This is a genomic window from Streptomyces californicus (assembly GCF_000717645.1).
GTDB classification, from domain to species: domain Bacteria; phylum Actinomycetota; class Actinomycetes; order Streptomycetales; family Streptomycetaceae; genus Streptomyces; species Streptomyces californicus.
Genome location: NZ_JNZZ01000025.1, coordinates 1 through 57,671, shown reverse-complemented (window position 1 = coordinate 57,671; position 57,671 = coordinate 1). Strand labels below are relative to the sequence as shown.

The window sequence follows — 57,671 nt, the reverse complement described above, 5'->3', positions numbered from 1 at the left end:
CTCCGTCAGCACGAAGTTGTGGTCGTACCCCGCGCCCACCGCCCGCGTCCGGCGGAAGTCGAACCGGGTCCCCGCCACGGGCGCCACCTCGCCGGTCGGCACCGAGGCCGCGTCCACCGGCGTGATGTGCTCCGCCGCGATCCGCAGTTGCTGCCCCAGCGCGCTTCCGCTGTCCGCGCCCGCCAGGTTCCAGTACAGGTGGCTCGTCGGGTTCAGCACGGTCGGCGCGTCCGTCACCGCCCGGTACTCCAGCCGCAGCGCCCCGCCCGGCCCCAGGGTGTACGTCACCGAGAAGTCGAGCCGCCCCGGGTACCCCTCGTCGCCGTCGGCCGAGACCAGCGAGAGCCGTACCCCGCCCGCCACCTCCACCGCGTCCCACACCCGCTTGTCGAAGCCCCGCGCCCCACCGTGCAGATGGGTGCCGCCCTCATTGGCGGTCAGCCGGTGCGCCGTCCCGTCCAGGACGAACGACGCGCCCCCGATCCGGTTCGCGTACCGCCCGACCACCGCGCCGAAGTAGGGGCCGGGGAACTCCTCGTACCCGCCGGCGTCCGGCAGCCCCAGCGCCACCGGGGCCCGGGAGCCGTCCCGGCCCGGCGCCTCCACCGTCTGCACGATCGCGCCGTACGTGAGCACCCGTACGCGGACCCCGTCCCGCTCCAGCGTCCACCGGGCGACCGGCGAACCGTCCGCGAGAGCGCCGAAGTCTTCCGTCCGTATCGCGGTGTCCGCACTGGTGGTCATGGGCACCGACCCTACGCGGGCGGTTCGGCGGCGGTGATGTTGCGGTAGGCGATCTCCGCCAGCCGGGCCTGCCCGTCGCGGCTCGGGTGGAACCAGTCCCACGGGCTGAGCTGCGTGCCCGTGAAGCGGAAGTCGAACACCGCCCCGCCGTCGTACCGGCAGTACCGGTCCTTCGCGCACACGTCCCGCAGCACCTCGTTGTACGCCACCACCCGGTCCTGCACCGCCTCGCGCCGGGCCACGGCCGCCGGGCCCAGGTCGTCGGCGTCGGCCAGCATCGACCGGCAGATCCCCAGCTCCCAGATCTTCTTGCCCAGCTCGCTGGTCCGCCCCGTCGACCAGAGCCGCTTCAGGTCCGGCACGCTGGAGACGTACACGCGGGCCTTCGGCGCACCGGCCCGCAACTGACGCATCGACGCCTCGAAGTACGTACGGAAATCAGCCACCGGCGTCATCAGGCGGGCCGAGTCCCGGCACGCGTCGTTCGCGCCCGTCATCACCGTCACCAGCTCCGGCCGCTCCTTCGCCGCCAGCGCCATCTGCTCGGGCAACTGCACCATGCGGGAACCGGAGACCGCGTGGTTCCAGCTCTTCTCCGCTGCCCGCGACGGACCGAGCAGCCGCAGCGCGAGCGAGCGCACCGAGGCGTCCGTGCCGGTCGCCCACGACGCCTCGGGGCAGTCCGTCAGCACCGAGCAGGCGTCGAAGCCCCGGGTGATCGAGTCGCCGACCGCCGCGATCGACCGGGGCCGCTGGTTCCAGTCCGAGGTGGGGGAGGGGGACGGCGAGGCGCCGCGCGAGGCGGACGCCTCGTTCCGCGACACGCCGCCCTCCGCACCCCCGCCACCACATCCGGCCAACGTGCCCGCACCGAGGCAGGCGAGCGCCGTCAACGCGGCGGCAGCGGTACGCATCCGTGGGCGTGTCGCACGCTCCGGCATCACTCGGACCCCCTCCGGTCACCCTGTGGCCTATGCCTCTGGTCATGCCTCCGGCACGCGCACGATCCCCAGGTCGGGGCGGTGCGCGCCCTGCCGGGTGAAACCCGGTGAATCAGAGGCCCGAGACCGACCGTACGTCACACGAACGGCCCCGGCGCACGGTAGCTTTTCCCCGTCGAACCAGTGGCGTCCCGCCCGCCCGCGCGCACCGGGGTGGCTCCGGTACATTACGTCCCGTCACACACTGTCCCTTTTCAGGAGATTAACTCCCGATGCTGTTTACTGATGACAACCTCGGGAGACGGCCGAAAAGAGGCGGTCCGGACGCGAGGCCGTTGGGAAAGGCGTACCTCGTCCCACACGGGAGGTTCCGGTGACGACACGTGGAGTCCTGTACGTTCACTCCGCACCGCGCGCGCTGTGCCCACATGTCGAGTGGGCAGTGGCGGGCGTCCTCGGTGTGCGGGTGCAGCTCGACTGGATCAGGCAGCCGGCCGCGCCCGGCACCTGGCGGTCGGAATTCTCCTGGCAGGGCCGCGTCGGCACCGCCTCGCAGCTCGCCTCCGCCCTGCGCGGCTGGGACCTGCTGCGCTTCGAGGTGACCTCCGAGCCGTGCGCCACCGCCGAGGGCGAGCGCTACAGCTCCACCCCCGGCCTCGGCATCTTCCACGCCGTCACCGGCCTGCACGGCGACATCCTGGTCCCCGAGGACCGGCTGCGGGCGGCCCTGGCGCGCTCGGTGCGCGGCGAGAGCGACCTGGAGGCCGAGATCTCCTCCCTGCTCGGCAAGCCGTGGGACGACGAGCTGGAGACCTTCCGCCACGCCGGCGAGGGCGCGCCCGTCCGCTGGCTGCACCAGGTCGTCTGAGGGCTGTCCCGCCAGGGGAAGTGCGGGACAGCCCTCGGGCCGGTTCCCTCAAGGTGCCGAGCAGCCCTCCGCTGCCCAGCACCACCGTCTCCTCTTCGGACGCGGCCTTGACGCGTCCGACCTCCGCCGTGAGGTCCGCGCCGAGCACGGTGGTGTTCGCCCAGCCGGGGTCCCTGAGTGTGCGGGAGGCCACGTACTTGGGCATCGCGCTCATCGCAGCCACCGCAGGGTCCTTCATGTCGGCGTACGGCCGGACGATCGTCCTGGGCGAGGGGGAGATCCCGGTCGGAGCGGCCCGGGCACACGGAAGCCCGCCTCCCGGACCCGGGAGGCGGGCTTCTCGCGTACAGCGGGTGACTACACCGAGCGGAACGCCAGCACCACGTTGTGGCCGCCGAACCCGAACGAGTTGTTGATCGCCGCGATCGGGCCCTCGGGCAGCGCCCGGGGCTCGCCGCGCACGATGTCCGCGTCGATCTCCCCGTCGAGGTCGTCGATGTTGATGGTCGGCGGGGCCGTGCGGTGGTGCAGCGCCAGGACGGTGGCCACCGTCTCGATGCCGCCCGCGCCACCCAGCAGGTGACCGGTCATCGACTTCGTCGCGGAGATCGCCACGTGGTCCAGGTCCTCGCCCAGCACCTTGCGCAGCGCCTTGATCTCGGCGAGGTCGCCCTGCGGCGTCGACGTGGCGTGCGCGTTGAGGTGGACCACCTCGGACGGCTTGAGGTCGCTGGAGTCCAGCAGGTTCTGCATCGCGGCGGCGATGCCCCGGCCGGTCGGCTCGGGCTGCGCGATGTGGTGGGCGTCGGCCGACAGGCCCTGGCCCAGCACCTCGCAGTAGACCTTCGCACCGCGCTTGGCGGCGTGCTCGGCGGACTCCAGGACGACGACGCCCGCACCCTCGCCGAGGACGAACCCGTCCCGGCCGGTGTCGTACGGACGCGATGCCTTCTCGGGCTCGTCGTTGCTCTTGGACATCGCCATCATGTTGGCGAACGCCGCGATCGGCAGCGGGTGGATCGCCGCTTCCGTGCCGCCGGCGACGACCACGTCGGCCCGGCCGGTACGGATCATCTCGACGGCGTACCCGATCGCCTCCGCGCCCGAGGCGCAGGCGGAGACGGGCGTGTGGACACCGGCCTGGGCGTTGACCTCCAGGCCGACGTTGGCAGCCGGGCCGTTGGGCATGAGCATCGGGACGGTGTGCGGGGAGACGCGGCGTACGCCCTTCTCCTTGAGCACGTCGTACTGGTCGAGCAGGGTGATCACGCCGCCGATGCCGGAGGCGATGACCGAGCCGAGGCGCTCGGGGGCGATGGACTCGTCCTCCCCGGCCTTGGCGGTGAAGCCCGCGTCCGCCCACGCCTCCCGGGCCGCGATCAGCGCGAACTGCGCGGAGCGGTCCAGCTTGCGGGCCAGCGGGCGGGGCAGGACCTCGCCCGGGTCGACGGCCGCGAGCGCGGCGATCCGGACGGGCAGTTCGGCGAAGCGCTCGCCTTCGAGAGGCTTGACGCCGGACCGGCCGGCCATCAGACCTTCCCAGGTCGATGCGGAGTCGCCACCCAGCGGAGTGGTTGCGCCGATACCGGTGACGACCACGGTGCGATTGGTCGAGTTCACTGGAAAATCTTCTCCACGTGTAGAGGGTCGTGAATCAGCGGCGCCACCGCCGGGTGGCGACACAGCCGGGCTGGGATCAGCCCTGGTGCTTCAGGATGTAGTCGGCGGCGTCGCCGACCGTCTTGAGGTTCTTGACGTCCTCGTCGGGGATCTTCACGTCGAAGCGCTCCTCGGCGGCGACGACGACCTCGACCATGGACAGCGAGTCGACGTCCAGGTCGTCGGTGAAGGACTTGTCCAGCTGGACGTCCTCCTCCGGGATACCGGCGATCTCGTTGACGATCTCGGCGAGACCCTTGACGATCTCTTCCTGCGTGGCGGCCATCTTGGCGCTCCTTCGGTGGGTTTGTTCGGTGTACGTGCGCACGGGCCAAAAGGTCCGGTGTGCCTAGGGGAGGGTAACGACCGTCGCGGCGTAGACGAGACCCGCCCCGAAGCCGATGACGAGCGCGGTGTCGCCGCTCTTCGCCTGACCGGTCGCCAGGAGCCGCTCCATCGCGAGCGGGATCGAGGCGGCGGACGTGTTGCCGGTGGACTCGATGTCACGGGCGACCGTGACGTGCTCCGGCAGTTTCAGGGTCTTCACCATCGAGTCGATGATCCGCATGTTGGCCTGGTGCGGAATGAAGACGTCCAGGTCCTCCGGGGAGATCCCGGCCGCGTCCAGCGCCTGCTGGGCGACCTTCGCCATCTCGAAGACGGCCCAGCGGAAGACCGCCTGGCCCTCCTGCGTGATGGCGGGGAACTTGACCTCGCCCTTCGCGTCGAGCGGCAGCTGGGAGACGTCGCCGAGCCGGAACTCGTTCCAGCCGACGGTCTGCTTGATGGTCTCGGACTTGTCGCCCTCGGAGCCCCAGACGGTGGGGCCGATGGCCGGCTCCTGGGAGGGGCCCACGACGACCGCGCCCGCGCCGTCGCCGAACAGGAAGGCCGTCGCGCGGTCCTCCAGGTCGGTGAGGTCGCTGAGCCGCTCCACGCCGATGACCAGGACGTACTCGGCCGAACCCTCGACGATCATGCCCTTGGCGAGGGTCAGGCCGTAGCCGAAGCCCGCGCAGCCGGCCGAGATGTCGAAGGCGGCGGGCTTGCCCGCGCCGATCCGGTGGGCGATCTCGGTGGCGACGGCCGGGGTCTGCTTGAAGTGCGAGACGGTCGAGACGACGACCGCGCCGATCTGCTCCGGGTCGATGCCCGCGTCGGCGATGGCCTTGCCGGACGCCTCCACCGACATCGCGGCCACGGTCTCCTCGTCGGAGGCCCAGTGGCGGGTGACGATGCCGGAGCGGGAGCGGATCCACTCGTCGGAGGAGTCGATCGTCTCGAGGATCACCTCGTTCGGCACGACCCGGGTCGGGCGGTAGCCGCCGACGCCGATGATCCGTGCGTACGGGGCGCCCTTGCTGGGCTTGATCTTCGACATGCTCGCTCCTTAGACGCCCGCGTGCTCGGAGATGAGCGCGCGGGCCGCGTCGAGGTCGTCGGGGGTCTTGAGCGCGAGCGTCCGCACGCCGGGCAGGGCGCGCTTGGCGAGCCCGGTCAGCGTGCCTCCCGGGCTCAGCTCGACGAGTGCGGTGACGCCCAGGGACTGGAAGGTCTCCATGCACAGGTCCCAGCGGACCGGGTTGGCGACCTGCCCGACCAGCCGGGCGACGACCTCGGTGCCGGTGGCCACGGTGTGGCCGTCGGCGTTGGAAACGTAACGCACGGTCGGGTCGGAGACCGTCAGATCGCCGACCGCCGCGCGCAGCTTCTCCACGGCCGGGGCCATGTGGTGCGTGTGGAACGCGCCGGCCACCTTGAGCGGAACGATCCGCCTGACGCCCTCGGGCTTGTCGGCCTCCAGGGCCGCGATCTGGGCGGCGGTGCCCGCGGCGACGATCTGGCCGCCGCCGTTGACGTTGGCCGGGGTCAGCCCGAGCTTCTCCAGGTGCGGGACCGTGACGGCCGGGTCGCCGCCGAGGAGGGCGGCCATCCCGGTCTCGGTGACCGCGGCGGCCTCGGCCATGCCGAGCCCGCGGGTGCGGACGAAGCGCAGCGCGGCCTCGTCGTCGATGACGCCGGCGAGCGCGGCGGCGGTGATCTCACCGACGCTGTGGCCCGCGACGACGTCGGGGGAGGCGGCGTCCAGCGCGGCCGCCGAGAGCAGTCCGGCGGCCACCAGGAGCGGCTGCGCCACGGCCGTGTCGCGGATCTCGTCCGCGTCGGCCTTCGTGCCGTAGTGGGCAAGGTCGAGCCCGATGGCGTCGGACCAGGCCGCGATGCGGTCGGCGGCACCGGGGAGGTCGAGCCAGGGAGTCAGGAAGCCGGGCGTCTGAGCGCCTTGGCCGGGAGCGACGAGTACGAGCACCCTCACACTCTCTCTTGGGGACGGCCCGGTACGCCCGTGGGGACAGGGACGAAGAACCGTCGGGGTAATTGTTGAAGTTCAACAAAAGTCTAGGACTGCGGATCGGCTGCGGCCAAGCGACCCAGGATGAGGGCGATCCGCAGCGTGAAGGCGGAGCGCACATCGGAGGGTGACCATCCGGTGACGTCCGTCACACGTCGCAGCCGGTAGCGCACGGTGTTGGGGTGCACGAACAGCATCCGGGCGGCGCCCTCCAGACTGCTCGCCTGCTCCAGGTAAACGCTCAGCGTTTCCAGCAGAGCCGAACCGGCCTCCTCCAGCGGTCTGTAGATCTCCTCCACCAACTGGTCGCGCGCGGCCGGGTCTCCGGCCATCGCGCGCTCCGGGAGGAGATCGTCCGCCAGTACGGGGCGGGGGGCGTCCTGCCACGCCGAGCACGCCTTGAGCCCGGCCGCCGCCGCCTGTGCGGAGCGGGTGGCGGCGAGCAGGTCGGGCACGACGGGGCCGGCGACCACCGGTCCGGCCGCGTACGGGCCGATCAGGCCCTTCGCGACCTGGAGCGGGTTGTCGCTGCCGCCGGCGATGACGACGAGCCGGTTGCCGAGCACTCCGGTGAGCACCTGGAGCTTGGCGTGCCGGGCGGCGCGGCGGATCGCCTCGACGGTCAGCTCGCTGTCGCCGTCGGGCGCGGTGCCGAGGATGACGCAGACGTGCTCGGGCGAGTTCCAGCCGAGCGCGGCGGCCCGGGACACGGCCCCTTCGTCGGCCTCGCCGGAGAGGACCGCGTTCACCACCAGCGACTCCAGCCGGGCGTCCCAGGCGCCCCGGGCCTCGGCGGCCTGGGCGTAGACCTGGGCGGTGGCGAAGGCGATCTCGCGCGCGTAGACGAGCAGCGCCTCGCGCAGCACCGACTCGTCGCCGGGGGCGGCCACCTCGTCGATCGCGGCCTCCATGACCTCGATCGTGGTGCGCACCATCTCCACGGTCTGCCGCAGGGTGATGGCCCGGGTCAGTTCGCGCGGCGCGGTGCCGAAGACGTCGGTCGAGATGGCCTGCGGGGTCTCGGGATGCCGGAACCACTCGGTGAACGCGGCGATGCCGGCCTGGGCGACCAGGCCGATCCAGGACCGGTTCTCCGGGGGCATCGCCCGGTACCACGGCAGCGATTCGTCCATGCGGGCAATCGCGTTCGCGGCCAGTCGGCCGGAGGACTGCTCCAGCCGTTTCAGGGTCGCGGCGTGCAGGTGGGCGTCGTGGGCGGCGGGATGCTCAGGATCGGGTCGGGGCACGAGGACAAGACTGCCTTATCGGGCCGGTCGACCGGCGGGCCGGGGCGCGGGAGCCCCGTACCGGCGGGTAGCGGAACGTCTGGCCGGGGGCGCCGGGACCGGTCGGGGGCGCCGGGGCGGGGTCGGCTGCGCGGATGTCGTGGCCGCCGGGACCGGTGCGCGGATGCGGTGGCCGCCGGAGGCTCGGGCCGCCGAGCGCTGCGGCGGGGCTTCGGCGCACGTACGTTCGCGCGCCCGCGTGGGTCGCAGTCGTCCGTTCGCGCGCCCGCATGGGTCGCGGCCGGCGCCGTGCGTACGTGTCGCCGCGCCCGCGTCGGCCAGGGGCGGCGCTTGTACGTCTCCCGGCGCGCGGTGCCCGAACGGTCCGCCCACCGGCCGGTCGGGCCCGTCCCGCGTGGCCGCCGGAGCCGTGCCGTACGTACGGTTACCGCGTCCGCTGGGGGCGGGGGCCGGTCAGGCGTCGGTCATGCCTCGGTCCGCTTCTCGCGTTCGGCGGCCAGCCGGTCCAGTTCGCGCATCGCCTGGGCGTGGCCGCTCATGCGACGGCTCACGCTGCCGGCGGTGACGAGCGCGGTCCCCACGAGCGCCACGGGGACGGAGAGGCCGAGGATGAACAGCGCCTCGGGCCAGTCGCGTTCGTCGGCGCAGTAATCGCCGCTGTAGACGCCCTCGTTGGCGGTTCCCCGGTCCGTGAACAGGCGGGCCGCGCACTCCCGCTCGTTACCGCTGCTCGTCTCGATCGAGTACTCCGTCGTCAGCAGGATGACGCACCAGCCCCACAGCAGACCCGCGACCACGAGGACGCAGACCCCCCAGTCGCGCATGCGGGCGGCCTTCTCCCGGAATTCGAGGTCGTAGTCTCGTGATCGCATGGCGGATGAATCTAGCAGTGGCCAACTGGGCCCCGAGGAGGGGGCGTGCGGCTCATCGGCGGTCCCGGCTCCCTGCGTCGCCGACCCGACCCGTACGGGCTTTCACGCGTCATTCGGGCAACTGGTTCAGTCAATCCTCAACCGGGCGATTCCGCGTCTTGTCATGATGAGGCGGAGATCGGTGACCACCGATCCGTGAGCCCGGGAGGAAGTGCAGGCACTTCCTCGGGAAGGAGTACCCATGAGCAGTGGCAAAGGCGGGGAGCCGGACCCGCATCACGTCGATGTTCCCGAACCATGCTTTTCTCGCGAGCTGTTGACACTTCCCCGAGGCAAGCAGCTCGATCTCGGGGCGGCTCGTGCAGCCGATGCGGGGCTTACCTACCTCGCGGGGGAACTCCTGGACGGGGCCCATGGGTTCTGGCGAGAGGAGGGAGCGGCGGACGGCTCGGCGATCCAACCCCGCCATGTGGACGCCGCGTTCCGGTCCGACGCCGAGCTGCGTCGCCTGTGGGCCGCCTGGCTGGTCGAGAACCCTCCAGCCTCGCGCTCCGGTGACCCGTCCGCGCAGCCCTCTGCGGCGAAGCCCTCCAGCGGCCCTTTCGACGGCGTCATCGATCGGTTGATGGAATCGACCGACCCCACGGGAACTCTCGCTGTCAGTGGGCCGGCCAGAGGCGTCGTCGCCGAATTGCTGGCCCATCTCGTCCGGCAGCTGATGAACGCTGCCGCCGAGGTCTCCACCCGGGTGAACAGCGATGTCATCCACAGGGAGGACGTGCGCGGCGCGTGCAGGGTGCTGACAACGGGCGAACTGCGGCTCTTGGCAGACCGGGAGATCCGAGAGACGATGCCCAAGGCGCCTCCCGGATAGGCGCGAACTCGGCCCACCGGGCCTGTTCCCTCCGCCGCGCGGTCTCGTAGAAGTGCTGCCACGGGCGGAAAGGCGGCGACAGAGCCCAAGGGCCTGGTTGCCGCCTTTGCGCACGGGTCGGCCGCGTCAGCGCAGGTCGTTGACGAACGTCTGCCAGGCGTGGGCGCCCAGGATGATGGCGGGGCCGGTCGGGTTCTTGCTGTCGCGGACGGGGACGGAGCCGCAGGTGGAGGCGTCGGCCACCTCGACGCACTCGCCGCCGGTGTTGCCGCTGTAGGAGGACTTCCGCCAGGCCGCGCCGCCGGTCACCGTGCATTCGACGCAGTCGCCGCCGGTGTTGCCGCTGTAGCTGGACTTGCGCCAGTCCGCGTTCGTCAGGTCAGGGCCGTACTCCATAGCGCTCCCTCATCACGTGGCTGATCCGCTCCACCGATTTCTCGACGGAGAGTGCGGTGGCCTGGAGGTGAGCGTATCGGAGCGAGCCCTCCCTGACCGTCTCCGGGTTGGCCGTCATGTGGCCGGAGATGATGTCCTCGGTGTAGACGATGTCCGGGTCGTTGGCGAAGCGCAGGGCGTTGAACGAACCGGCCAGGCTCGCGTGTTCGCCTGCCTCGAACGGCAGGACCTGGATGCGCACCCAGCGGTGGTGCGCGAAGTCCAACAGCTTCTGGAGTTGGGCCCGCATCACCGCCTCGCCGCCGATCGGCCGGTACAGCACCGCCTCGTCCAGGATCACCAACGCCAACGGGGGATTCTTCTTCCGCAGGACGCGCTGGCGTTCCATCCGGGCCGCGAGCATGCCGTCCAGGTCCTCGGGCATGCCGGTGGCCAGCACCGCCCGTGCGTACTCCTCCGTCTGGAGCAGCCCGTACACCAACTGCGCCTGGTACGTGGAGATGTAGGTGGCCTTCCTCTCCATGTCCGCGTACTCCAGAAACCACGGGGGCAGTTGGCTTCGCAGGACCAGGCCCACCAGGCGCGAGAACATGCCGTCCGTGCGCAGGGCCGCGTCCACGCGCTCCGAGAAGTCGCGGGTGGGGATCTTCTTCGTCGTCTCCACCTGGCCGATCAGCGAGCCGGTGCAGTAGATCATGTCGCCCAACTGCGGCTGCGTGAGCCTGGCGGCTTCCCGTAGGCGGCGCAGTTCCCCGCCGTAGAAGTCGAGCGGGGAGGCGTCGGGGTCGAGCTTCTGGATGTTGGCCACGGTCGGACCTCCGGGTGCAACGCCTCTCGGCGTTCGTTTCGGTGCGTAGCCGAGCGTAGCCAGTTCGTCGCAGCCTGGTGACATGAATCACGTACTCGTCCCCCGGAGGAATCCCGGGGAGCCCGTCTACCGTGCCGACCTCGCTCTCGGCGAGCATTCCGCCCGGCACCTGCGCCGCGTCCTGCGGCTCTACCTCAAGACGTGGGACCTGCTGTTCCTCGCCGACGCCGCCGAGTTGGCGCTCACCGAGCTGATCGCCAACGTCGTGCGGCACGTGCCCGGGCGGCGCGGCCGGACCTACATCTTCCAGCTCCCGAACCGCGAGGGCGTCCGTGTCGAGGTCGCGGACGACAGCCCCGTCGTGCCGCTCGCCATCAAGGGCGACGCCATGGACGAAGGGAGCCGGGGGCTCCTGCTCGTCAACGCGGTCACCGACGACTGGGGCATCGTGAAGCAGTGGGACCAGGTCGGCAAGACCATCTGGTTCGAGTGCCTGACCCCGCCGGAGCTGGGCGGCAGCCCGTTGCGGACGGCGAAGCCGGAGCCGAGGCCCGAACCGAAGCCGGAGACGCGGCCCGAGGCGAAGCCCGAACCGAAGCCGGAACCGGGGGCGCGGCGTCGGTCGTGAACGGCGCGGTCGCGCGGCCCGGCCCGCGTGGGGCCGCGCGACCATCCGGCGCAGGACCTCGGAGGCGGTCTCGCACAGGGCGTTGGCGCGCTCGGGGCCGCCGTGGACGGCACGGATCACCCCCGATTCCCGGCCGGTCCCGACGAGCAGTTCGTCCGCGAGGCCTCAGCTCACGGGTCAGGTCGGCTTCCGGATGTACCGGACGTCCTTGAGGGGCGCTGTGGGCTGTGCGCCGAACTGCTCCACGACGGTGTCGCCGGCGCCGCCGTGCACGACCTGGAGGGCGACGCGGGTGTCCTGTTCGCGCAGGTCGATCCGGACGCGGGGGGACCCGCCTTCCGGCTTCATGCCCACGATCAACTCGTCGGGGTATCCGGCGCGCTTGAGCGCGGTTCGCACCTCGGTGGAGTTCTTTCCCGTGCCCTTGAGTGCGGTGGTGACGTGCGCGGCGAACTTGTCCGCGTAACAGGTCTCGGGCTGGGTGAGCGTGACCGGCTCCAGGAGGTCCCTGTCGGGCGGGGGCGGCACGGGGTCGTCGGCGACGGGCGCGTTGTCGGGGTCGACCGGCAGGGGGACGCGGTCGCCGGGCTCGCCGGGGGGCCCGCTGGAAGGGCTTCGGGGGACGCCGGGGAGGTCGCCGGCGCCGAGGGGCTCGCCGGTTTTGGTGTCGTCCAGCGGCGGACAGTCGGCGGTGAGATCGAGGGACAGCTTCATGAAGTCGAGCAACGGCTTGTCGGCGTTCCGGCCCTCGGGTGCGGAGGCGACACCGTCTATCTCGCTGGTGGTGGCCGGGCCGGGGGCGCTGGAGCAGGCGGTGAGGGCGGCCACGCCCAGAGCGAGGGCGGCCGCGGTGTGTGCTGGTCGAGGCATGACGTCAACGTAAAGTCGCCCGTCGGCATGGCCATGAGTACACGTACTCATGTCGAAGCGGGGACGTCGACCGGTGCCGCAGGGCGGCCAACTCAGCGCAGGGCGGGAGGTGTTCGACAAGGCCGGCCTCGTCCTGCGCCGGCTGAAGCGCGGCCCCGCCGCCCGGCCGAAGACCACGAGTAGTCACGGGGGGGGCGTGGGTCGTCATGGGGCGTGACGGGGCGTCGCCGAGAAGGTCTCCGTACGCGCGGGCGTTCGGGCTACCGTGGACCGGTGATTTCCGTGCACCGGTCCGAGGACCGCTACCGGGGCGGGGACGAGGCCGCCGGGATCGACACCCGGCACGCCCTGTCCTTCGGCCCCTTCTACGACCCGGACAACCTCCGCTTCGGCCCGATCCTGGCCTGCAACGAGGAGCGTCTGGCCCCGGGCGCCGGGTTCGAGGAGCACCCGCACAGCCATACGGAGATCGTCACCTGGGTCGTCGAGGGCGAGCTGACCCACCGCGATTCGGCCGGTCACTCCACCGTCGTCCGCGCCGGGGACGTCGCCCACCTGAGCGCCGCCTCCGGCGTCCGGCACGTCGAACGCAACGACGGCGAAGGCCCGTTGGCCTTCCTCCAGATGTGGCTGGCTCCGCTGGAACCGGGCGGAGAACCCTCGTACACCGTCGTCCCCGGCATCGCCGACTCCACTCCGTACGCCCTGCCCGGCGCGGGCGCGATGCTCCACGTCCGGCGGCCGGCCGGGGGCGAGCGCACGGCGGTGCCGGACGCGGCGCGCGTGTACGTGCACGTGGTGCGGGGGAGGGTCGCGCTGGGCGGTGAGGAGCTGGGGCCCGGCGACGCCGCCCGGATCACCGGTGCGCGGGGCCTGGCGGCGGTCGCGGTGGACGGGCCCGCCGAGCTGCTGGTGTGGGAGCTGGCGGGCTGAGCCCCGCCCCTACCCGGCCCGGCGGGCCCGCCACAGGTCGCGGAGCAGGGCGATCTCGGCCATGTGGTGGATCAGCTCCAGGTTGGCGTTGGCCAGCGTGCCGACGTACGCGTCGTCGGGATCGGAGCCGTACGGGTACTGCGACAGGCCCACCGTGTCGAGCTGCTCCTCGGTGAGGGCCGCCACGCTCGCGCGGTGGCGGTCGAGGGTCTCCCACAGCCGCTCCAGCGCGAGCGAGGCGGACGGGGTGAAGTCGACCAGGAGGTGGGGGTCCCGCCGCCGCTCGCCGAAGGTCCACTCCCACCGGCCGGCGAAGTCCGAGTGCAGATGGCCCAGCCGCCACGCGATGGTGGTGACCGGTACGACATCGGGTTCCGGCTCGCCGGTGAACGCCAGCACCTCCTCGACCCGTTCGACGCTCACGCTCCAGTCCTCGGCGATCTTCGCGACGGACATGCCGTCCGCGGCCTGCCGGGCGACCTCCGCGTACTCGTTCGCCGGGATCTGCGGGGCGCCCTTGTCGAGGACCCAGACCCCCGGCCCGTACGCCCGGGGCGTCACCGCCTCCTCCCGGCGGCGGATGGACCAACTGCCGGGCGCGGGCTCCCAGAGGTACTCCTCGTCCCCGAGCCCCCGCAGCCGGACCTCGGCCATCTCCCGCGCCTGGTCGAACTGCTCGATCAGGATGCTCAGCCGGTCGGTCTTCTGGTCCTGGCCGCTCATGTCTCTCTCCTTCGTCATGGTTTCCGTCCTGCGCGCCGCTGTCCCGCCGGGTCAGACGGAGATCGGCTTGCGGTAGCGGACGTGCTCGTTCCGGCGCCGGAACCCGACGCTCTCGTAGAGGTCGTAGGACCGGTGCGGATTCGCGGTGCCCGTGTACAAGCGGGCGGTCTCCGCGCCGTGCTCGCGCAGGCAGCGCAGCCCGTCCAGCAGCAGGGCTCGCCCGAGTCCCAGACGCCTCGACTCCTTCCGGACGCTCAACTCCTCGACCTCGCCCACGGTGGCGTCCCGCCGATGGACGGAGCACAGGGCGACACCGACCATGTCCTCCCGATCCCAAGCAGCCCGCCAGCAGGTCGGGTCGGCCGTGGCGAGGAACCTCTCGAACGGCCACCTCTCGGTGAAGGCGGCCCCCGCGTAGGAATCGACGACCGTTCCCCAGGCCGCGCGGTAGCTGCCCGGATCGACGGCTCCGACTCGGACGCCGGCCGGCAACGGCCTCCCGTCGGGGAGCTGCCGGAGATCGGCCAGCTCCAGCTCCACCAGGCTGAAGACGCGCCGGTACCCCGCATCGAGCAGGAGTGCCGTCGCCTCCTGCTCCGAGGCCATGGCGTTCGCGCCGATCACGGCCGTCCGCGCGGTTCCGTGCTGTCGTACGAGCCGGCGGATGCGGCTCTCCGCCCAGTCGAGCAGGGCGGAGCCGATGCCCCGGCCGCGGTGCCGGGGCAGCAGGTAGCCGCGGTGCAGGTACAACCACGTCCCGTCCCGCTCCTGCCACCGCCTGATCGTGGAGTAGCCGACGACACCACCGCCGTGCTCCACCAACGCCTGGTTCCCGGACGGGTCGTCGAGCTCGGCGGAGGCTTCGGCGATCTCGGCCGCCGTCGGGAGCCCTTCCACGACCGAGCGGGCGTCGATCCGGTCCCGCTCCGCACAGCCGAGCCGCACAGCGGCCATGGCGCCGTGGTCCTCGTGGCCGCGACAGGGCCGGAGGACGTAGCCGGGCGGCAGTTCCAGCCGTGCGGGCCCGTCGCCGCTGCTCACGCTCACACCAGGACCCCCGTCACGTCGGACATGCCGCGTCATCGATCACGGAAGCGTAGGTCGCGCCGATCGGACGGGGGAACTCGTTTTCCGCGGCAGGGCCGTTCGCGGGGATGCGACGGACGGGGCGCGGTCAGTCGACCGGCTTGCCGGGCTGGTCGTGGGTGGCGCAGTGGATTCCGCCGCCGCCGGTCGCGATGGTGTCGATGTCCACCCGCACCACGTCCCGGTCGGGGAAGTGCTCGCGCAGGATGCCCTGGGCCCGGTCGTCGGCCTTGCGGTCGCCGAACTCGGGCATGTACACCGCGTCGTTGCCGATGAAGAAGTTGGCGTACGTGGACAGGAAGTCGTCGCTGTAGCCCCTGATCCGTCCGGGATCCGGCTGGGGGAGGTCGATGACCTCGAAGCCGCGGCCCCGTGCGTCCGTCGCTTCGGCCAGCACGGACATGGCCTGATCGGAGGAGCGCGACCAGGAGTCGGCGGGCGTGCTCGGATGCGCCCGGTCCAGCAGGACCACCCCGGGGGCCGTGAACCGTACGAGGCTGTCGACGTGGGCGTCGGTGATGTCCTCGCCCCGGACGCCCTTGAACCAGATCACCTTCTCCACGCCCAGCAGCTTCTTCAGGTCGGCCTCGATCCGGTCCCGGCTCATGCCCGGGTTGCGGTTGTCGTTGACGATCGAGCTCTCGGTGATCAGCAGGGTCCCCTCGCCGTCGGTCTCGAACGAACCGCCCTCGGCGACGAGGGGGGCCTTGACGCGCGGGATCCCGTACTCGGCCGACAGCGCCCGGCCGATCCGGGCGTCGTCCGTGTGCACCTGTTTGTCGCCCCAGCCGTTGAAGTTGAAGTCGACCCCTACGGTCCTCCCCGTCCCCTTCCCCTCCTCCTCGACGAAGACGGGGACGGTGTCGCGCGCCCACAGGTCGTCCACCGGCAGCTCGATCACCTCCACCTCCCCTCCGCACTGCTTCTGGGCCGCCGCCCGCTGGTCCGGCCGCGCCATCATCACGACGTACTCGTACTCCGCGACGGCCCGTGCGATGCGCGCGATGTCCTGACGTACGTAGGGGAGGTCGTCGTCCCATACGGACGCCCGCGCGGGCCAGGACATGAAGGTGCGGGCGTGGCTCTCCCACTCGGCGCCCAGGCGGCGCGCCCCTTCCGTCCGGCCGGCGGCCCGGTCCGTCCGGCTCGCTCGGCCCGTGGAGGAGGCGTCGGCCGAGGCACCGGGGTCTCCGGGGCCGCAGGCGGCGGCGCCGAAGGCGAGCGCACCGACGCCGAGGAAAGCGTGCAGGGCCGAGCGGCGGGAGGGGCGGATGTCGGACATGGGGGTCTCCGATCGGGAACATGTGCGGCGGGACGTCCGGGGGAGGGGGAGCGTCGGGGGCGGTGAGGAGTGGCGCGTCCCGGGTGTCTCCGGGGGTGGGTTCACGCGGCGGGCGCCTTCGGGGTGGGTTCACGCGACGGGCGGGTTCATGCGAGGGGTGGGGCCACCTGCTGTGGTGGGGTCACGTGTTGTGGTGGGGACAGGGTGCATCCCGGGCTCCGGGAACCGTCGTCACCGCGAGGTCGGGTGCGGTCATCGTGTCGCCACACTCTGACACTGACTGAAAATTCAGTCAAACGGGGGAAGGGGTGTGTCGAGGGGGTCGGTGCCGGTGCCGGTGCCGGTGTCGGTGCCGTTGCCGGGGCAGGGTGGGGCGGTCCGGGAGGCGGGAGGAGGCGGGCGACTCGTGGGGCCCGGCGGCGTATGCCTCCCCGGGCCCGCCCCTGCGGGGGCTCGGTAGGGTTCGGGCCATGGCGTCTCGCAGCACTCAGATTCTCGAAGCCGCCGCCCGGGTGATCGCCCGGCGCGGGGTGCGTGGCCTGCGCGTGGAGGAGCTGGCGGCCGAAGCGGGCGTCTCCACCGCGCTGATCTACTACCACTTCAAGGACCGCACCGGAATCCTGCTCAGGACGCTGGAGTTCATCAACGACCGCGCCGAGCGCTACACCGCCCACCGCGACCCGGGCGCCGGGGCACTGAGCCCGCGCGAGGAGCTGGATCGGACCCTGCTGCTGGAGCTCCAGGACACCACCGAAGTACGGGAGAACAGCAGCGCCTGGGGCGAGCTGCGCGCCAGCGCCGTCTTCGACGAGGCCCTGCGCGAGGACCTGGCGCGCGCCACCCTGGTCTGGAACCAGGAGGTGGCGGGCCTGCTGGGCGCGGTCCGGCCGACCGCCCCGGCCCCCGCGCTCGCGGCCTCCGCCGAACGGCTCACCGCCCTGATGGAGGGGCTGAGCATGCGGTGGCTCAGCGGCACCCTCCCCATCGCCCACGCCCGGACCCTGATGGGCGAGGCCATCGACACCGAGGTCGTACGGCTGGGGCGGGCGGGCGGGGGAGCGGCAGGGGTCGCGCCGCAGCCCGCCGGGCCTTCCGCGCAGGAGCCCGCCGGGCCTTCCGCGCCATCGAGTGCCGGGCAGTCGGAGAACCCGGCCTGACCGAGCGCCGGCTGCCGGAGGTCCCGGCCTGACCGAGGGCCGCGCGCCGGGGCGGTTGCGCGCGCCAGGCGTCGGCGTCGGGTCCGCTCAGCTCAGATCGGGGAACGAGTGGTGCTCGTGCGCCACCACCCAGCGGCCCGCCTCCTTGCGCAGCCCCAACGTGAGCCGCAACCGGGACCCGGGACGCGCCGCGAGTTCGTCCTCCGTGCCGCAGCGCACCAGCGCGTGGGCGAAGGCGACGTCCTGGCCGGCGGTGACCTCCATCTCCTCGATGTCGAAGACCGCCCCCTGGGCCTGCCATGCGAAGAAGGGCGGCCAGACCTGCCGGTAGGCGTCGATCCCGCGTACGCCTCGGTAGGGCGGCGGGACGTCGAACATCACGATGTCCTCGGCGTGGTCCGCGACGACGGCGTCGATACGGCCCCGGTGCACCGCTTCGGCCCAGTCCTCGATGAGCGCTCGGATCTGCTCGGTGTCGTCCCGCATGGTTCGTCAGCCTCTCGTTCTCCGTCGGCGGCACGTGTATGGGGAGGCCCCGGTGCCGGTATCGCGACCGTCCTCCACAGGAGACGTCGGAGCCGACGGCGTCCGCTCGACACACGCCGGCGAGCGGCTGCCCGTCAGGCCGGGCCTTCCCGCTCCAGCAACTCCTGGATGGCGCGGTACTCCTCCGGGGTTCCTCGCCGTATCCCGGAGTCGCGCGGACGAGGCTTCCTCCCTCCCCGTACGGCCGCTTCCCGTGTCTCCGGGTCGGGGCGCGCTCCGTGCTCCAGCAGCAGGCGCACCGCTTCGAGGTGGCCGCCGTGGGCCGCACTGGCGAGCGGGGAGCCGTCGGGCATCCCTGCAGGTGGCCCCGGTGCGATGATGCCCGCTCGGCGTGACGCGACGGAGCGGGGCGAGGCTCCCCGGTCGAGCAACAGCCGCATCATGTCGAGGTCGCCCTGCGCGGAGGCCAGCATGAGGGGTGTCGCCTGCCCCTCGTCGAGTCGCCCGTCGGGCTGTGCTCCCGCCGCGAGAAGCCTCTGTGCCATCGCCGTCATTCCGCGTGGGGCCGCGTACCGCAGGGCCGTGGTCTCACGGTGTTCGCCCATGGCCGCGTCGGGGTCGGCCCCGGCGTCCAGAAGCTCGGCGACGGCGTCGGGGCGGTTGTTCCGGACGGCCAGGTCCCAGGCGGTGCGGTCGTGCGCCGAAGGCCGTGCACCGGGGGAGGGCGAGGCTCCCTCAGGCGGACGGGTGTGCGGCGGCTCGGGCGGGTCGACGTGCGGCGCAGTTCGTGAATTCTTCACTTCTTCACCACGGTTCCCCCTGTTTTGATCGCCTCTGTTTCATGCTTACTACAACAGAGAGTTGTCTGACGTGTCGGAGCACATACCTTCCGCCTCCGGGTGGGAGGGCTCGTCCTTGGTCCTGCAGCGGCGAAGACGTCTTCTGCCGAAGATCGCCCTCGGTGCGGCCATGGTGCTCGCGGTGGAGTTGGCGCTGGTCACGCAGGGCGGCCATGCTGTGGCCCTCACCCAGCAGGCGGCGAAGGCGCCGGCCGAGGAGAAGCAGGCGCCCGAGGGGCCCCGCGAGGCGGCGGACATCCTGTCGGCGAAGGTCGCGGCCAAGCTGTCGGGCAAGCGGGTCGAGGCGCTGTCCGAGCGTACCGAGACGTCCACGACCTGGGTCAACAAGGACGGTTCGCTCACCACGGAGCTGTCGTCGGGACCGGTCCGTTTCGAGCAGGACGGTTCCTGGACCGATGTCGACGTCGAACTGCGGGAGACCGCCGAAGGCGTCGAGGCCAAGGCCCACCCGAACGGACTGAGCCTCGCGGGCCGGGGCGGCAGGCTGCCGCGCTCGCTGGCCGAGGCGGAGCGGGCCCCCGCCCGCGACCTGGTGACCCTCGGCGAGGGCGACGAGCGCATCACCCTCCAGTGGCAGGGCGGCCTGCCCGCCCCCGAACTGGACGGCACCCGCGCCACCTACCCCGAGGCCCTGCCCGGCGCGGACGTGATCGTCGAGGCGACCCGTACCGGCTTCGAGCAGTACGTCGAGATCAAGAAGCGGCCCGCCGAGGGCTACACCTACACCCTGCCGCTGAAGGCCGAGGGCCTGACGGCGAAGGAACAGCCCGACGGCAGCGTCCTGTTCACCGACGGCAAGAACAAGAAGCGGGCCGTGATGCCCGCACCGGTGATGTGGGACTCCACCGTCGACGAGGTCTCCGGCGAGCACACCCGCCGGGTGCCGGTGGCGATGAAGGTGGTGGAACGCGAGGACGCCGTCGACCTGGTCGTCACCCCGGACGCGAAGTTCCTCGCCGACCCGGAGACGACGTACCCGGTCACGGTCGACCCGTCGACCTCCTCGCTGTCCAATGTCTTCGACACCTACGTCCAGCAGGGTGAGACCCGCGACTGGTCCACCGACGTCGAACTCGACTTCGGCAACCCCGGCACCACGAACGCGAACGGCACCCCCCGCACGGCGCAGTCCTTCATCACCTGGAACACCGCACCGATCGCCGACGCCCTGGTCACCAGCGCCAAGCTGAGCCTGTGGAACTTCCACTCCGCCAACACCACCTGCGCCGCCCAGCCGTGGCAGGTCTGGTCCTCGCCCGCCGCGACGACGGCCAGCCGGTGGACCAACCGGCCGACGATGACCGCCATGAAGGCCGAGTCCACCGAGACCCGCGGCAACGCCGCCTGCACCGCGCAGCCGGACGGCTGGATCAACGCGAATGTGACCACGCTCGCCCAGGAATGGGCCTCCGCCAAGACCACCCGCGGCCACCTGGGCATCCGCGCCAAGAGCGAGACCACCGTCGCCCAGTGGAAGCGCGTCAACTCCGCCAACGCCGCGAAGAACCCGCCGAAGCTGTCGGTCACGTACAACTACCGGCCGCGCACCGGCACCAAGCAGGAGGCCGGCCCGCCGTTCTTCTCCTACGGCGGCGCCTACATGGTCAACACCGTGCGCCCCACCCTGCGCGACACCTTCGTCGACCCCAACGGCGACAAGATCCAGGGCGCCTACCAGATCTTCGACAACGCCACCGACACGCAGGTCGGCGACGTCCTGCGCTCCGGATTCGTCCCCTCCGGGCAGCCCGCTCCGGTGACCGTCCCGGCCGGGGTGCTGGCCAACGGCAAGACGTACAAGTTCCGCAGCAGCCCCTACGACGGCACGCACTACAACCTGGGCTGGTCGCCGTGGAAGACCTTCACCGTCGACACCACCGCCCCCTCCGCGCCCGCGAAGATCGTCTCGACCGACTACCCGGCGGACAAGTGGGTCAAGGGAGCGGGCCAGGCCGGCACGTTCACCGTCACCCCGCCCTCCGGCAGTGACCACAACTGGCTGGAATGGTCGCTGGACGGCCTGACCTGGACCAAGGTCGGCACCGGGGGAACCGCCACCGCGAGAGCGATCAGCGTCGCCCCGCCCAAGGACGGCACCCACACCCTCCAGGTCCGGGCCGTCGACAAGGCCGACAACAAGTCCGAGGCCATCGACTACACCTTCCACGCCGGACCCGGCGGGTTCATCCAGCCCTCCGAGGGCGAACGCACCGCACGCCGGCTGCCGCTGGTGGCCGAGGCGGAGGCCGCCAAGTACAACGCGGTCGCCTTCTCCTGGCGCCGCTCCGAAGCCGACCCCTGGGTCCGCATCCCCGCCGGACAGGTCACCTCCAACGGCACCCCGCTGACCGCGTGGCCCGTCCCGATGACCGGCGGCAGGAACGCCCCGCTGGTCTGGAACGCCACCGACACCGTCGACCCCGACGGCACCGTCCAGCTCAAGGCCGACCTCACCGGCCCCAACAACACCACCGGAGCCACGGAACCGCTCACCGTCATCGTCGACCGCAACGCCTCCGGCGCCGCCACCAGCGAGGCGGGACCCGGTTCGGTCAATCTGCTCACCGGCGACTACTCCCTCTCCGCCACCGACGCCTCCGGCTTCGACCTGTCGGTCTCGCGCACGGCCTCCTCGCGGATCCCCGACAAGGGAGCGCAGCAGGAGGGCCAGGTCGCGATCTTCGGCAAGGAGTGGGTCTCGGGCACCGCCGCCGAGCTGACCGAATCGGACTACGTCCAGCTCCACAGGGTCTCGGACACGGCGGTCACGGTCGTCGACGCCGAGGGCGAGGAACTGTTCTTCACCGCGAACGCGGCGAAGAACGGGTGGATCCCGGAGCCGGGAGCCGAGGACCTGACCCTCACCGGCAGCGTGACCGGTTCCTTCACCCTGTCCGACACCGAGGGAACCGTCACCGAGTTCACCAAGCCCGACCCGGGCGTGCCCACCTGGCAGGTCTCCAGCACCCTGCTGGACGGACTGGCCAACACCGCCACCACCATCGTCTCCGAGACGGTCACCGTGGACGGCAAGAAGCTCGCCCGGCCCAAGCGGATCATCGCCCCCACCTCCGCCGCGACCACGGCCGCGTGCACGGCCACCCCGGCCACCAAGGGCTGCCGCGTGCTGGAGTTCGTCTACGCCACCGGCACCACGGCCACCGCCTCCGCCTTCGGCGACTTCGCCGGCCGGGTGAAGGAGATCCGCCAGTGGTCCACCCAGCCCGGCGCCGCCGCCGCGACCTCCAAGGCCGTGCAGTCGTACGCGTACGACAACTCCGGCCGCCTGCGCCAGACGTGGGACCCGCAGATCACCCCGTCGCTGAAGACGGAGTACGCCTATGACAGCGCGGGCCGGGTCACCGGTCTGACCCCGGCGGGCGAGCTGCCCTGGACCTTCACCTACGGCAAGGCGGGCAACGCCGCCACCGCCGGTGAGGGCATGCTCCTGAAGGCGTCCCGCTCGGGGCTCCAGCAGGGCACGACGGGCACGGAATCCGGTACGGCCGCCACCAGCGTGGTCTACGACGTACCGCTGACCGGCACCACCGCCCCGTACAAGATGGGCGCCGCCGACGTGAAGGCATGGGGGCAGCTCGACGCCCCGACCGACGCGACCGCCGTCTTCCCGGCCGACTCCGTGCCGGCCTCCGCCACGGGCTCCGTGCTGACCAGCGCCTCCTACAAGCGCGCCGACCTCACCTACATGGGTGTCTCGGGCCGCACGGTCAACACCGTGTCTCCCGGCGGCCACACGGCGACCACCGAGTACGACCGCTTCGGCAACACCGTCCGCGAACTGTCGGCGGCCAACCTGGCCGTCGCCCGGGGCATCACCGCCGCCGACCGGGCGGTACAGGCCGATCTCGGGATCGACCGGCTCACCGTCGCGGAGCGGGCCGACCTGCTGGCGACCAAGTCCGTGTACGACGAGAAGGGCACCCGGGAGCTGGAGGAGTTCGGGCCGCTGCGCCGGATCGACCTCACCGCCGACCTCAAGTCCGGCACCACCACCCTCGTCCCGTCCGGAACGCCGGTGACGGCCCGCACCTGGACGGTCAACGAGTTCGACGCCGGGCGCCCCACGGACGGCACCGCCAAGGTCCGCGACCAGATCACGAAGACCACCACCGGCGCCCAGGTCCGCGAGCACCCGACCGTGCTCGGTGAGGCCCGGATCACGGAGACGGTCTACGACTGGGCCAAGGGCCTGCCGACGAAGACGGTCAAGGCCCCGGGTGGTCTCGCGATCACCGAGACCACCGAGTACGACGCCCAGGGGCGGGTCACCAAGCAGCTCCTGCCCGGGGCGACCGGCAGCGACGCCGCGACCCGGGTGACGACGTACTGGTCCGCCACCGGCACCGGCACCTGCCAGGGCCGCCCGGAGTGGGCCGACCTGGTCTGCTCCACCGGGCCCGCCGGCGCCATCACCGGCGGTGGCAGCAACCCGGCCGCCCTGCCGACCACCACCACCGAGTACGACGGGTGGGGCAACCCGGCCAAGGTGACGGAGACGGCGAACGGGGTCACCCGCACCACGACGACCACGTACGACAACTCCGGCCGTCAGACGAAGGTCGCGATCACCGGCGGTACGGGCCAGGCGGTCCCCGAGACCACCACCGAGTACGACCCCGCCACCGGCCGGGCCGTCAAGACGGTCTCGCCGACCGGCGGCACCGTCACCAAGGTGTTCGACAAGCTCGGCCGCCAGGTGTCCTACACCGACGCCGACGGCGGTGTGACCACGACCGAGTACGACCTCCTCGACCGCCCGGTCAAGGTCACCGACAACGCCCCCTCGACCGTCACCCACACCTACGACCACACCGCCGAGCCGCGCGGCCTGGCCACGAAGACCACCGACTCCGTCGCTGGAACCTTCCAGGCCACGTACGACGCGGACGGATCGGTCAGCTCGGAGAAGCTGCCCGGCGGCTACACCCTCACCCAGACCGAGGACACCACGGGGTCCGCCACCGACCGCACCTACACCCGCGACAGTGACGGCACGATCGTCTACTCCGACACCGTGACCGAGTCCATCCACGGACAGGTCGCCTCCCACGCGGGCTGGTCCGACCAGACCTACCGCTACGACGCGATCGGCCGCCTCACCACCGTCGAGGACACCGCCGACACCGTCTGCACCCGCCGCGCCTACACCTTCGACGCGCGCACCAACCGCAAGTCCCTCACCACGGCGACCGGCACCCCCGGCTCCGACTGCCCCACCACCGGAGGGACCACCACCAACCACACCTACGACAGCGCCGACCGCCTCGTCGACAGCGGTCACGTCTACGACGCGTTCGGCCGCACCACGACCGTCCCGGGCAACGGGACGATCGGCTACTACGCCAACGACCTCGCGCACCAGCAGACCGCGAACGGCAAGCGCCAGACCTGGCAGCTCGACGCCAACCTGCGCTTCCGCTCCTGGAAGACCGAGACCGGCAGCGGCTCCACCTGGACCCAGACCGCGTCGAAGACCAACCACTACGACAGCGACGGCGACAACCCCCGCTGGATCACCGAGGACACCGCGTCGGGCGCCCTGACCCGCAACGTCGACTCCGCCTCCGGGGACCTCGCCGCCACCACGTCCAAGACGGGTGACACCGTCCTCCAACTCACCACCATCCACGGCGACGTCGCCCTCCAGCTCCCGCTGACCGCGGGCCAGGCGCCCGTCGTCCTCGACTCCGACGAGTACGGCAACCCCCGCGCCGGACAGGAAGCCACCCGCTACGCCTGGCTCGGCGCCAAGCAGCGCTCCACCGAGACCCTCACCGGCCTCACCCTCATGGGCGTCCGCCTCTACAACCCGGCCACCGGCCGGTTCCTGTCCATGGACCCCGTCCACGGCGGCAACGCCAACGCCTACGAGTACTGCACGGCCGACCCCATCAACTGCTACGACCTCGATGGCCGGTTCGGCTGGAAGAAGTGGCTGGGACGAGCGAGCACGGGGTTGGCGGTCGCCGGCATGTTCGGCTGCGCCGTCTGCGCGGGGGCCTCGGCGGCCATCAGCCTGGGCATCGCCGCACACGACTGGAGAAAGGGCAAGCGGCGCGAGGCGGTCATCGGTGGCCTCACGGCATTCACCTGGGGCGCCGGCCGGCTGGCCTCACTCAGGCACGCCCGCTCGGTGAAGGCCATCCCGAAGAGATACCCGAAGGGCGTCCGGAACTCCGGTACCAAGAACAAGAGGTACAGGAGCAAGGCGAAGAAGAAGGCAAACGGATACGGCAGGACCGCGCGGCGCGTCAACCGGGTGGACTTCTACTATGGAGGTGCCGTGGCCGGTCGCAGCATCTACGGGGAGTACAGCTCCTGGCGTAGTCGCCGACGCTAGACAACGGGCGATAGTCATCGAAAGTCGGACGGCAACGCGCCCTCCCCGCACACCTGCGGGGAGGGCGCTCCTGCCCGCGAGGCAACCGGAAACCGCGAGAGGAAAGCAGATCGATGCCCGGCAAGGACACCAGGAAGACGTTCGACCGATACGTCGGGGCGGCGGAGGCGATGCCCATCACCTTCGGTCAGATTCTGTACCGATCCGTTCTCAAGAATTCTCGTAAGGGAAAGGAATCGGCGAGCTTCCAAGCTGATTTGACCGCCTGGATTCGCCAAGCCCAGCGGGGGGAGTGTGACGCAGAGGAGGCCCGTGACATATTTTCCCTTTCGGCGGCTCACTGGGCCTTTCTGGCAGCCTTCGGAATCATGACGGGAATGCTCCTCGACTACCTCTTCGGTGTCTCGTTCGATGCCGTTCTCACCTTGTCCCTCTCCGTCTTTCCCGCTTTTGGCCTGCTGTCCGCGGCCGACGCAGTGAGGGCGAGGTCGGCGGGAAAGGCGGACGCGGCTCCGAAGAGGGCGGGCAAGCGGGGCGAGGGCCGTCGTACGTACCGTCCGATCGGCCACCGGTGGATCATTCCCGTCACGGCGTCAGTGGTGCTGGCGGCGGGCTGGGCCAGCGTTCTCTTCGCTGGATGAACCCGCAACGGCGTCCTTGCCGTCATCGCCCGTCCGTGAGGATCCGGCTGCCCGCTCAGCGAGAAGACCGGTGCGGCCCGGCCCAGGATTCCCGGGCTTGAGGCTGGGCCCGGTCGGTTCCTTCTTCGTGTGCCGCCCCGCCCGGGAACGGCGGCGGGCTTCCGTCCCGCCGCCACCTCGAGCCTCCGAGCAGTGCGGCCCGCCGCCCTGCTCGATGCCTCGGAGCCTGCCCTGACTCATCGGGCGGACGCCGTACCACGCGCCCGTCCGCGCAGGATCTGGCGGGCTCGGCAGGCTCCGGCAGTTATTCCGGCATACGCCCGGTAGAGCAAGGAAGGCAAGATGAGGTACAAACTGACGTCCCTTCTCTTTTTCGTCCCGTTCATGATTGTCAGTGGGGTGGACCGATTTCAGCAGACCGGATGGCGGCCGGTCTGGGGCGCACTTGAGATCGTCCTGGCGCTGGCCATCTCGGTGGGCGCTGCCAGGGAAATCCGAGATGGCCGGAGAAGGCGGCGGGCGCCAGGAGAGTCGAGGTAAGGCCAGTGAACACGCCGAGCCGCCCTCGGCGGTCGGCTGCTTGGCCATTCCCTACCTAGCCTCGACCTGATCAGAGGCGGCAAATGAGCTGCGAAATCAACGTGAGTGACGCACTCGCTGTGCACTCCACGGATGCGAGGTGCAGTGCATGCTTCATTTCTACCTAAAGCTGTCACTGTGGACACTTGTCTGGTGCGGTGTCGGGGTGACCCTGCTCTTCGCTCTGATTTCCACCGGTGTGATTTCTGAATATTCCTCGCACAAGGGGGCAGTCGTTTTCGGCGTGGCGCTGTTCGGTGCGTTGATGACGGCGAGCCGACTACGGAAGTGAATCAAACGTGAAATAACTCGGGTCGGCTGAGTTTCTGGAGTGTTGCGGAGAGTCGGGCTTCGAAGGTAATGATCAAGTCATCCGGCATGGTGATATTCCGGCAGTTGTTCCGGCAAGCGCCTGATCGAGCAAGGAGGGCGTGATGACTGCAAACTGACGTCCCTGTGGATGGTGGCTGTCTTCGAATCTCCCTCCTCTCCCAACGACGTAGAAAGGCAGACATGCGTTATCGAAACAGCGTGCTCTTCCTCGTGGCGGCTCTCGGGGCGGCCGCCCAGCTTCCATCGTCCTGGTGGCGGTCATGGCGGCTGTCGCCATCTATTTCCTCTTCTTCGATTCCGGTGCGCCGAGGGACGCCTGGGAGGCATCCCTCGCCCTGTCCCTGCCATGCGGGGCCATTTGGGTTCTCATTCGAATCGGCATCACGCCGTCGGTAGAATGGGATGATGTCGAAGTGAAAGTGTGCGATCCCTTCTTCGTGCACCGTGCAGGGCTGGATAAAGTGCGCCTGCTCGGCAGGGAGGGCAGGGGCGGCGCATTCGAACTGGATGGAATAGGGGTGGTGGTGCCGTGGTCCATGACGCGCTCCATCTTCGACGGCAAGAGGGCGAACAGGGCGCGGCGGGATCTCAGGCATGCAGTGCTTCGGGCCCCCGATTCCATGGACGCGGATGCGGCGATTCCGGCGACCAGAATGCTTCGCTACGGCTGGTTCGACACGCTCGTCGTCCCACTGTTGTCGGCTTTCGTCTGGATGCTTCTTCCTTGAGGATTCTTCGAGGAGGTCGCTCCTGCCTGCGGGGTGACCGGAAACCGCGAGAGGAAGGCAGGTCGATGCCTAGCCAGGACACCAGGAAAGCGTTCGACCGATACGTCGGGGCGGCGGAGAGGTGCCCATCGCCTTCGGTCAGATTCTGTACCGATCCGTTCTCAAGAATTCTCGTAAGGGAAGGAATTTGGCGAGCTTTCAAGCTGATTTGACCGCTTGGATTCGCCAGGCCCAGCGGGGGAAGTGTGACCCGGAAGAGGCTTACGGCATATACTCTCTCTCGGTGGCTCACTGGGCCTTCCTCGCGGCCTTCGGAATCGTATCGGGAATGCTCCTCGACTACGTCTTCGGTGTCTCGTTCGATGCCGTTCTCACTCTCTCCCTCTCCGCCTTTCCCGCTTTCGGGCTGCTGTCCGCGGCCGACGCGCTGAGGGCGAGGTCGGCGGGACAGGCGAACGCGGCTCCGAAGCGGGCGGGCAAGCGGGGCGAGGGCCGTCGTACGTACCGTCCGGTCGCCCACCGGTGGATCATTCCCGTCACGGCGTCAGTGGTGCTGGCGGCGGGCTGGATCGGGGTCTTCTTCACCGGATGAGCTTGTCCTTCACCTGCCAAGATCTTCCGGGCTTGCCGATGGACTTGAGGGTCTCTGGCGTCTGACGGTTCTGCCGACGGCGTAGCGGGGCGCCCGGCGCTTGTTCCTGGCGCCGAGGCCCGATGCCGACCTCAGACCCTGACGAACAGGCTCACCCCGCGAGCAGAGCGCGCACCCACTGGTCTTCGCGTTGCTCGGTGTATTCGGCGTCGTTTCGCCAGGCGTCACCGTGGCCTTCGGCCCACAGCCTTTCCCAGGGCTGGACACCTTGTGCTGCCCGGTCTCGCAGGAAGTCGTGCATGGAACGCGTACGGCGCCCCAACATGGGCACCAACCGACGACGTTCGGACTCATCGAGACCGTAGGCGTCGGCGAAGACCCGGAGCCGGCCCGGTGCGTCCGAGCGCTGCCAGTCCGGATGCGCGGACAGCGGGATGAACCCGTGAATGGCGTAGGCGACATCCCACAGGCGCGAGCCGGGAGCTGCACCGTCCCAGTCGATGAACGCCCACCGGGTCTCGTCTGCGACCACGAGATTCCAGGGGGCCAGGTCGTTATGAGCGATGATGCCATCGCCCTCAGCGGGGATCGAGATCTGCCATCGCGCATCGGAAGGCGGCGTGAAGTCCTGCGCGGCATCGTGGAAGTCCCGGATCAGCCGTGCGACGCGGGCGAGTTGCCGAGCGGGATCGACCAGAGAGAACCGGTCGGGCCAGACCACCTCTCCCGGCATGAAGGTCAGGACCTCACGCCCCTGATCATCGATGCCGAGCGGACGAGGTGCCGCGCCGAATCCCACATCGTTCAGGTGGGCGAGCAGGGCGTGCACAGCCGGAGTCCATGGTCCGGCCGGGCGGCGAACGGTGTCCCCGACGCGGACGACCCCCTCACTGACGTTGCCACCGGACAAAGGCTGCTCATCATCGCGCCGCATCGAGCCAGTGTGTCGGACCAGCTCGACATGGTCACCCCGATTCTCGGGCCTGCGGCCGGGGCCCGGTCGTCTTCTTCCTCGCGGGCCGCCCCGCCCTGGGCCGCGGCAGGCTACCGGCCCACCGCCGCCGCCACCTCCGGCGGCAGGTCGTCCGGGAGCAGCAGGCGCAGGTCGTCCAGGCTGGGGGCGGACATCGCGCCGAGGCGGCCCGCCTGGCGCGTCATCATCGCCTCCAGGATCTGGCGGGCCGTCCGGGCGTTGCCGAAGGAGTGGTCGCGCGGCAGGGAGTCGACGTACGCGTAGAGGGCGGCCGTCGTCTCCGGGGCGCAGTCGTAGCCGTAGCCGGTGGCCTGCTGGGAGAGGATCTCCAGCAGGTCGTCCGTGGAGTAGCTCTCGAACTCCACCGTGCGCGAGAACCGTGAGGCCAGGCCCGGGTTGGAGTCGAGGAAGCGGCGCATCTCGCGGGTGTAGCCGGCGGCGATGACCACGACCTCGTCGCGGTGGTCCTCCATCAGCTTCAGCAGCGTGTCGACGGCCTCCCGGCCGAAGTCGGACGTCGCGCCCTCCGGGGTGAGCGTGTACGCCTCGTCGACGAACAGCACGCCGCCCAGGGCGCGTTCGAAGGCGTCCTTGGTCAACTGCGCCGTGTGGCCGACGTACCGGCCGACCAGGTCGGCGCGCGCCACCTCGACCAACTGGCCCTTGGGCAGCACCCCGAGGGAGCGCAGCAGGTCCGCGTACAGGCGGGCGATGGTGGTCTTGCCCGTGCCGGGGGGCCCGGAGAAGATCAGGTGGTTGCTGATCTTCGGGGTGGGCAGCCCGGCGGCCTTGCGCTGCTTGGTGGCGGTGAGGAGGTTGACCAGCGCGGTCACCTCGTTCTTGACCGCCGTGAGGCCGATCATGGAGTGCAGCTGGGCGAGCAGTTCCTCGGAGCCGGGGCCGTCGTCCGCCGGGGCGCCCGTGTCGGTCGCCACGTCCTCCGGCAGCAGGAGGGCCAGATCGCTCTCGGCGGGGTTCTTCATCGAGGCGAACCGGGACGCCTGGCGGTCCACCATGTCCTCGAACACCTTGCGGGCCGCGCGGCCGTTGCCGAACGTGGCGTCGCGCGGCATGCGCTCGTAGTGCCGGGCCAGGGCCTCGCGGGTCTGCGGGGCCAGCTCGTAGCGGTGGCCCAGGCACATGTTCTCGGTGATGGTCACCAGCTCGTCCACCGAGTAGTTGGCGAAGTCGATGGTGCGGGTGAACCGGGAGGCCAGACCCGGGTTGGAGGAGAGGAAGCTCTCCATCTCGCCGGTGTACCCGGCGGCGATCACGGCGACGTCGTCGCGGTGGTCCTCCATCAGCTTCAGCAGCGTGTCGACCGCCTCGCGACCGAAGTCGGCGCCGGATCCCTTGCTGTCGGAGAGCAGGGTGTACGCCTCGTCGATGAACAGCACCCCGCCCAGCGCCTCGTTGAACGCCTCGGTGGTCTTGATGGCCGTACCGCCGATGACCTGCGCGACCAGGTCGGCGCGGGAGACCTCCACCAGGTGCCCCGACCTGAGGACGCCGAGATCGGCCAGGATGCCGCCGTACAGCCGGGCCACCGTCGTCTTGCCGGTGCCGGGCGGGCCGGAGAAGACCAGGTGGCGGCTGACCTGGGCGACGGGCATGCCGAGCTGGGCGCGGCGCTGGTTGAGCTGGTTCAGATTGACCAGGTTGCGCACCTGGCTCTTGACCTCGGCGAGGCCGACGAGGGACTCCAGCTCCTCCAGGGGCCCCTCCGGTCCCTTCTTGGCGGCTTCGGGGCCGCCGCCCGCGACGTCCGGCGGCAGGGTGTCGCCCCAGGCGTCCGGGACCGCGTTGCCGGCGCTGTTGAGGCCCTCGATCGTGAGGCGCTCGTTGAGCCGGGTCTGCCGCAGCCCCGCCCCCCGGTTGTCGCGGACGGTGCAGTCGGCGACGGTGACGGGCTCCGCGCTGTCGATCCGGATTCCGTCGCCGACGCTGCCGATGACCTGCGAGGAGGTGAGGGTGGCGCGGGAGCCGTTGGCGAGGAGGACGCCGTGGGCGCCGCAGTCGGTGATGTGGACGCGCAGGACGGAGAGTTCGCCGCCGTTGTCCACCGTGATGCCGCCCGCCGAGGCGAACTCGATCGCGCAGTCCCGTACGGTGCCCCGCCCCTCCGTGCCGACGGAGACGGTGGTGTCCTCGGCCGCTCTCATGACCGTGTCGCGGATGTCGGGGTTGCCGCCCGAGGCGATCCGTACCGCCGAACCGCCCGCGCGGTCGATCTCGCAGTGCTCCAGCCGGCCGCGCCCGTCCTCGGCTACCTCGACACCGTTGCCACCCGGCGAGGTGATCCGTACGCGGCGCAGCAGCGGGTCGGCCCCGGTGCGGATGCGGACGGCGACCCCGGTGGCGTCGCTGACGAGCAGTTCGTCGAACTCGGCGGTCGAGTCCTCCTCCAGCAGGACGGCGCCGTTCGCGTCCCCGCAGTCGCGCACCGCGCAGCCGATCAGGGTGGGCGAGCTGGAGTTGATCACGCGGACCGCCGGGGCGGCGGCGGTGTCGAACTCGCAGTGCTGGAAGGTGCCCCGGGAGCGCTCGCTGACCACGAGGCCGCTGCCCTTGGTGCGGGAGGTCCGGCAGTTCAGGAACTCCGGGTCGGCGCTCACGGCCAGCATGATGCCGGGGCCGGAGGTGTCGCTGACGGAGACGTTCTCCAGGGACGGGCGGGCGGAGCTGGTGATGTAGACGCCGACGGAGGTGTCGTGCACGGTGGTGCGCAGGACCCGGGTGCCGCTGCGGCCCTCCAGGGCGATGGACGGCTTGTCCGTGCCGGAGATGTCGCAGTCCTCCACCAGGCCCTGGGCCTCGTCCGAGGTCAGTACGCCGTTGGCGCGCGCGTCGAGGATGCGGCAGTCCCGCACCGTCGTCCGGGCCTCCGCGCCGATGACGACGCCGGAGGTGCCGAGGTTCGATATGCGGCAGCCGGCTATGACGCTGCCGGTGGGGGCGGAGTCCACGACCCCGGCGCCCTTGGGGTTGCTGACCTGGCAGTCGCGCATGGCGACCGAGCCCGACTCGCGGGCCAGCACGGCCGTCCAGCCGGAGCCGACGATCGTGCAGCCGTCCATCGCGACCTGGCCGCGCGGCGCGTCGACCACCGGCAGGTCCTCGCTCCCGCCGCGCAGGGTGAGGTCGGTGAGCATGACCGCGTCGGCGACCAGGATAACGGCGGTGCCCCGGCGCGGGCAGATCTCGGCGCTGCCCGGCTCCCCGTCCGCGACGATGGTGACCCGCGTCCGCACCGTGAGGTTCTCCGGGTAGCGGCCTGGGCTCACCCGGATCACCGCACCCGTGCGCGCCTTGTCCAGGGCTTCACCGATCGTCCGGAAGCTGTCCGGTTGGTCCGACCCGACCCTGAGCAATTGCCGTGACACGCCCGATCCTCCTCTTTTGGTGCCGCTGCCCGCCTCTCCCGCCGGGGCCGGAAGGAGATGCCTGTCTCCCGCCGGGCCGGAGGGAAACCGGAACGCGTCGGGTCCGCGCAGCTGTGCGCACGCGAGGAAGGCTACGGGACCGGCACCGCGATGTTCCAGGTGGGACAGGAGAGTTCGAGCCCGATCCGGCGAGCGGTGCCGCCGCGTCCCGCCCGACGTACCGTCATCCGTTCGGCCTATCATGCGCGCCATGCCCCCTGCCCGAGTTCGCTCCCGCCGCCCACGGGCCACGGCCGCCGCCGCGGCCCTGTCGCTCACCGTGCTCCCGACCGCGCTGGTCGCGGCGGGCGCCGCGCCCGCCGCGGCCGATTCCGTGGGACTCCCCGTCGTACGTTCCGTCCTGGCGGAGGACGACACCTGCGTCGAGGCGTCGGAGGTGAAGGCCCGGTCCGAGCCCTGGACCCTGGGCGCGCTCGGCGCGGCCCGCGCGCGCCCGCTCTCCCAGGGCGCCGGGCAGACCGTCGCCGTCGTGGACACGGGGGTCGGCGAGTCGGCCCCGGCGCTCTCCGGCCGGGTGACCGCGATCGGGGACGCGGGCGAGGACTGCGTCGGGCACGGCACGTTCGCGGCCGGCCTGATCGCGGCGACCCCGGGCGGCGCCGGCGGACCGGCCGGACTGGCCCCCGAAGCCCGCATCCTGGCCGTACGGGGCGCGGACGAGCGCGGCGGGTCCACGGTCGCCCAGGTGGCCGCCGGGATCCGTACGGCGGCCGACGAGGGCGCCTCCGTCATCTACGTCGCGGCGGCCCTCGCCGACGGCAGGGCGGAGCTGACCAAGGCCGTCGCCTACGCGGGCGGGAAGGACGCGCTGGTCGTGGCCCCGCTCGCGCCGGACGCGCTGCCCAGGGACGCGAAGCCGGCCGCCTGGTACTGGCCCGCCGCCGCCCCGGGGGCGATCGGCGTGACGGACTACGGCCCCGACGGGCAGCGCCCCGTCAACGCGCCCGTGGTGGGCGGGGCGGACCTGGCCGCGCCCGGCGACGCGGTGGTGAGCATCGGCCCCGAGGGATCGGGCCACTTCATCGGTTACGGGGCCTCGTTCGCCGCCGCGCACGTCGCGGGGGCGGCGGCCCAGGTACGGGCGCGCCATCCGAAGCTGTCGGCGGCCGACACGGCGCGCCGGCTGACCGAGGCGGCGTACCCGGCGAGCCCGCCGCGCCTGGACCCGTACGCGGCGCTGACGGCCGTCCTGACGGACGAGAAGGGGACCGTGCCCCGGACCGAGCGGGCCGAGGTCCCGCCGCCGCCCGCCGAGGAGCCCCGTACCCGCGCGCTGATCGCGGCGGGCGTGGGCGGCGGGGTGGTGCTGCTCGTCGCGGCGGGCGCGGTGGTGATCCCGCGCGGGCGGGCCCGCGACTGGCGTCCCGCGGGGAGCTGAGAGCGCGGGCCCCCACCCCGGACCGGTCCGGACGACCCTGGGTGCGGCGGAGGGCCGGGCCACGGGCGCCCCTCGGGGGCCTGCCCCGGGCCGGGTACGGCCGGGCCCGGTTGCTCCGGTCTCCACCGTCCATTCTGGGACCGCCGAGTGCGACTGGGCTTCGGCCTGCACCGCCTCCCCGGCCGTCCGGGACCGGGTACGACCCGGCCCCGGTCTCCTCGGCCCGCCCAGGACCGGGTACGACCGGGCCCCGGCCTTCCCGCCCCGTCCTGGGACCGGGTAGGCCGGGGCCCGGCCTGCGGTTCAGGACTCCTCGTCCTCCAGCACCGCCGTCTGCACCTGGATCTGCTTGCGGCGCGTCACCCGCGTGCCCCGGCCCGGCGGCAGGTTGCGCCCCTTGACGCTGCCCAGGATGAAGCCCTCCGACGGCGGGCACGACAGCAGCAGCGTCGGGGTGTTGACCTCCTGCATGCGCCGCAGCATGGGCTCGCCCAGGCCCCGGCCCGCACCGGCGGCCGAGCGGGCGACGACCAGGTGCAGCCCCACCTCGTAGCCGAGCGCGAGGTGGTTCAGCAGCGGGTCGAACGGCGCGTTCATCGCACTGGTGCCGAGCATGTCGTAGTCGTCCACGAGGATGAACAGCCGCGGCCCGTCCCACCAGTCGCACGTGCGCATCCGGGCCGGGGTGATCTCCGGTCCCGGTACGCGCGCCGTGACCGCCCGCGCGGCGCCGCCGATCAGCTCCTTGAGGGCGTCCATCGACACCGCGTGGCCCAGCCGGTACGCGTCCGGGATGGCCTCCACCAGGGCGCGGCGGTAGTCCACGACCATGATCCGCGCCTCGGCCGGGGTGTACCGGTCCATGATGGCCTTGGCCGTCATCCGCAGCATGTTGGTCTTGCCGCTCTCCGTGTCCCCGACCACGATCATGTGGGGGGTCTCGGAGAAGTCGTGCCAGACCGTCGACAGGCGCTCCTCCTCCAGGCCGATGGGCATCTTGAAATCGCCCTTCGGAGCCGGGAGTTCCGACAGCTTGAGCCGGGTCGGCAGCATCCGCACCTGCGGCGCGGGCGGCCCCTGCCAGCTCTCGCGGACCGCCGCCACCAGGCCGGCCACCCCGTCGGAGAGGTCGTCGGCGGACTCGACGCCGTCGATGCGCGGCAGCGCCGTGAGGTAGTGCAGCTTGGCGTCCCGGGTCAGGCCGCGTCCCGGCAGCCGGGGCACGGTCGCGGCGCGCCGGTTGTCGATCTCGGAGTCCATCGGGTCACCCATCCGCAGCTCCAGGTGGGTCGCGGCCTGGTCGCGGATCGCGGAGGTCACCTCCACCCAGCGCGCGGTGGTGACGATCAGGTGGATGCCGTAGTTCAGACCGCGCGCGGCGATCGCCCCGAACGTCTGGATGTGCCGGTCAAAGTCCTGGCGCACCGTCGACCAGCCGTCGATCACCAGGAACACGTCGCCGTGGCGGTGCTCGGGGAACTCCCCGGCGGCCAGCCGGCGGCGGAACGTCGCCATCGAGTCGATCCCGTTGTCCAGGAAGAACCGCTCGCGCTCCGCCAGCAGCGTCGTGACCTCGGCGATCGTACGGCCCACCCGCTCGGCGTCCAGACGTGCCGCGACGCCGCTGACGTGCGGCAGTCCGGCCAGCCCGGCGAGCGTGCCGCCGCCGAAGTCGAGGCAGTAGAACTGGACCTCGCGCGGGGTGTGGGTGAGCGCCAGCGCGGTGATGATCGTCCGCACCATCGTGCTCTTGCCGCTCTGCGGGCCGCCCGCGATCGCGATGTGCCCGCCCGCGCCCGAGAGATCGACGGTCAGCAGGTCGCGGAGCTGGTCGAAGGGGCGGTCGATGATGCCGAGGGGGATGGTGAGCCGCCCGCGGTGCGACGCGTCGGTCGTCAGCCCGTACTCGGGGTGCGGGGTGAGCGGCGGCAGCACCTGGTCGAGCGTCGCGGGGAGGTCCAGCGGCGGCAGCCACACCTGGTGGGCCGGCGGCCCGGCGGTCAGCAGCCGGTCCACGGCGACCGACAGCAGCGTCTCGCCGGTCTCCTCCTGCGGCTGCTCGGGCTCGGGCTCCGGTGTGTCGGGGAGCTGGCGCGGTACGACGTAACTGCTCGTCCACGGCACGGTCTGGCTGGCCACCCGCGCCTGGTTCGCGCTGCCCCGGCGCTGCTGGTAGGGGCCGGATACGTAGGCGGCGCGGAACCGGGTCAGCGCCTCCACGCCCGACTTGAGGAAGCCGCTGCCGGGGGCCGGCGGCAACTGGTAGGCGTCGGGCACGCCGAGCACGCCGCGGCTCTCCATCGCGGAGAACGTCCGCAGACCGATCCGGTACGAGAGGTGGCTCTCCAACTGGTGCATGCGGCCCTCGTCCAGGCGCTGCGACGCGAGCAGCAGGTGCACGCCGAGGGACCGGCCGAGGCGGCCGATCATCACGAACAGCTCCATGAACTCCCGGTGGGCCGCCAGCAGCTCGCTGAACTCGTCGACGACGACGAACAGGCTGGGCATCGGCACCAGCGGGACGCCGGACGCGCGGGCCTTCTCGTAGTCCAGCGCCGAGGTGTAGTTGCCCGCCGAGCGCAGCAGCTCCTGCCGCCGCATCAGCTCGCCGTGCAGGGCGTCCTGCATACGGCCGACCAGCGCGGCCTCGCCCGCCAGGTTGGTGATGACGGCGGAGGTGTGCGGAAGGTCCTCGAGGCCCAGGAAGGTGGCGCCGCCCTTGAAGTCGACCAGGATGAAGTTGAGCGTCTCCGAGGAGTTCGTCAGGGCGAGCGAGAGGACCAGGGTCCGCAGCAGCTCGCTCTTGCCGGAACCGGTGGCGCCGATCAGCATCCCGTGCGGTCCGGTGCCGCCCTGGGCGGACTCCTTGATGTCCAGCTCGACCGGCTCGCCGTCCGCGCCGACCGCGATCGGCACCTTGAGCCGGCTCGGGCCGGTGTGCTGCTGCCACAGCGCGTTCGGGTCGTGGCGGTGCAGGTCGGGAATGCCCAGCAGCGTGGTCAGTTCCACGTTGGAGGAGAGCGGCTCGGAGGAGTCCGACGCCGAGCCCAGGCCCATGCGGTACGGGGCGAGCCGCTTGGCGAGCGACACCGCGCCGGTCAGCCCGAAGGTGTCGGGGCGGCCGAGCCGGGTCACCTGCTCCTTGCGCTCGCGGTCGGTGCGCACGAGGCCGAGTTCGTCCTCCTCGACCGTGAAGCGCAGGGTGATGCGTCCGGGGCGCCAGGAGAGCGCGCCGCTGAGGTCCAGGACGACCGTGTTGCGGAAGCCGGGACCGTCCAGGCGGTGGCCGGCCGGAACGACCCCGCCGTCCACGACGATCACCGTGAACGGCTCCTCGCGTCCGGGCACCGCGTCCGGGTCGAACTGCGGTCGCTCCATGAACTCGGCGCCGAGCAGGTTCTCCAGCTCGCCCCACGCGGAGACGGTCATCCGGGTCGGGCCCGCCCCGTCGGTGTCGTGCGGGTGGAGACTGTGGGGGAGCCACTTCGTCCACTCCCAGTCCGCGCGCCGCTCGTCGGAGACGCAGAACGCGATCCACACGTCGTCCGGCGAGTGGAAGGTGGCCAACTGGGCGAGCAGCGCCCGCACCAGGGAACGTATCCGCTCCTCGTCGCCCTGGAACAGCACCCGGGCCCAGGCGCGCAGATAGATCGCGATGGGCTGCTCCGGGACCGTCGAGTAGGCGCGGATGAAGCTGCGCAGCGCGTGGGCGCTGAGCGGCTCCAGGTCCTCCACGGGGTTGGTCGAGCTCGACGACAGCTTCAGGCCCAGCTTCTGCTCGCCGACGGCCATCCGGATCTCGCCGAAGTCCTCGTCCCGGGGGCGGCGCTCCCACAGCCGGGTGGTGCCGGTCATCGACCAGAGGGCTCCGGGCTCGGGGTGCCGCCACGCCAGGGCCAGTTGCTGGTCCACGACCGCGCCGCGCACCTTGCGCCGGATCTGGGTGAGATAGCGCAGATAGTCCCGCCGTTCACCCTTGAGCTTCTGCTTGCGCTCCGCCGCCCGGCGCATGAACTGGCCGATGAACATCGCGGCGGCGCCGAGCACCATCAGGCCCAGGGCGATGTAGATGAACCCGCCGGAACCCCGGGTCATACCGGGGCGCATGAACATGAACATCATCGAGACCGACATCAACGCCATGGGCAGGTACGTCCACACGGCGGAGGTGTCGGGCACCGTCTCGGGGAGAACCGGCGGTTCCTGGAGATTCAGCTCCCCGTCGGGCATCTCCGGGCCCCGGCGTCGGGCCGGGCGGCGGAACAGGATCACACTCAAGGAACCGTCTCCTTCAGGGACATGGGGGGAGAGCGGGCGGAACGGCGCCGCAGGGCACGCCGCCCACCGCCGGCCGGGGCCGGGAGGCGGACGGGCCTTCGCCGTGCACGCACCCTACGCCGCGCTCCGGCCGGGATCGAAAGCCCGTCCGACGCGGCCGCCCGGCCGGGGCCGAAAGCCCGCCCGGGGCAACCGCGTCGGCGGCGGGGAGCCGTTCCGCCGTGTCACAGTTCTGCTACATCACGAGTCGGGGAAGGGTCCGCGCGACCGTTTTCCCCGGCCGCGACAGCGCATGCGGAACCGATTCCCGGCCGAACGGGCGCGCGCACGGCCGTTTCCCTGCCCGGACGGGCAGGCGCGGAACGGATTCCCCGGCCGAACGGGCACGCGTGGAACTGTTTCCCGGACCGATCCGCGCATGCCGAATCACCCTTCGTGCCCGTACGGCGACCGCGCCGCAATTCGCCGTACGCGGAAGGCCGTTTCGTATTCCGTGGCGCGGGCCACGTGGTCCAGACTAGGCGGCTGATATTACGATCGCTGTATTGGTCGTCAACAACCGTCACCGTCACACGGTTTGGAACCCCCCACCGACGCAGGGTGCCCACCGGTCCGCCGGTCCCTGTTCCCCCGCCCGTTCTCAGCCGTAACCGGAGAAGCGTGAGCCATCCCGATGACTGACACTCAGGTGGCCGAGCTGTGCCGTCTGACGGTACGAGCTCCAGCCAGAAGCATCGATCTCGCCGTGCCCGCCGACGTCCCCGTGGCGGACCTGCTCCCCGCCGTGCTCGGCTACGCGGGCGACAACCTCGAAGAAGCCGGACTCGACCACGGCGGCTGGGTGCTCCAGCGGCTCGGCGGCGAACCGCTGGACGAGGAACGCACCCTCGACTCCTACGGTCTGCGCGACGGCGACACCCTCTACCTCCGGCCGCGCGCCGAGGCCCTGCCCGAGGTGCACCTCGACGACCTGGTCGACGGCATCGCCACCACGATGCGCGACCACCCCTTCGGCTGGACCCCCAAGGTGAGCCGCCGGGTCCTCCTCGGCATCGTTGTCGCGGTCCTCATCGGCGGCGTCCTGGTGATCGCCTGGCCCGGCGGCTCCTCGCTCTCCCGGTCCGTCTTCGCCACCGCGGCCGGACTCCTCCTGCTCGCGGGCGCGGGCGCGGCGAGCCGGGCCGTCGGGGACGCGGGCGCCGGAGCCGCGCTCGGCTTCATGGTCGGGCCCTACCTGGCCCTGGCCGGCTGGCTGCTGCCCGGCGGAGAGCTGAGCGGGCCGCACGCGTACGAGACCCTGGGGGCGCGGCTGCTCGCCGCCAGTGCCGCGCTGGCCGGCGGGGCGGTGCTCGCGCTCGCCGTCGTGGCCGCGTTCGCCGCGCTCTTCCTGAGCGTCGCCGTCGTCTCGCTGTTCGCCGCCGTCGCCGCCGTCCTGCTCCTCACCACGGACCTGGCGCCGGTGCACGCCGCCGGCATCCTCGCCGTCCTCGCGGTGATCCTGGGGGCGTTCGTCCCCTCGCTGGCCTTCCGGATGTCCGGGATGCGGATGCCCCCGCTGCCCACCAACGCCCAGCAGCTGCAGGAGGGCATCGAGCCGCACCCGGCCGCCGCGGTCTCGGCCCGCGCCGTCCTCGCCGACGGCTGGATGACGTCGCTCTACGGAGCGGTGGGCGTGGTCGGCGCCGCGTGCGTGGTCGTCCTGGCCCGGGAACGCGAACTGGCCGAGATCATCATGACCGTGGCGCTGTGCCTGCTGCTCGTCCTGCACGCCCGGGGCCTCGGCAACATCTGGCAGCGCATGTCCCTGGTGGTCCCCGGCGTGCTCGGGCTGCTCCTGCTGGTGCTGGTCGCCGCCCCCGCCGCGTCCCCGGGCAACCGGCTGGTCACGGCCGCGGGGCTGCTCGCGGCGGCCGCCGCGGTCGCCATCGCCGCCTGGACCGTGCCCGGCCGCCGGCTCGTCCCGTACTGGGGCCGCGCGGGCGAAATCCTCCACTCGGCCCTGGCGATCGCCGTGCTCCCGCTCGCCCTGTGGGTGCTCGGCGTGTACGGCGCGCTGCGCGCCATCAACGGCTGACCGGAAGGGAGAACCGCCGCCGTGCAGTCGAAACGCGACCAGGTCCAGGCCCACATGTTCGTCATGGGCCGGCTCACCTCCGGCCTGCTCCGCGCCGACCCCGACGCCCCGGAGAGCCCGCAGGGGCGCACCAACCGGGGCGTGGTCATCGGCATCGTGATCGCCGTCCTGCTGTCGGCCGGCTCCTTCGTCCTCGGCCTCCTCAAGCCCGGGACCAAGGACTCCTGGCGGGCGGCCGGGACCCTCGTCGTCAACAAGGACACCGGCTCCCGCTACCTCTACCTGGAGGGGCGGCTGCGCCCGGTGCGCAACTACGCGTCGGCGCGGCTGCTCGCGGGCGCCGACATGAAGGCGGTGGCGGTCGGCTCCAAGTCCCTGAGCGGCACGCCGCACGGGGCGCCCATCGGCATCAGCGGCGCCCCGGACGCCCTGCCCGGCAGCGCGGACCTGGACACGGGCCCCTGGCAGGTCTGTTCGGGCAGCGAGACGGGAAGGACCGGCACCACCGTCGCGGTGGGCCTCCCGGCGGACGCCACCGGGCTGCCGACCGACCAGGCCATGCTGGTCACCGGCCCGGACAAGGCGGACTACCTGGTCTGGCGCGGCAGCAAGCTGCTGCTCGACGAGGAGACCCGCGCCCGCGAGGCCCTCGGCTACGGCTCCGTCTCCCGGCTGCCCGTCTCCGCCGCCTTCCTGAACGCCCTGCCCTCGGGACCCGACCTGCGCCCGCCGAACGTATCCGGCAAGGGGAAGAAGGGCCCCGCGCTCGGCGGCGAGGAGACCCGTGTCGGCCAGGTCTTCCGGGTCACCGTCCCGGGCTCCGCCGACCGCTACTACCTGCTCCGCCAAGAGGGCCTGACCCCGCTCACGGCGACCGGGGCCGCGCTGGTGCTGGGCGACCCGGAGACCCGCGAGAAGGTGTACGGGGGAGGCTCGGCCGACGTCGTGACGCTGGGCGCGGACGCGCTGAGCGGCCGGCTGGCCCCCGGCGCGGGGACCGGCGCGGACGAGGCGAACCTGCCCGCGAAGCCGCCGGAGGTAGTGGCCCTCGGCGAGGACCGGACCGTATGCATCCGGGTCCAGCCGGGCGATCGCGGACCGCGCATCAGCGTGGCGCTGACCGGGACGGGCACCCTGGGTCCCGCCGCCCAGGCGCCGCCCGAGGGGCTCACCCCGGCCTGCATGCCGGTCGGCACGATCAGCGTGCGGCCGGGCGGCGGCTCCCTGGTGCGCGCGCTCGGGGCGAGCGGCAGCACGGTCGGCACCACCGTCTACCTGGTGACCGACACCGGGATGAAGTACCGGGTCGGCACCGCCGAAGGACTCGCCGCACTCGGCTACGGCGAGGGCCAGGCGCGAGGGCTGCCGGCGCCGCTGCTGGCCATGCTGCCGACCGGGCCGGACCTCACCAAGGAGGCCGCGGCCCTGGGCCGGAACACGAACACGACCCCGCGCTGCGCCCGAACATGAGCGTCTGTCAGGAAAGGGAGCGGAAGGAGGTGAATATCTCGTGGCGCGGCTGATAAATGCGCGTGTCGTGACAACGGGAGGCGGTGATCCGCCGTCCTCTTCTCCGAAGGGATCCGGCATTACCGTGCCGTACGACGGGTGTTGCCCGTTCGGGCACGGGGAAACCGATCCATTCGGAAGGTGATTCCGCAAGGGGCCTACCTCAGATCCAGATCAAATCTCCTTCGCGAATCACCCCAAAAGCGGGGTCGGGGTCGAGAAGATGACGCAAGCCATTGAATCCTCAACACCCCTTTCCTTAGGCTCCGTTCGTCCAGACCATTCGGATGCCGGCCTTTCGGCCGCGTCCGGCCAGGCACCGCGCACGCGGGAACCGGAACCCGGCGGCGCGACACATCAGGAGGCGCAGCAACATGGCAGGTACGGGCGCACAGCAGTCACTGGCGTCAGCCACTCAGAACGGTGTCACCGCGCTGGAGATGGCCTTCACCGGTGTGCAGAACAGCCGCCAGGACGTGGAGAACATGAAGCACAACCTCGCCTCCGGCTACGCCGGCAGCGACGGTGGCGCGTTCCAGAAGCTGCTCGACCGGTGGGACCAGCAGGCGGAGATCATCTCCAGCAACCTCCGCGACATGATCACGACGCTGGAGGAGACCATGCGCGCGCAGGGCATCCAGCAGAACAACTCGAACGACGCGATCCAGCAGGCGTTCAACCGCTCCGAGGAAGTCTTCAACGCCCTCGCCGGCTCCACCGCGGGCCGCTGACCGCCCCTGGAGCACCCGGAGCCCTGACGGGCGGCCGGACCCCGCACACCCCTGTCCCTGACGCACCTGCCGCGAGACGAGGAAGACCATGACCCCCCCGCTTGACTTCACCGACGGCCAGATCTACGTCGACTACTCCCACATGGAGAACGCCGCCGACGACATGGTCCAGCAGACCAAGGCGATCGACAGCATCCTCACCAACCTGGAAGCCGAGCTCCAGGAACTCCAGCGCAGCTGGGAGGGTGAGGACAAGGCCGTGTACGCCCAGAAGCAGGCCTCCTGGAACAACGCGGTCGAGGAGATGAAGCGCATCCTCGCCGAGCACTCGGCGCTGCTGAACGATGTCTCGGGCAGCTACCAGTACAGCGAGAACTCCCTGAAGTCGCTCTGGGAGAGCGTGCGCATCGGCAGCTGACCCGGGGCGGCGGCGCGCGCCCTCGGTGCGGTACCGGGTGGCCGTGCGCGTGCGTCCATCACGCGCACGGCCACCCGCCCCGTGAGCCCCTGGACATCCCGGAAGACTGGAGAAGTGCGACATGGCGGAAGCACCCGCGCTCAATCTCAACAAGGCGTGGCTACAGAAGTTCCTGGACGACGACCTGACCCCGTTCCTCGCCGCGATCAAGAAGATGCGGGAGGACGGCCTCGACGGGACCACGCCCATACCCGGGATTCCCTCGTTGCAGGCCGGCGACGAGGGTTCCAAGACCGCGGCCGGGTTCTACGACGGCCAGGCGAAGCCGCTCGCCATCGGGACGATGGCGGGCGACACGGCCGGCCGCACCAACGGCGGCTACCTGGTGAAGTGCCTGAACGGGCTGGTCGACCAGATCGACGAGATCCTCAAACTCCAGGTCGATCTGTTCGAGCAGATCGAGGAGGACCTCGAGGAGACCATCGAGAAGCTCTTCAAGACCCAGGACGGCAACCTGGAGAAGATCGACGGCAAGGACCTGGTCGACTTCTTCGAGGGTGTGGACGAGGTGCTGGAGGAATCCGGCAGCGGTGGCGGTTCCAACGACGACGACGATGACGACGACTGACCTTCGTCGCTGAGGGCCGCTCCCGGCCGGCCCCCGCGCCCCTGCGGCGGCGGACGCCCTCCGGTCGGCGGACCTCACCCGCGTCCGGCCGCCCGTCCCTCCCGTATCCCCCTCTCTCCCGACGAAAAGGCTCCCTGTCATGGCGCTCGATTCCAGCAAGGTCGAAGAAGACCTCGGCGGTTCCAACGACCAGTGGGCCGAGGCGGTCGGCTTCTTCACCGGTTTCGTGGCGCCGAAGCGGGACGACCTCTTCGACACGCTTGTCGGCAACGAGGGCATCCCGCTGATGAAGGTGGAGATCTCCGACGTCGGCTACGTCGACTACGTCGACCCCAATGACTTCAACTGGCGCTACGAGAACGCCGGTTCGGACATCAGCAACACCGACTTCGTCATCCCCTTCTACCACGCGAAGGGCGGCGCCGGCTCCGACGTGTCGATGTACAAGGCGCGTATCACCCTGCTCGGCAGCAAGGGGGACGGCCGGGTGCCGAGCCAGGGCACGCACGAGGGTGGCAAGTTCTCCAGCTCCATCAACAACCACCTGGGCATGGACGGCAAGCCGACCTGGGACTCGGCCGCCACCACGCGCTACTCCTACGGCACCGGGCTCGCCCTGGCGGAGCTGCTCAACAGCGCCGACGGCACCTACGGGTTCAGCTGGAACTCGCTGCCGGTGGACAACGAGGCGTCCGTGACCCTCGCGAACTTTGAGACGGTGGCGAGCGCGTTCGACCGGGTGGCCCAGTTCTTCTCGGACCAGCAGAAGATCGTGGAGGAGTGGCAGAGCCGCCTCGGCACGGAGAAGGACAAGGCGTGGCGGGGCAAGGCCGCCGGTGTGTTCTGGGACCTCATCAACAAGATCAACAAGCAGTACTCGGACTACGCCGACGACATGAAGGCGACCGGCGACAGCAAGTCCAAGCAGGGCGCCGAGCTCCGGCAGGCGAAGCGGGACTTCAAGGAAGCGGTGGAGGACCTCCACGAGGTCTGGAACACGTGGCAGTGGCGGTACGGCAATCCGCTCGCGGTGCTGCACACCCTGCTGTCGGCCATCGTGGAGTACGTATGGAAGAACAACATCACGAAGATCACGTACGAGGTCGAGACCTACGGGACGTACGGCGGCGGCTACGGCACGTACACGAACTACATCGCTGAGGACGAGTTCAGCAACGAGGCGGCCATCGACGCCATCGAGGGCGAGGGCAAGATGCCGCTGAGCGTCGAGGCGCAGACGTTCGGCGAGCTCAAGGAACTCGACACCTGGGTGAAGATCGGCAACAAGGCCCTCCTCATGTGGCGGCAGACCGTCGAGGACAACCTCGACAAGGCGGCGGTCAGCGCCATGACGAAGGTCCGCGACAGCTGGAGCAACAGCGAGCTGGACTTCGGGTCGGTCAAGTCGCGGGGGACCAGCAGCACGCTGGAGTCCGACTACAAGGAGGAGAAGGCCGAACTCGCCGAGGAGAAGGCGGAGGCCGACGCCGCCGCGGCCAAGGCCGCCGCCGAGGAAGCCGCCCGGAAGCAGGAAGCGTTCATCCAGTGGCAGAAGGACCAGGCCGCCAAGGCCGAGGCGGAACGGAAGAAGGAGAAGGAGGAGGCCGAGCGCAAGGAGCGTGAGGCCAAGGCGGAGGCCGAGCGCAAGGAGAAGGAAGCCAAGGCGGAGGCCGAGCGCAAGGAGAAGGAGGCCGAGGCCAAGGCGGAGGCCAAGGAGAAGGAGGCCGAGGCCAAGGCGGCCGCCAAGGAGGCTGAGGCCAAGGCGGAGCAGGAGGCCAAGGAGAAGGAGGCCGAGGCCAAGGCGGCGGCGCAGGAGGCCAAGGCGGAGGCCAAGGAAGCGGAGGCCAAGGCCGAGCAGGAGGCCAAGGAGAAGGAAGCCGAGCAGAAGCAGGCCGAACAGGAGGCCAAGCAGGAGAAGCTGCGGGCCGAGCAGGAGGCCAAGCAGGAGCAGGTCCGCAAGGAGCAGGAGGCCAAGCAGGCCGAGGCCCAGTCCCGTGCGGAGAACATGCAGATGATGCAGATGAACCAGGCCAAGACCCAGCAGGAGGAGGCGAAGAAGGAGCAGGCGGCCAAGGAGGCTCAGGCCAGGGCCGAGCAGGAGGCCAAGGAGGCCGAGGCCAAGGCCGAGCAGGAGGCGAAGGAGAAGGAGGCCGAGCAGAAGCAGGCCGAGCAGGAGGCCAAGCAGGAGGCCAAGGAGAGGGAGGCCAAGGCCGAGCAGGAGGCCAAGGAGAAGGAGGCGGAGCAGAAGCAGGCCGAGGCCGAGCAGAAGCAGGACCGCATCCGCACCGAGCAGGAAGACCGCCAGGAGCAGCAGCAGGCCGAGCAGGAGAAGAAGCAGGCCGAGGCCGAGGCGAAGGCGGAGCAGAAGCAGGCGGAGCAGGAGGCCAAGCAGGAGGCCAAGGAGGCGGAGGCCAAGGCCGAGCAGGAGGCCCGGCAGAAGGAGGCCGAGCAGAAGCAGGCCGAGGCCGAGGCGAAGCAGGACCGCATCCGCGAGGAGCAGGAGGCCAAGCAGGACCGCCTCCGCGAGGAGCAGGAAGCCAAGCAGGACCAGGTCCGCTCCGAACAGGAGTCGCGGCAGAAGGAGGCGGAGGCCCGGCAGGAGGAGGTCCGCAAGGAGCAGGAGGCCCGGCAGAAGGAGGCCGAGGCCAAGTACGACAGCTCCCGGCGGGACCTCTTCGGCAACGGCGACGGGCCCGACCTGTCCTCCCCCCGCATCAGCGGACCCGTCAACGACGGCCCCCTCGAACTCCCCGGCGGCGGCGAGTCGCGGATCGACCAGGACGGCCGGGTCGTCACCGACTACCCCGACGGCTCCAAGGTCACGATCGACCCGGACACCCACTCCTCGACCATCACCCGGCCCGACGGCTCCGTCATCTCCGGCCCGCTCAACACCGGCGACCTGCTGTCCAACCCCGGCGGCAGCGTCACGCACCTGGACGCCGGCGGCAACGTGGTCACCGAGTTCCCGGACGGCTCCACCCAGACGATCAACCCGGACACCGGCACCACCACGGTCACCCGCCCCGACGGCTCCACCGTCTCCGGCTACCTGGACGAGTCCGGCCCGGTCAGTTTCGACTCCGGCCAGCTCAACAACGGGTCGCTCGGACCCGGTTCGTTCGGCGACGGGCCCTCCGGCCACACGCCCCCCTCGTACGACCCCGCCTCCTACGAGGAGGAGCTGTTCGACGACCAGCCCTACGAATCGCCCCTGGCGGGCAACGGGGCGTCCGGCGGGTCGAACGCCCCGAGCCACAACCGCCCGTTCCTCAACAGCGGGCCGCTCCCCGGTCCCGGCGGCTACGGCGAGGGCGGAAGCGGCGCGCCGATGGGCGGCTCCCCGATGGGCGGCGGTATGGGCGGAGGCATGGGCGGCGGTATGGGTGGTGGCATGGGCGGCGGTATGGGCGGTGCCGGAGGCCAGTCCGACTCCGGTGAGCGCGTCCGCAACGTCATCGACGGATCGGTCTCCCGCAACCGTCGCGCGCGACCCGGCGCCGCCGCTCCCGGCTCCGGTGGGCGCTACGCCGACGACGAGGTGCGGGTGGCCACCGGCGGCCCGACCGCAGGCAGTTCGCCCTTCCTCCCGCCGATGGCCGGCGGGGCCCCGGGCGCGGGCGGCGGGGCCGGTCAGCCCTCGACCCAGAGCGGCGAACGCACCCGCGACTCCTGGGTGCCGGAGGACGAGGACGTCTGGGGCACCGACGAAGGCGGCGCACCGGCGGTGATCGGACGCTAGGGCGCGTCCGGGAGTGCTTCCCGCCGGTCATGGCCGGACTCCGCGCGGGGCGGTGGGAGCGTCCCGCCGGTCACGGCCGGACTCCGCGCGGGGCGGTGGGAGCATCCCGCCGGTCACGGCCGGACTCCGCGCGGGGCGGTGGGAGACGGCTTCGGCTGCCCCGGCGCGTGAATGTTCGTAACACGCACACGCGTACGACAGAATGGTGTACGCGCAGGTGGAAGGGCGACTGTTGAGCGAATCGATGGAGAAGAAGCTGGCCGCGGCCATGGCTGAACTCACAGCTGTGCAGGACGCGGTGGCGCGCGCCGAGGGCGAACTCGGCCAGTCCTCGGCGACGGCCAGATCGCGGGACCGCGCGGTCGAGGTGACGGTGGGCCCGCAGGGCGAGCTGACGGGGCTGAAGTTCCCGGACAACCGCCACCAGTCCATGACGGGACCTCAACTCGCCGCCTCGATCCTGGAGGCGGTCCAGGAGGGGCGCTCGGAGATGGCCCGCAAGGTGATGGACGTCTTCGAGCCGCTGACCCGTACCGCGGGCCAGGGCACGGGCATCAGGGGCATCGACATCGACTGGAACCGGGCGTTCGGCTCGGCCCTGGAGGACTCGTACGGCGCAGGGCGGCGTTCGTCGGCCCGGCTGCACGACGAGATCCACGAAGACTGACGTGATCCGCAGGACGAGAGGGAGGTAACCGTGGCACCAGGAAAGTTCATCGCCAACCCCGGCCGTATGCGCCAGGGCGGGGAGATGATGGAGGAGCTGCCCGCCCGGGTGAAGAGGATCTCCGAGAACTTCATCTCCGACATGCAGAGTTACTACCCGTGGCCGGGCATCGACGACGACTTCGCCCTGGAGACGCGGCCCAAGTACGACGCGAACAACCAGGCGTGCCTGGACCTGCTCACGGCGATCGGCGGCGCGTTCACCGGGCTGCGGCATGCCGTGCTGTCCAACAGCCGTCACATCGAGGGCGTCTCGTCCGACGCGCGCGACGAGATCGACCGCCAGATGTCGAGCCTCGACACGCCGGACGACTCCTCCCAGGGCGGTCGGCACTAACCGTGGAGGAGATCGACTTTCCGCCGGACGTCCGGACGATGCTCTGGATCCTGCTGGGCGAAATGCCCCTGCAGGCCAGGGAGAATCTGGCGTGGGAAAGTCGCAACCTCTACCTGGCCCTGCAGAGGGGGCTGATCGACCTGCGCGCGGCCGCGCGCGAGACGATCCAGATCGTGGAGCAGGCGATGCCGCCGGAGGTGGCGCGTCCGTACATCGAGAGCGTACGGATGCTCACCGACGAGCCCAACGGCACGGACCCCGTCCAGGCGTTGCTGAACCAGCTCGACGAGATGGCCAACGGCCAGGTGGACTACTCCCAGAAGATCCAGGCGTCCAAGTGGGAGATCATCGCCGAGATCATCATGCTGATCGCCGAACTGGCGATCCTGGCGGCGCTGATCGCGTTCACCGGCGGCGCCTCGGTCACGCAGATGTTCATCGCGCGGGCCCGCAAGAAACTCGCGATCCTCATGATCGTCGACCGCCTGCTGCGGATGACCCACATCGCGCCGACCCTGGGCGAAGCCATCCAGGAGGCCATCCAGACGCTGGCGGTTCGGCTGGCGCAGATCGCGCTGAACCCGGGGGGCCGCAAGCCCGGGGGAGTGGACTGGAAGGACGTCGGCGTCGCTGCCGCCTTCGGCGCGCTCACCGCCGGCTTCATGGAGATCTTCGAGAAGTTCCTCAAGCCCATCAAGAACTACTTCAAGGACCTCCTCGGGGACATCTTCAGCAAGTTCAAGATCGACCCGAACAGCAACCTGTTCAAGGGGCTGGTGAACGGCCCTCCCACCGTCGTCACCGTCTTCGTCGTCGGGGGCGCCGCCGAGAGCACCGCCGAAGTCATCATCAACGGGGCCTTCTACGACAAGTGGGAGTTCAAGTGGGAGACGTTCGTCGGCTCCGGCACCAGCACCGTGTTCGACCTGGGCGCTGGGCTGGCCGTCGGCGCGGGCGCCTTCTCGATCTACAACAACTACTTCAACAACAACCGGTTCACCGAGATCAACGACATGCCGGGCCCGAACAGCATCCTGGGCGGCGGTGACGGCGGACCGTCCGGGTCGGAGAAGCCCGGCGGCCCGGCGAGCGGCACGGACGTCAAGGGCCCCCCGCCGGTGAAGGCCAATCCGTTCACCCCCGGCCCCGCGACCCCCTACCCCAACACGGTCTCGGCCGACCTGCCGAACGGACCGGGCAGCGGGATCGGCACCCTGCCGCCGCCCACGTTCACGCCCCCGCCGGCCGTGTCGCCGCCGGCCGGCGTGAACACCCTGCCGAAGTCGGGGTCCGACGCGCTGACCCGCCCCACCGACTTCACGCCCCGCGACGTCAGCGGCCCCGGCACCGGCCCGAACAGCCTCCTCAACCCCGGCAACGTCGTCGGGCCCAACGGTGTGGTCGGATCGAACGGTGTCATCGGGTCCGACGGCGTCACCGGATCGAACGGCATCCCCGGTACGAACGGCGTCCCCGGTACGAGCGGGTCGCCTCTGCCCCAACTGCCGCCGCCCACCTCATCGTTGCCCTCGTCCACGCCCTCCACGCTGCCGTCCTCGTCCCTGCCCGACAGCACGCCGATGACGCCCCCGCCGACGTCGGGACGCACGTCCGGGCCGGGGACGAACACCGACCTCACCTCGTACGATCTGACTCCGGAGACCACACCGGACCTGACGCCCGAGCTCACTCCCGATCTGACGCCCGAGCTCACTCCCGACCTGACGCCGGACCTGGCGCCCGACCTCCTGCCGGGCACGTCTCCGGACACCTCGGGCGCGACGGACGACCTGCCCGGCAACCTGGGCGGGCCCAAGGGCTCGTCCTCCGCACCGGACCCGAGCGCCATCGGCGGCTCCGACGGCACTGACCGGGCCGGCCTTCCGGACGAGGCCCGGGAGGGAACGGGTACGGACGCGGACGCCGACGCCGTGGCACCCCCCGCCCCCGTCGCCACCTCGACGGGGCCGAACGCCCCGGCGCCCGCAGCCGGGAACCAGGGCACACCGCAGGGCTCGCAGCAGGGCAACTCCGGTACGGGGAACCCCGCGCAGCAGCCCTCCCAGCAGCCTTCGCAGAACGGCCCGGCCGAGCCCGGCGACGCCGACCACCTGCCGGGTGAGCAGGAGACGGACCAGGACGCGGACGGCCGGCAGGACACGGCCGACGGCGCGGAGAGCCCGGCCCCCCAGCCCCGGGGCACCGGCGCCGACGACACCGCTCGCGCGCCCGGCGCCGGGCGCACGACCGGGCCCGAGGACGCCCCGGCCGCGCCGGAGGCCGTACGCACCGCGTCGGACCTCCCGGCCGACGGCGTCACCGGCGACACCACCGGCGACCTCGGGGCCGGGACGGACCTCGCCGCCGGCCCGGCGCCCGAGCCCGCCGTGCCGGTGGCCGATCCCGTACGGCCCGAGCAGTGGCGGCCGGGGCGGGCCGACGCGCCCGCCACCGCCGTACGGATCGACCCGTCGTCCGACCCCGGCCGCGCCCCGGCCGACCCGGCGCCGCTCGACGGCCCGGAGACCCCCGTACGGGCCTGGGTCCAGCGCGTCCAGGCCGACGACGGCCGCTGGCTGAGCAACGTCTCGCTCCACCTGCCGGTCCGCACCGGGGAAGGGTTCTCCCCGGCCGAACTGGACGCCCTCCAGGAGCGGATGCGCACCCTCCTCGACACCCACCTGAACCACGGCCTCCAGCTCCCGGGCTCGGGCGACCAGCTCCACATCGACGTCACCCTCACGGCCGCGCCCGACCACGCCGAGGCCGTCGAGCTGAGCCGGACCGCGCGGCCGGAGGGCTCCGACCACCTCAACTGGCGTCTCCACAGCACCGATCCGGCCGCCACCCCGGAGGAAGCGGCGGAGCGGCGGATCCGCGACGACGCCGCGGTGCTCCAGCACCTGCTGGGCTACGCGGGCGTACCGGGCCGGGGGCCGGCGGCCGAGGCGCTGCTGCGCGAACTGGTGCGGCAGAGCGCCACGGGAACCCCCGGCCCCGCCGTCCCGCAGCACTTCCTCCGGGCGGTCGAGTCCGTCGTCACCAGCGCCGCCGTGGTCGACCACCCGCTCACCGCCCGGGGCACCCGGCCCCCGAGCGGCATCGACGACCCGTCGCAGGCCCTGCGGACGCCGGCCCCCCGCAGCGCGGACCCCGGGACTCCGGTCCCGGCGGCCGTCCCCTTCCGCACCACGTCCTCCGCGCCCACGGAGACCGGAGCGGCGACCCGGGCCCCCGGGGCCGCCACGGACGCCGACGCGGACACGGAGGTTCAGCCGGTCACCGGGCAGGAGTCCGTCGCGCGGAACGCCGAGCAGCCCCCGCCCGCCGCCGTCCCCCTCGCCACCGAGGGCCGGAGCGACGGCCCGGGTCCCACCCCGGGAGCGGGCGGCAAGGGCAAGGGCCGGAGCACCGACCGGGAGACGACGCCGGCCGACGAGCCGGTCCTGCTGGACTTCCCCGGCACGGCGGCGGTCGACGACGCCGTGGACGCGGCCCGCCGGGCGTACGAGGACGCCGCAGCCGCCTTCGACCGGGCCGCCCGCGCCGTCCGGGCGCTCGACGCGCGCGTGAGCGACGGCCGGGGCGGTGCGGACGACACCGCGCGGCTGTACGACGCCTGGCAGGAGCTGGGCCGGGCGCAGCGGCGGCTCGACGCGGCTCTGGACCGGCTGCGCGACCTCGGAGCGGACGCCGCCCACGACGCCGCCGTGGCGTCGATCGTGCCGCGCGTGTCCCGCACGGACGCCGAACGGCGGCTCACGTCCGCCCTGGTCACCGCCGACGACCTGCCCGCCGACCCGCCGCGCCCGGCGCCCGGCGACCTCATCACCGCAGAGGAGCTGGCCGCCGCCGGGGTCACGCCGGACCAGGCGCCCGCGCTGGAAGCCGCCCTCAACGGCTCCGTGCGCTTCGAGGACAGCGGGATCACCGACCCGGTCCAGCGGGTGCGCCTGCTGATGAACCGCCCCGGCCCCTGGTCCGAGGCGCTCGACGGCATCGCCGCCCGCGCCTCCCGCCGCACCTGGAACGCCGCCTACGAGAGCTTCGCGCTCGACACCTTCCGGGCCGCCGGCGTGCCGGTCTCCACCGACCCGGCCGAGGCGTGGCGGCGGGCGACGTCGCTGGTGCTGCCCCTGGAACTGCACCCCGTGCTCGCCGACTCCCGCCACGCGCGCGCCGACCACCTCGACGCCGTACGACAGGTGGCCGAGCACCTGGCCGTGCACGGCACGGAAGCGGTGTCGGGTACGGAACTGGCCGCCCTCGTACGGCGTGAACTCGGCCTGCCCCCACGGCTGCCGGGCGGTGCCCCCGGGCCTTCGCCGTCGTACGCCGCCGCCGAACTGGAGCGGCTGGCACGGCGGGAGGATCCCGGCACCACACCGGACATCGACGGCCTGACCCGGCGCGTGCTGCATCTGCCCGCGGGCTCCGAGGTCACGGCCGAGCAGCGGGCCCAGCTCCTCGCCACGATGGAGAACGCGATGGCCGCCGGGTGGTCGTCGAGCGTCGACGCGCTCGGCGCCTACCACCTGGCGAGCGGCGGCGCGCTGGACCACGGACGCCACATCATGGCGGCGAACGGCGCCTACCAGGGGCTGAATCTCACCGCGCGGCCCGTCGGGCCGGTGGACACCACCCAGGTGTGGCAGCGCCGCAACGGCCAGTTCCAGGGGCCGCTGGACCCGCTGTGGGACGCCGGCGCCGGTGCGTACGTGGTGGTGGCCGACGGCGGACACGATCACGTCACGCTGCCCTGGGGCGGGGGGCAACTCCAGGTGCCCTGGCGGGAGTTCGTGGAGCTGGTGGCCCACGACCCGGGCATCGCCGGGCTCCCGGCGGGCACGCCCGTCGTCCTCGTGCTCGCCCACGGCGGCGACCAGGGCCTCGCCCTGCCCCGCACCCTGGCGTTCCGGACGGGCCGCGACGGCGTCTGGGCGCACAGCGGCCAGGTCGGCCTGGTCAGCGACCCCGCGACCGGCGTCGAGCGGATCGTCGTGGAGAACCGGCGGTCCGAAGGCCGTCCGCTCGGCGGATGGTTCGGCAGCGACGCCGACGACCTGGGCCCCGACGGGACGGCCGAGGAAGGCTTCGTGACCGCGCTGGACGGCACGATCCTCCCCGACCCCGCCCTGAAGACGCGGACCATCGGCGACGACGGCCGCTCCATCGGCCGGGTCACCATGTCCGACCCGGACCTCGTCACGAACGAGCCGATGCTCGAATCGATGGCGGAGATCACCGAGTTCGTCCAGTTCGACCCGGTGTCGGAGGGGGCGATCGGCGAACCGGCCGCGCTGCTGGAGAACGGGCGGCCGGTCTACCACTTCGCGCAGCACGGCCAGCCGCTGCGCGGCGTGATGGAGGTGGCCGACGGCAGTCCGCCCGTCCAGGTGGGCGGGGAGGAGACCGGCCGGTACATCCGCCGCCGCCCGAGCATGCGCAAGCTCGGCCCGAACGCCGTCATCGACCTCGGCTCCTGCTGGGCCGACGCGATGGCGGAGGACCTGCCCTATCTGTCGGACGCGGGGGAGCCCCCGTACGTGTTCGACGTCCTCGGCGCCACCTCGTACGCGCAGGGCGTGGCCAACGGCAGCCGCGCCGGCGTCATGGCGGTGGACCGCGTCCACGTGCTGATGCGCGGCGCGACCCCGAAGGCGGGCGCGCTGGCGAGCCCCTCGGGATCGCAGGGCGAGCGCGGCCTGCTGCTCCCCGAACCCGAGCCGGCCGAACTGGCCGCCCTCGCGCGTACGGCGGGACTGCACACCGAGGACGGGCCGGTCCCCGCCGACGTCCTCGCCACCACCCTGCGCCTCGTCAAGGCGCTGCGGCGGTCGTTCGGCGCCGACGTGGCCTCCGACGCGCGGTTCGAGGCGCTGCTCCAGGGCATCGGGGCGCTGGAGAACATGCGCCGCGCCGATCCGCACCTGCGCGTCCTCGGCCCGTTCACCCTCCACCACCTGCACCTGGTCACGCACGCCCGCCACCAGCGCACCAGCAACGACCCGCCGTCCCGCGACGACGTCCGGCGGGTCCTGCTCGACGCCGCCGGGAGGAAGGACGAGGCCGCCGCCGGGCGGCTGACGCTGCACCAGTACACGCCCATGCCGTCCCTGGACTGGGCGCTCAGGCGCCTGGCCGGGCAGGACCTGGCCGCGCTCGCCGCCGACGTGCTGCGGCTGCCGGACGCGTCGGCGGTCTCCCGCGCGGACGTGAGCCGGCTGGTATGGGGCGCGGTCAAGGGCGCCGAGGCCCTGCGATCGGTCACCGACCCCGTCGCCCTGGCGAAGAAGGCCCTCCACCTGCCCGCCTCCGCCGCCCCGACGCCGGACGAGGCGGGCGACCGGCTGCTGTGGCTGATGGCCGGCGCCGCGGTCACCGGATTCGACCCCGCCGACCCGACGGAGCTCGCCGCCTGGGACCTCGTACGGCACGGCGCCCTCGACGACGGCAACCGGCTCATGGCCGGCGGCGTGCCGACCGGCCGCAACTGGACCCGCAGGCCGGTCGCCGGGGACATCACGACCGAGGGGTACCTCGTCTCGCCCGACGGCGGCCTGGACGGTGCCACCCCGCACCCGGCGCCGTGGCCCGACGCCCCCCGGGGACCGGCCGCCCCGGCGTACGTCCTCAACGCCGACAGCACGAACGGCCACGTCTCCATGCCCTGGACCGACGGCTCCAGCCGCTGGGTGCCGGGCAGCGAGATCGCCGCCCTGCTCCGCCACGACCGGGTCCACCAGCAGATCGCCCTGCGCGCCCCGCTCCTGGTGATCGGCTCCCACACCGACCCCGGCGGCCTCGCCCAGCACCTCGCCGGCCGTGCCGGGACCGCCCGCACGACCCTGCTGTCCGAACTGCCCAGCACCCCCGTCCCGCATCCGGTCACCGGCCGGAACGCGATCGTCCTGACGCAGGGGACGGACACGCGGCCCGACCACTGGCAGACCCGGCGGCCCGCCGCCCTGCCCGGCGTCTCCGGCCGGCAGGGGCCCCTCCACACCTTCACCGGACGGGCCCCCGGCGCCGAGCCGTCCACGGCGGTGGCGGCCGCCTCCACCGCCGTCGCGCCCGCCCCGCTCTCGCAGTACATCCGCGACCACGGCCGCCGCCACGACGGGCACGTCGGCCTCGTCCTCCACGAGCCGACCCCCGAGACCGTCCTGGACGGACTGCACCGGAGCATCGTCGAGGCCCTCGGCGCCGACCCGGAGACCGCCGAGGGGCAGCGGCTGCTGACCCAGCTCCAGGACGTGCTGAGCGCCGAGGAGATCGAGCTGAACCGTCCGTACCTGCGCAGCCGCCAGGGACACCGGATCACGCTCCGGCACGGCCGCCGCGTCCGGACGGTCGACGTACGCCTCTCCTACGCCGACCCCGTACGGTCCACGAAGTACGGCGGCTCCACCGACCAGCGCCCGCCGACCCTGCCGGACATGGGGGTCGAGGCCAGGGCCGGCGGCGGGCAGTCCACCTCGCACGTCGAGGGCTCGGGCAACATCCGCACCGGCTCGGTGCCGTGGAGCGGGATCTTCCCGGACGACAGCGCCGGGGCGCTGCGCTGGTGGGACAGCACCGTCAACGTCTCCGCGACGCACAACCAGCTCACCCAGTCCGTCACCGTCGGCGAGACCTTCCTGGTCACGAGCAAGCAGCAGGCCGAGGAGCCCGCGCACCCGATGGACGTGGACGGGCGGTGGCAGATCCAGGTCGACACCCCCCGCGAGGGAGACACCGACAACTGGCAGGCCGAGCAGTCGCACGGCGCCCTCACGATCTGGTTCCACGAGCACCTGGCCTTCGACGGCGACGACACCGCCGCGCTGCCGGAGCCCGGCGACATCGACGACCTGCCGCTGTGGGGCGGCGACAGCGTCGCCGAACCGCGCCGCCTGCTGACCGAACTGCTCCAGGACGACACCTTCGCGGCGCTGCGGGACCTCGACGAGGACTCGGAACGGGCGCTGGAGAACTTCCTCTCGCAGCGGATGCTCCAGGGCACCCCGCACCTCCAGCGGGACGGCGGGGTGTTCTCGCCGACCCTCCTGGACGACGACGGCAACGCGGTCGGCGTCCTGGAACTGACCGCCGTCATCGAACCGGGCCCGCCGATGCGCAAGAGCGCCGACGGCAAGTCCACCCTGGAGACCTGGTTCTCGCACGCGTCCAGCGTGGACAAGTCGGCGAAGCTGACCAGCGGCATCGGCGTCGAGGGGTCGGGCGGACCGGCGTTCACCACCGACCACACCCCCGGCCACCCGGCCGCCGGCTCGTCCTTCGGCGGCAACCTCATGGGCAAGGCCGCCGTCAACTGGCAGCTGACCGACCAGCTCAGCAACGTCAGCAGCGCCACCCTCATGCACGGGCTCCGCAGCAAGAGCAGCCACCTGCTGACCAGCGGCCGGGTCACCTACACCGCGACCCTCCACCGGGCCGGCGGCGGCCGGGTCAGCTCCACCTTCGGGCCGTGGGCGGACGGCCTGCGGCTGCGGATCGCCCAGCGCACCACGACGGCCGGCCACCGCCCGACCCCGGCGGAACGGCGCGAACTCCCCGAGCACCTGGAGAACCTGGAGAGCATCGGGTACACCGAGACGCCGCTGAAGGTGGACGGGGCCGACCCGCTGTTCACCGCCGCCGAGGCGTGGCTGCGCAAGGAAGGATTCCTGCCGCCCGCCCGGGCCCGTAACCGGCGCGCGGCCTTCCGGCTGGACGAGCCGCTCGTGGTGGCCCAGTTGGAGAACCTGCGGCGGCTGCGGCAGATGCGCTCGACCTACGGCCTCGCCTCGTCGGCGCCGGACGCCGTGGACGGCGGGGAGTCCGTCTGGTTCGAGCGGCCGAACGCGGTCTCGGGCACCCGCCGCGTACACCTGGTCTTCACCGCCGCCCGGGACACCGCCCGGCCCGCCGTCCACAGCCGCCGGCTGCCCGACGTGCTGCACGTCGGCTCCAGCTCGTACGAGTCCGGCGGCGGCCGCCAGCGCGGCACCGCGCTGAGCGGCGCGCTCGGCGGCGGCGGTGGCGTCAACGCCCCCATCGCGCGCGGCTCCTGGGGCCTCAACACGGCCCCGGACTACCTCGGCACCCGGCAGCTCACCGACGCCTCCTCCAGCGCCGGCCAGGTCGGCTACGACCAGTTCACGATGACCACCCGCAACGGCAGCGAACTCTTCGACGTGCCCGCCCGGCTCGGCCTCGACCTGTACGAGGGCACCGCCGAGGACCCGCTCGTCCGGTTCGCCGAGACGGACGCCGAGGGGAACCCGGTACGGCCCGAGGCGGAGCCGGAGGACGGGGACGACCTGGAGATGCAGCTCCGGGCCGCCGCCGCGCGCACCGTGCCGGGGAGCGTCCGGCTGCTGGTGCCGCACTACCGCACCCGCGTCCCCGCCCCCGTCCCGGCCCCCCTGCCC

At 71.8% G+C, this 57,671-nt stretch carries 39 protein-coding genes (1 of these 39 running past the window's edge); 20 read left to right on the top strand and 19 right to left on the bottom strand.

Annotated features, from left to right (window positions below; all coding sequences use genetic code 11):
- Window positions 1-744 carry the 5' portion of an aldose epimerase family protein gene (locus IF19_RS0128255; protein WP_030118287.1) on the bottom strand. Its footprint begins 270 nt before the window's first position, so 744 of the gene's 1,014 nt are visible here — the first part of the coding sequence; the start codon lies at window positions 742-744; the stop codon falls past the left edge of the window.
- Window positions 745-755: 11 nt separating this feature from the next.
- Window positions 756-1,658 carry an SGNH/GDSL hydrolase family protein gene (locus IF19_RS0128250; RefSeq protein WP_030277078.1) on the bottom strand — a complete coding sequence of 301 codons (903 nt, stop codon included), beginning with the start codon at window positions 1,656-1,658 and terminating at the stop codon, window positions 756-758.
- Between the two features lie 400 nt (window positions 1,659-2,058).
- Between IF19_RS0128250 and IF19_RS0128245 the strand changes: the two genes are divergently transcribed.
- The gene (locus IF19_RS0128245; RefSeq protein ID WP_030118289.1) at window positions 2,059-2,553 is read left to right on the top strand and encodes a DUF3145 domain-containing protein; all 495 of its coding nucleotides are present in this window, start codon (window positions 2,059-2,061) and stop codon (window positions 2,551-2,553) included.
- A 357-nt stretch (window positions 2,554-2,910) separates the two neighbouring features.
- On the opposite strand, the gene fabF is transcribed toward IF19_RS0128245, so the two are convergent.
- The 6 genes from fabF to IF19_RS0128215 form a co-directional block, all read right to left on the bottom strand.
- Entirely contained in the window at window positions 2,911-4,173 is a 1,263-nt protein-coding gene (gene fabF / locus IF19_RS0128240) for a beta-ketoacyl-ACP synthase II (protein ID WP_030118290.1), read from the bottom strand.
- Window positions 4,174-4,249: 76 nt separating this feature from the next.
- Window positions 4,250-4,498 carry an acyl carrier protein gene (locus IF19_RS0128235; protein ID WP_003969376.1) on the bottom strand — a complete coding sequence of 83 codons (249 nt, stop codon included), beginning with the start codon at window positions 4,496-4,498 and terminating at the stop codon, window positions 4,250-4,252.
- Between the two features lie 63 nt (window positions 4,499-4,561).
- The gene (locus tag IF19_RS0128230) at window positions 4,562-5,593 is read right to left on the bottom strand and encodes a ketoacyl-ACP synthase III (RefSeq protein ID WP_030118291.1); all 1,032 of its coding nucleotides are present in this window, start codon (window positions 5,591-5,593) and stop codon (window positions 4,562-4,564) included.
- A 9-nt stretch (window positions 5,594-5,602) separates the two neighbouring features.
- Entirely contained in the window at window positions 5,603-6,520 is a 918-nt protein-coding gene (locus IF19_RS0128225) for an ACP S-malonyltransferase (protein WP_030118292.1), read from the bottom strand.
- Window positions 6,521-6,609: 89 nt separating this feature from the next.
- Window positions 6,610-7,809, bottom strand: coding sequence for a PucR family transcriptional regulator (locus IF19_RS0128220; protein ID WP_030118293.1), 1,200 nt, complete (start codon window positions 7,807-7,809; stop codon window positions 6,610-6,612).
- 464 nt (window positions 7,810-8,273) lie between these two features.
- A complete protein-coding gene (locus IF19_RS0128215) occupies window positions 8,274-8,681 on the bottom strand; it encodes a hypothetical protein (protein ID WP_030118294.1) in 408 nt (135 codons plus the stop codon).
- 241 nt (window positions 8,682-8,922) lie between these two features.
- Here IF19_RS0128215 and IF19_RS0128210 point away from each other — a divergent pair, with 241 nt between their 5' ends.
- Window positions 8,923-9,555 (top strand): hypothetical protein, encoded by a 633-nt coding sequence (locus IF19_RS0128210; RefSeq protein ID WP_030118295.1) that lies wholly within the window; start codon window positions 8,923-8,925, stop codon window positions 9,553-9,555.
- Between the two features lie 126 nt (window positions 9,556-9,681).
- Here the strand turns inward: IF19_RS0128210 and IF19_RS0128205 are convergent, their stop codons facing one another.
- Together IF19_RS0128205 and IF19_RS0128200 are read right to left on the bottom strand one after the other, a co-directional pair.
- Window positions 9,682-9,951, bottom strand: a complete 270-nt coding sequence (locus IF19_RS0128205; RefSeq protein WP_030118296.1) for a DUF397 domain-containing protein — start codon at window positions 9,949-9,951, stop codon at window positions 9,682-9,684.
- Window positions 9,935-10,759 (bottom strand): helix-turn-helix domain-containing protein, encoded by an 825-nt coding sequence (locus IF19_RS0128200; RefSeq protein ID WP_030277077.1) that lies wholly within the window; start codon window positions 10,757-10,759, stop codon window positions 9,935-9,937. Before IF19_RS0128200 ends, IF19_RS0128205 begins: the two co-directional genes overlap by 17 nt.
- Window positions 10,760-10,841: 82 nt before the next feature.
- On the opposite strand from IF19_RS0128200, the gene IF19_RS0128195 reads away from it, so the two are divergent.
- Window positions 10,842-11,387 carry an ATP-binding protein gene (locus tag IF19_RS0128195; protein ID WP_324605227.1) on the top strand — a complete coding sequence of 182 codons (546 nt, stop codon included), beginning with the start codon at window positions 10,842-10,844 and terminating at the stop codon, window positions 11,385-11,387.
- Window positions 11,388-11,564: 177 nt separating this feature from the next.
- On the opposite strand, the gene IF19_RS0128190 is transcribed toward IF19_RS0128195, so the two are convergent.
- Window positions 11,565-12,257 (bottom strand): hypothetical protein, encoded by a 693-nt coding sequence (locus tag IF19_RS0128190; RefSeq protein WP_030118300.1) that lies wholly within the window; start codon window positions 12,255-12,257, stop codon window positions 11,565-11,567.
- A 273-nt stretch (window positions 12,258-12,530) separates the two neighbouring features.
- Between IF19_RS0128190 and IF19_RS0128185 the strand changes: the two genes are divergently transcribed.
- Window positions 12,531-13,190: a pirin family protein gene (locus IF19_RS0128185; protein WP_030118301.1), complete on the top strand. Its 660-nt coding sequence runs from the start codon at window positions 12,531-12,533 to the stop codon at window positions 13,188-13,190.
- Between the two features lie 9 nt (window positions 13,191-13,199).
- On the opposite strand, the gene IF19_RS0128180 is transcribed toward IF19_RS0128185, so the two are convergent.
- From IF19_RS0128180 to IF19_RS0128170, 3 genes are all read right to left on the bottom strand, one after another.
- Window positions 13,200-13,913, bottom strand: a complete 714-nt coding sequence (locus IF19_RS0128180) for a DinB family protein (RefSeq protein ID WP_030118302.1) — start codon at window positions 13,911-13,913, stop codon at window positions 13,200-13,202.
- 51 nt (window positions 13,914-13,964) lie between these two features.
- A complete protein-coding gene (locus tag IF19_RS0128175) occupies window positions 13,965-14,960 on the bottom strand; it encodes a GNAT family N-acetyltransferase (RefSeq protein ID WP_030118303.1) in 996 nt (331 codons plus the stop codon).
- A 127-nt stretch (window positions 14,961-15,087) separates the two neighbouring features.
- Window positions 15,088-16,281, bottom strand: a complete 1,194-nt coding sequence (locus IF19_RS0128170; RefSeq protein ID WP_030118304.1) for an agmatine deiminase family protein — start codon at window positions 16,279-16,281, stop codon at window positions 15,088-15,090.
- A gap of 470 nt (window positions 16,282-16,751) precedes the next feature.
- On the opposite strand from IF19_RS0128170, the gene IF19_RS0128165 reads away from it, so the two are divergent.
- Window positions 16,752-17,438, top strand: a complete 687-nt coding sequence (locus tag IF19_RS0128165; RefSeq protein ID WP_078580819.1) for a TetR/AcrR family transcriptional regulator — start codon at window positions 16,752-16,754, stop codon at window positions 17,436-17,438.
- A gap of 87 nt (window positions 17,439-17,525) precedes the next feature.
- On the opposite strand, the gene IF19_RS0128160 is transcribed toward IF19_RS0128165, so the two are convergent.
- Window positions 17,526-17,924, bottom strand: a complete 399-nt coding sequence (locus tag IF19_RS0128160) for a YybH family protein (RefSeq protein ID WP_030118306.1) — start codon at window positions 17,922-17,924, stop codon at window positions 17,526-17,528.
- Window positions 17,925-18,058: 134 nt separating this feature from the next.
- Window positions 18,059-18,724 carry an ankyrin repeat domain-containing protein gene (locus IF19_RS1000000136525; protein WP_050495288.1) on the bottom strand — a complete coding sequence of 222 codons (666 nt, stop codon included), beginning with the start codon at window positions 18,722-18,724 and terminating at the stop codon, window positions 18,059-18,061.
- A 169-nt stretch (window positions 18,725-18,893) separates the two neighbouring features.
- On the opposite strand from IF19_RS1000000136525, the gene IF19_RS0128150 reads away from it, so the two are divergent.
- The 5 genes from IF19_RS0128150 to IF19_RS0128125 all read left to right on the top strand — a co-directional run bounded on the left by IF19_RS0128150 (window position 18,894) and on the right by IF19_RS0128125 (window position 28,018).
- Window positions 18,894-25,145 (top strand): DNRLRE domain-containing protein, encoded by a 6,252-nt coding sequence (locus IF19_RS0128150; protein WP_170757273.1) that lies wholly within the window; start codon window positions 18,894-18,896, stop codon window positions 25,143-25,145.
- A 113-nt stretch (window positions 25,146-25,258) separates the two neighbouring features.
- On the top strand, window positions 25,259-25,786 hold the full coding sequence (locus tag IF19_RS0128145) for a hypothetical protein (protein ID WP_030277069.1): 528 nt from the start codon (window positions 25,259-25,261) through the stop codon (window positions 25,784-25,786).
- Between the two features lie 688 nt (window positions 25,787-26,474).
- Entirely contained in the window at window positions 26,475-26,657 is a 183-nt protein-coding gene (locus tag IF19_RS0128135; protein WP_128647583.1) for a hypothetical protein, read from the top strand.
- Window positions 26,658-26,958: 301 nt separating this feature from the next.
- On the top strand, window positions 26,959-27,426 hold the full coding sequence (locus IF19_RS0128130) for a hypothetical protein (protein WP_030118313.1): 468 nt from the start codon (window positions 26,959-26,961) through the stop codon (window positions 27,424-27,426).
- Between the two features lie 283 nt (window positions 27,427-27,709).
- Window positions 27,710-28,018 (top strand): hypothetical protein, encoded by a 309-nt coding sequence (locus IF19_RS0128125; protein WP_136975152.1) that lies wholly within the window; start codon window positions 27,710-27,712, stop codon window positions 28,016-28,018.
- Between the two features lie 151 nt (window positions 28,019-28,169).
- Here the strand turns inward: IF19_RS0128125 and IF19_RS0128120 are convergent, their stop codons facing one another.
- Both IF19_RS0128120 and IF19_RS0128115 read right to left on the bottom strand, forming a co-directional pair.
- Window positions 28,170-28,952: a phosphotransferase enzyme family protein gene (locus IF19_RS0128120; protein WP_030118315.1), complete on the bottom strand. Its 783-nt coding sequence runs from the start codon at window positions 28,950-28,952 to the stop codon at window positions 28,170-28,172.
- Window positions 28,953-29,062: 110 nt separating this feature from the next.
- Window positions 29,063-32,374, bottom strand: coding sequence for a right-handed parallel beta-helix repeat-containing protein (locus IF19_RS0128115; RefSeq protein ID WP_030277065.1), 3,312 nt, complete (start codon window positions 32,372-32,374; stop codon window positions 29,063-29,065).
- 250 nt (window positions 32,375-32,624) lie between these two features.
- Between IF19_RS0128115 and IF19_RS0128110 the strand changes: the two genes are divergently transcribed.
- Window positions 32,625-33,812: a S8 family serine peptidase gene (locus tag IF19_RS0128110; protein WP_078580823.1), complete on the top strand. Its 1,188-nt coding sequence runs from the start codon at window positions 32,625-32,627 to the stop codon at window positions 33,810-33,812.
- A gap of 303 nt (window positions 33,813-34,115) precedes the next feature.
- Here the strand turns inward: IF19_RS0128110 and IF19_RS0128105 are convergent, their stop codons facing one another.
- On the bottom strand, window positions 34,116-38,084 hold the full coding sequence (locus tag IF19_RS0128105) for a type VII secretion protein EccC (RefSeq protein ID WP_030277063.1): 3,969 nt from the start codon (window positions 38,082-38,084) through the stop codon (window positions 34,116-34,118).
- Between the two features lie 679 nt (window positions 38,085-38,763).
- Here IF19_RS0128105 and eccD point away from each other — a divergent pair.
- From eccD to IF19_RS01000000135050, 9 genes are all read left to right on the top strand, one after another.
- The gene (eccD, locus tag IF19_RS0128100; RefSeq protein WP_030191216.1) at window positions 38,764-40,164 is read left to right on the top strand and encodes a type VII secretion integral membrane protein EccD; all 1,401 of its coding nucleotides are present in this window, start codon (window positions 38,764-38,766) and stop codon (window positions 40,162-40,164) included.
- Window positions 40,165-40,185: 21 nt separating this feature from the next.
- Window positions 40,186-41,634, top strand: coding sequence for a type VII secretion protein EccB (gene eccB, locus IF19_RS0128095; protein ID WP_030118322.1), 1,449 nt, complete (start codon window positions 40,186-40,188; stop codon window positions 41,632-41,634).
- A 413-nt stretch (window positions 41,635-42,047) separates the two neighbouring features.
- Complete coding sequence (locus tag IF19_RS0128090) at window positions 42,048-42,404, top strand: hypothetical protein (protein WP_030118323.1); 357 nt, start codon at window positions 42,048-42,050, stop codon at window positions 42,402-42,404.
- Window positions 42,405-42,492: 88 nt separating this feature from the next.
- Window positions 42,493-42,822, top strand: a complete 330-nt coding sequence (locus IF19_RS0128085; protein WP_030118324.1) for a WXG100 family type VII secretion target — start codon at window positions 42,493-42,495, stop codon at window positions 42,820-42,822.
- Between the two features lie 121 nt (window positions 42,823-42,943).
- Window positions 42,944-43,450 (top strand): type VII secretion system-associated protein, encoded by a 507-nt coding sequence (locus IF19_RS0128080; RefSeq protein ID WP_030118325.1) that lies wholly within the window; start codon window positions 42,944-42,946, stop codon window positions 43,448-43,450.
- A gap of 139 nt (window positions 43,451-43,589) precedes the next feature.
- Complete coding sequence (locus IF19_RS1000000138730) at window positions 43,590-47,192, top strand: AAWKG family protein (RefSeq protein WP_030118326.1); 3,603 nt, start codon at window positions 43,590-43,592, stop codon at window positions 47,190-47,192.
- Window positions 47,193-47,424: 232 nt separating this feature from the next.
- On the top strand, window positions 47,425-47,859 hold the full coding sequence (locus IF19_RS0128070) for a YbaB/EbfC family nucleoid-associated protein (protein ID WP_223857896.1): 435 nt from the start codon (window positions 47,425-47,427) through the stop codon (window positions 47,857-47,859).
- A gap of 30 nt (window positions 47,860-47,889) precedes the next feature.
- Window positions 47,890-48,255: a hypothetical protein gene (locus tag IF19_RS0128065; RefSeq protein ID WP_030118328.1), complete on the top strand. Its 366-nt coding sequence runs from the start codon at window positions 47,890-47,892 to the stop codon at window positions 48,253-48,255.
- A gap of 2 nt (window positions 48,256-48,257) precedes the next feature.
- The coding region (locus IF19_RS01000000135050; protein ID WP_032788636.1) for a lonely Cys domain-containing protein at window positions 48,258-57,671 on the top strand (9,414 nt) is incomplete at its 3' end.

Coding starts and splice junctions, on each gene's coding strand:
- IF19_RS0128205 (WP_030118296.1), bottom strand. CDS start 9,951: ATGGAGTACGGCCCTGACCTGACGAACGCGGACTGGCGCAAGTCCAGC.
- IF19_RS0128160 (WP_030118306.1), bottom strand. CDS start 17,924: ATGCGGGACGACACCGAGCAGATCCGAGCGCTCATCGAGGACTGGGCC.
- IF19_RS0128150 (WP_170757273.1), top strand. CDS start 18,894: ATGGTGCTCGCGGTGGAGTTGGCGCTGGTCACGCAGGGCGGCCATGCT.
- IF19_RS0128120 (WP_030118315.1), bottom strand. CDS start 28,952: ATGCGGCGCGATGATGAGCAGCCTTTGTCCGGTGGCAACGTCAGTGAG.
- IF19_RS0128145 (WP_030277069.1), top strand. CDS start 25,259: ATGCCCGGCAAGGACACCAGGAAGACGTTCGACCGATACGTCGGGGCG.
- IF19_RS0128190 (WP_030118300.1), bottom strand. CDS start 12,257: ATGCCTCGACCAGCACACACCGCGGCCGCCCTCGCTCTGGGCGTGGCC.
- IF19_RS0128130 (WP_030118313.1), top strand. CDS start 26,959: ATGGCGGCTGTCGCCATCTATTTCCTCTTCTTCGATTCCGGTGCGCCG.
- IF19_RS0128135 (WP_128647583.1), top strand. CDS start 26,475: ATGCTTCATTTCTACCTAAAGCTGTCACTGTGGACACTTGTCTGGTGC.
- eccD (WP_030191216.1), top strand. CDS start 38,764: ATGACTGACACTCAGGTGGCCGAGCTGTGCCGTCTGACGGTACGAGCT.
- IF19_RS0128080 (WP_030118325.1), top strand. CDS start 42,944: ATGGCGGAAGCACCCGCGCTCAATCTCAACAAGGCGTGGCTACAGAAG.
- IF19_RS0128170 (WP_030118304.1), bottom strand. CDS start 16,281: ATGTCCGACATCCGCCCCTCCCGCCGCTCGGCCCTGCACGCTTTCCTC.
- IF19_RS0128250 (WP_030277078.1), bottom strand. CDS start 1,658: ATGCGTACCGCTGCCGCCGCGTTGACGGCGCTCGCCTGCCTCGGTGCG.
- IF19_RS0128110 (WP_078580823.1), top strand. CDS start 32,625: ATGCCCCCTGCCCGAGTTCGCTCCCGCCGCCCACGGGCCACGGCCGCC.
- IF19_RS0128210 (WP_030118295.1), top strand. CDS start 8,923: ATGAGCAGTGGCAAAGGCGGGGAGCCGGACCCGCATCACGTCGATGTT.
- IF19_RS0128180 (WP_030118302.1), bottom strand. CDS start 13,913: ATGAGCGGCCAGGACCAGAAGACCGACCGGCTGAGCATCCTGATCGAG.
- IF19_RS0128235 (WP_003969376.1), bottom strand. CDS start 4,498: ATGGCCGCCACGCAGGAAGAGATCGTCAAGGGTCTCGCCGAGATCGTC.
- IF19_RS1000000138730 (WP_030118326.1), top strand. CDS start 43,590: ATGGCGCTCGATTCCAGCAAGGTCGAAGAAGACCTCGGCGGTTCCAAC.
- IF19_RS0128195 (WP_324605227.1), top strand. CDS start 10,842: ATGAATCACGTACTCGTCCCCCGGAGGAATCCCGGGGAGCCCGTCTAC.
- IF19_RS0128165 (WP_078580819.1), top strand. CDS start 16,752: ATGGCGTCTCGCAGCACTCAGATTCTCGAAGCCGCCGCCCGGGTGATC.
- IF19_RS0128090 (WP_030118323.1), top strand. CDS start 42,048: ATGGCAGGTACGGGCGCACAGCAGTCACTGGCGTCAGCCACTCAGAAC.
- IF19_RS0128085 (WP_030118324.1), top strand. CDS start 42,493: ATGACCCCCCCGCTTGACTTCACCGACGGCCAGATCTACGTCGACTAC.
- IF19_RS0128215 (WP_030118294.1), bottom strand. CDS start 8,681: ATGCGATCACGAGACTACGACCTCGAATTCCGGGAGAAGGCCGCCCGC.
- IF19_RS0128230 (WP_030118291.1), bottom strand. CDS start 5,593: ATGTCGAAGATCAAGCCCAGCAAGGGCGCCCCGTACGCACGGATCATC.